Annotated in this window: 49 protein-coding genes (1 of these 49 cut by a window edge); 28 read left to right on the top strand and 21 right to left on the bottom strand. The window is 45.7% G+C overall.

Annotated elements, in window-relative coordinates; translation table 11 throughout:
- On the top strand, positions 1–207 hold the 3' portion of the coding sequence (locus QL223_RS05765) for a GGDEF domain-containing protein (protein WP_281544163.1). The gene continues 816 nt to the left of window position 1, outside the view; the window shows 207 of its 1023 coding nt (coding positions 817–1023); its start codon lies beyond the left edge, outside the window; the stop codon is at positions 205–207.
- A 9-nt stretch (positions 208–216) separates the two neighbouring features.
- Here QL223_RS05765 and QL223_RS05760 read toward each other — a convergent pair whose 3' ends face one another.
- Positions 217–816 (bottom strand): DUF924 family protein, encoded by a 600-nt coding sequence (locus QL223_RS05760; RefSeq protein ID WP_002539552.1) that lies wholly within the window; start codon positions 814–816, stop codon positions 217–219.
- Positions 817–1094: 278 nt separating this feature from the next.
- Between QL223_RS05760 and QL223_RS05755 the strand changes: the two genes are divergently transcribed.
- Positions 1095–1526, top strand: a complete 432-nt coding sequence (locus QL223_RS05755) for an HIT domain-containing protein (RefSeq protein ID WP_046305738.1) — start codon at positions 1095–1097, stop codon at positions 1524–1526.
- A gap of 35 nt (positions 1527–1561) precedes the next feature.
- On the opposite strand, the gene QL223_RS05750 is transcribed toward QL223_RS05755, so the two are convergent.
- The 5 genes from QL223_RS05750 to znuA all read right to left on the bottom strand — a co-directional run bounded on the left by QL223_RS05750 (position 1562) and on the right by znuA (position 8606).
- On the bottom strand, positions 1562–1786 hold the full coding sequence (locus QL223_RS05750) for a FeoC-like transcriptional regulator (RefSeq protein WP_046305736.1): 225 nt from the start codon (positions 1784–1786) through the stop codon (positions 1562–1564).
- Positions 1783–4065, bottom strand: coding sequence for a Fe(2+) transporter permease subunit FeoB (gene feoB, locus QL223_RS05745; protein WP_002539555.1), 2283 nt, complete (start codon positions 4063–4065; stop codon positions 1783–1785). The genes QL223_RS05750 and feoB overlap by 4 nt, the downstream gene beginning before the upstream one ends.
- Positions 4055–4288, bottom strand: coding sequence for a FeoA family protein (locus QL223_RS05740; protein WP_039850147.1), 234 nt, complete (start codon positions 4286–4288; stop codon positions 4055–4057). The genes feoB and QL223_RS05740 overlap by 11 nt, the downstream gene beginning before the upstream one ends.
- Positions 4289–4878: 590 nt before the next feature.
- Positions 4879–7551, bottom strand: a complete 2673-nt coding sequence (locus tag QL223_RS05735; protein ID WP_281544162.1) for a helix-turn-helix domain-containing protein — start codon at positions 7549–7551, stop codon at positions 4879–4881.
- A gap of 149 nt (positions 7552–7700) precedes the next feature.
- Positions 7701–8606 (bottom strand): zinc ABC transporter substrate-binding protein ZnuA, encoded by a 906-nt coding sequence (gene znuA, locus QL223_RS05730; RefSeq protein WP_281544161.1) that lies wholly within the window; start codon positions 8604–8606, stop codon positions 7701–7703.
- A gap of 81 nt (positions 8607–8687) precedes the next feature.
- On the opposite strand from znuA, the gene znuC reads away from it, so the two are divergent.
- Together znuC and znuB are read left to right on the top strand one after the other, a co-directional pair.
- Complete coding sequence (znuC, locus tag QL223_RS05725) at positions 8688–9455, top strand: zinc ABC transporter ATP-binding protein ZnuC (protein ID WP_002539558.1); 768 nt, start codon at positions 8688–8690, stop codon at positions 9453–9455.
- Entirely contained in the window at positions 9448–10233 is a 786-nt protein-coding gene (gene znuB / locus QL223_RS05720) for a zinc ABC transporter permease subunit ZnuB (protein ID WP_281544160.1), read from the top strand. The genes znuC and znuB overlap by 8 nt, the downstream gene beginning before the upstream one ends.
- Positions 10234–10290: 57 nt before the next feature.
- Here znuB and sucD read toward each other — a convergent pair whose 3' ends face one another.
- The 8 genes from sucD to sdhC form a co-directional block, all read right to left on the bottom strand.
- Positions 10291–11163: a succinate--CoA ligase subunit alpha gene (gene sucD, locus QL223_RS05715; protein ID WP_002539560.1), complete on the bottom strand. Its 873-nt coding sequence runs from the start codon at positions 11161–11163 to the stop codon at positions 10291–10293.
- Positions 11163–12329 carry an ADP-forming succinate--CoA ligase subunit beta gene (sucC, locus tag QL223_RS05710; RefSeq protein WP_002539561.1) on the bottom strand — a complete coding sequence of 389 codons (1167 nt, stop codon included), beginning with the start codon at positions 12327–12329 and terminating at the stop codon, positions 11163–11165. Before sucC ends, sucD begins: the two co-directional genes overlap by 1 nt.
- Before the next feature lie 95 nt (positions 12330–12424).
- Positions 12425–13642 (bottom strand): 2-oxoglutarate dehydrogenase complex dihydrolipoyllysine-residue succinyltransferase, encoded by a 1218-nt coding sequence (gene odhB, locus QL223_RS05705; RefSeq protein WP_002539562.1) that lies wholly within the window; start codon positions 13640–13642, stop codon positions 12425–12427.
- Between the two features lie 28 nt (positions 13643–13670).
- Positions 13671–16481, bottom strand: a complete 2811-nt coding sequence (gene sucA, locus QL223_RS05700) for a 2-oxoglutarate dehydrogenase E1 component (protein ID WP_281544159.1) — start codon at positions 16479–16481, stop codon at positions 13671–13673.
- 120 nt (positions 16482–16601) lie between these two features.
- Complete coding sequence (locus QL223_RS05695) at positions 16602–17312, bottom strand: succinate dehydrogenase iron-sulfur subunit (RefSeq protein WP_002539565.1); 711 nt, start codon at positions 17310–17312, stop codon at positions 16602–16604.
- A gap of 15 nt (positions 17313–17327) precedes the next feature.
- Positions 17328–19094: a succinate dehydrogenase flavoprotein subunit gene (gene sdhA, locus QL223_RS05690; RefSeq protein WP_002539566.1), complete on the bottom strand. Its 1767-nt coding sequence runs from the start codon at positions 19092–19094 to the stop codon at positions 17328–17330.
- Entirely contained in the window at positions 19095–19442 is a 348-nt protein-coding gene (sdhD, locus tag QL223_RS05685; protein ID WP_002539568.1) for a succinate dehydrogenase, hydrophobic membrane anchor protein, read from the bottom strand.
- A complete protein-coding gene (sdhC, locus tag QL223_RS05680) occupies positions 19436–19828 on the bottom strand; it encodes a succinate dehydrogenase cytochrome b556 subunit (RefSeq protein ID WP_002539569.1) in 393 nt (130 codons plus the stop codon). Before sdhC ends, sdhD begins: the two co-directional genes overlap by 7 nt.
- Positions 19829–20233: 405 nt before the next feature.
- On the opposite strand from sdhC, the gene QL223_RS05675 reads away from it, so the two are divergent.
- Positions 20234–21523 (top strand): citrate synthase, encoded by a 1290-nt coding sequence (locus QL223_RS05675; RefSeq protein ID WP_002539570.1) that lies wholly within the window; start codon positions 20234–20236, stop codon positions 21521–21523.
- A 61-nt stretch (positions 21524–21584) separates the two neighbouring features.
- Here the strand turns inward: QL223_RS05675 and QL223_RS05670 are convergent, their stop codons facing one another.
- The gene (locus QL223_RS05670; RefSeq protein WP_281544158.1) at positions 21585–22343 is read right to left on the bottom strand and encodes a Nif3-like dinuclear metal center hexameric protein; all 759 of its coding nucleotides are present in this window, start codon (positions 22341–22343) and stop codon (positions 21585–21587) included.
- Between the two features lie 108 nt (positions 22344–22451).
- On the opposite strand from QL223_RS05670, the gene QL223_RS05665 reads away from it, so the two are divergent.
- Positions 22452–23216 carry a DUF1853 family protein gene (locus QL223_RS05665; RefSeq protein ID WP_281544157.1) on the top strand — a complete coding sequence of 255 codons (765 nt, stop codon included), beginning with the start codon at positions 22452–22454 and terminating at the stop codon, positions 23214–23216.
- A 78-nt stretch (positions 23217–23294) separates the two neighbouring features.
- Here QL223_RS05665 and pgm read toward each other — a convergent pair whose 3' ends face one another.
- Positions 23295–24941, bottom strand: coding sequence for a phosphoglucomutase (alpha-D-glucose-1,6-bisphosphate-dependent) (gene pgm / locus QL223_RS05660; protein ID WP_281544156.1), 1647 nt, complete (start codon positions 24939–24941; stop codon positions 23295–23297).
- Positions 24942–25093: 152 nt separating this feature from the next.
- Positions 25094–25639: a replication initiation negative regulator SeqA gene (seqA, locus tag QL223_RS05655; protein ID WP_165013362.1), complete on the bottom strand. Its 546-nt coding sequence runs from the start codon at positions 25637–25639 to the stop codon at positions 25094–25096.
- Positions 25640–25821: 182 nt separating this feature from the next.
- Between seqA and QL223_RS05650 the strand changes: the two genes are divergently transcribed.
- The 3 genes from QL223_RS05650 (at position 25822) to fldA (ending at position 27523) form a co-directional block, all read left to right on the top strand.
- Positions 25822–26595 (top strand): alpha/beta fold hydrolase, encoded by a 774-nt coding sequence (locus tag QL223_RS05650; protein WP_281544155.1) that lies wholly within the window; start codon positions 25822–25824, stop codon positions 26593–26595.
- Positions 26596–26655: 60 nt separating this feature from the next.
- Positions 26656–26874 carry a DUF2788 domain-containing protein gene (locus tag QL223_RS05645; RefSeq protein WP_002539576.1) on the top strand — a complete coding sequence of 73 codons (219 nt, stop codon included), beginning with the start codon at positions 26656–26658 and terminating at the stop codon, positions 26872–26874.
- 121 nt (positions 26875–26995) lie between these two features.
- Positions 26996–27523 (top strand): flavodoxin FldA, encoded by a 528-nt coding sequence (gene fldA / locus QL223_RS05640; protein WP_046305712.1) that lies wholly within the window; start codon positions 26996–26998, stop codon positions 27521–27523.
- A gap of 57 nt (positions 27524–27580) precedes the next feature.
- Here the strand turns inward: fldA and QL223_RS05635 are convergent, their stop codons facing one another.
- Complete coding sequence (locus QL223_RS05635) at positions 27581–28081, bottom strand: DUF4442 domain-containing protein (protein ID WP_281544154.1); 501 nt, start codon at positions 28079–28081, stop codon at positions 27581–27583.
- Between the two features lie 171 nt (positions 28082–28252).
- Here QL223_RS05635 and fur point away from each other — a divergent pair, with 171 nt between their 5' ends.
- Positions 28253–28696 carry a ferric iron uptake transcriptional regulator gene (gene fur, locus QL223_RS05630; RefSeq protein WP_002539579.1) on the top strand — a complete coding sequence of 148 codons (444 nt, stop codon included), beginning with the start codon at positions 28253–28255 and terminating at the stop codon, positions 28694–28696.
- A gap of 64 nt (positions 28697–28760) precedes the next feature.
- Here the strand turns inward: fur and glnS are convergent, their stop codons facing one another.
- From glnS to nagE, 3 genes are all read right to left on the bottom strand, one after another.
- Positions 28761–30428: a glutamine--tRNA ligase gene (gene glnS / locus QL223_RS05625; protein WP_281544153.1), complete on the bottom strand. Its 1668-nt coding sequence runs from the start codon at positions 30426–30428 to the stop codon at positions 28761–28763.
- A 203-nt stretch (positions 30429–30631) separates the two neighbouring features.
- Positions 30632–33310 (bottom strand): beta-N-acetylhexosaminidase, encoded by a 2679-nt coding sequence (locus QL223_RS05620; protein WP_281544152.1) that lies wholly within the window; start codon positions 33308–33310, stop codon positions 30632–30634.
- A 95-nt stretch (positions 33311–33405) separates the two neighbouring features.
- Positions 33406–34896, bottom strand: coding sequence for an N-acetylglucosamine-specific PTS transporter subunit IIBC (gene nagE, locus QL223_RS05615; protein ID WP_281544151.1), 1491 nt, complete (start codon positions 34894–34896; stop codon positions 33406–33408).
- Positions 34897–35161: 265 nt separating this feature from the next.
- On the opposite strand from nagE, the gene nagB reads away from it, so the two are divergent.
- The 18 genes from nagB to QL223_RS05525 all read left to right on the top strand — a co-directional run bounded on the left by nagB (position 35162) and on the right by QL223_RS05525 (position 57613).
- Positions 35162–35962, top strand: a complete 801-nt coding sequence (gene nagB / locus QL223_RS05610; RefSeq protein ID WP_002539584.1) for a glucosamine-6-phosphate deaminase — start codon at positions 35162–35164, stop codon at positions 35960–35962.
- Positions 35963–35977: 15 nt separating this feature from the next.
- Positions 35978–37114, top strand: coding sequence for an N-acetylglucosamine-6-phosphate deacetylase (gene nagA, locus QL223_RS05605; protein WP_281544150.1), 1137 nt, complete (start codon positions 35978–35980; stop codon positions 37112–37114).
- Between the two features lie 7 nt (positions 37115–37121).
- Positions 37122–38336, top strand: a complete 1215-nt coding sequence (locus tag QL223_RS05600; RefSeq protein WP_002539586.1) for an ROK family protein — start codon at positions 37122–37124, stop codon at positions 38334–38336.
- 165 nt (positions 38337–38501) lie between these two features.
- Positions 38502–40073: a cation:proton antiporter family protein gene (locus QL223_RS05595; protein ID WP_281544149.1), complete on the top strand. Its 1572-nt coding sequence runs from the start codon at positions 38502–38504 to the stop codon at positions 40071–40073.
- A 247-nt stretch (positions 40074–40320) separates the two neighbouring features.
- Positions 40321–41994, top strand: a complete 1674-nt coding sequence (asnB, locus tag QL223_RS05590) for an asparagine synthase B (protein ID WP_281544148.1) — start codon at positions 40321–40323, stop codon at positions 41992–41994.
- Between the two features lie 623 nt (positions 41995–42617).
- Positions 42618–44021 (top strand): undecaprenyl-phosphate glucose phosphotransferase, encoded by a 1404-nt coding sequence (locus tag QL223_RS05585; RefSeq protein ID WP_281544147.1) that lies wholly within the window; start codon positions 42618–42620, stop codon positions 44019–44021.
- 10 nt (positions 44022–44031) lie between these two features.
- A complete protein-coding gene (locus QL223_RS05580) occupies positions 44032–45264 on the top strand; it encodes an outer membrane beta-barrel protein (RefSeq protein ID WP_281544146.1) in 1233 nt (410 codons plus the stop codon).
- Between the two features lie 23 nt (positions 45265–45287).
- A complete protein-coding gene (locus tag QL223_RS05575) occupies positions 45288–45821 on the top strand; it encodes a polysaccharide biosynthesis/export family protein (RefSeq protein WP_281544145.1) in 534 nt (177 codons plus the stop codon).
- A gap of 160 nt (positions 45822–45981) precedes the next feature.
- Positions 45982–48207: a polysaccharide biosynthesis tyrosine autokinase gene (locus QL223_RS05570; RefSeq protein WP_281544144.1), complete on the top strand. Its 2226-nt coding sequence runs from the start codon at positions 45982–45984 to the stop codon at positions 48205–48207.
- 142 nt (positions 48208–48349) lie between these two features.
- Entirely contained in the window at positions 48350–49363 is a 1014-nt protein-coding gene (locus QL223_RS05565) for an SDR family oxidoreductase (RefSeq protein WP_281544143.1), read from the top strand.
- Positions 49364–49389: 26 nt separating this feature from the next.
- The gene (tviB, locus tag QL223_RS05560; RefSeq protein WP_281544142.1) at positions 49390–50670 is read left to right on the top strand and encodes a Vi polysaccharide biosynthesis UDP-N-acetylglucosamine C-6 dehydrogenase TviB; all 1281 of its coding nucleotides are present in this window, start codon (positions 49390–49392) and stop codon (positions 50668–50670) included.
- A 318-nt stretch (positions 50671–50988) separates the two neighbouring features.
- Positions 50989–52146, top strand: coding sequence for a hypothetical protein (locus QL223_RS05555; RefSeq protein ID WP_281544141.1), 1158 nt, complete (start codon positions 50989–50991; stop codon positions 52144–52146).
- Positions 52133–53260 (top strand): glycosyltransferase family 4 protein, encoded by a 1128-nt coding sequence (locus tag QL223_RS05550; protein ID WP_281544140.1) that lies wholly within the window; start codon positions 52133–52135, stop codon positions 53258–53260. Before QL223_RS05555 ends, QL223_RS05550 begins: the two co-directional genes overlap by 14 nt.
- Before the next feature lie 344 nt (positions 53261–53604).
- Entirely contained in the window at positions 53605–54531 is a 927-nt protein-coding gene (locus QL223_RS05545; protein ID WP_281544139.1) for an O-antigen ligase family protein, read from the top strand.
- Positions 54528–55640, top strand: coding sequence for a glycosyltransferase family 4 protein (locus QL223_RS05540; RefSeq protein WP_281544138.1), 1113 nt, complete (start codon positions 54528–54530; stop codon positions 55638–55640). The genes QL223_RS05545 and QL223_RS05540 overlap by 4 nt, the downstream gene beginning before the upstream one ends.
- Positions 55633–56691, top strand: a complete 1059-nt coding sequence (locus tag QL223_RS05535) for a glycosyltransferase family 4 protein (protein ID WP_281544137.1) — start codon at positions 55633–55635, stop codon at positions 56689–56691. Before QL223_RS05540 ends, QL223_RS05535 begins: the two co-directional genes overlap by 8 nt.
- Positions 56688–57140, top strand: a complete 453-nt coding sequence (locus tag QL223_RS05530) for a hypothetical protein (protein ID WP_281544136.1) — start codon at positions 56688–56690, stop codon at positions 57138–57140. The genes QL223_RS05535 and QL223_RS05530 overlap by 4 nt, the downstream gene beginning before the upstream one ends.
- Positions 57137–57613 (top strand): glycosyltransferase, encoded by a 477-nt coding sequence (locus tag QL223_RS05525; RefSeq protein ID WP_281544135.1) that lies wholly within the window; start codon positions 57137–57139, stop codon positions 57611–57613. The genes QL223_RS05530 and QL223_RS05525 overlap by 4 nt, the downstream gene beginning before the upstream one ends.
- Positions 57614–57671: the final 58 nt, after the last annotated feature.

Raw genomic sequence — 57671 nt, 5'->3', positions numbered from 1 at the left:
CTCGCCGAGAAAATGCGTTCGACACTCGAAAGGTTGTCGGTCACAGACAAGCGTTCTGGACAGAAAATCAACTCGATTACGGCATCATTTGGTATCGCGGAGAGAGAAGGTGATGAGTGTGGATTGGCGTTAGTAGCCAGAGCAGACGAAGCCTTGTACAACGCAAAACACAAAGGCCGCAACTGCGTCATGCCGCAGGTTAGCTAAGCGAACCTGCTATTGAGTAAGCTTCGCTCCGCCACCAGCGAGCCATTGCAACTCAGCTTCTGTAGAAAGTCGGCCCAGCGAAGCATTTCGGCTCGGAAAGCGTCCAAATCGCTTAATAACGTCAAAGTTGTTTCTCGCGTGGCGAAAAATATTTTCAAACAACCCTGCCTCATCCAGTCCAGCAGAACTACACAGCTGACTGAAACGAAAAAGGGCTTCTTCTTGGTCTTCCATGTGTTCCGAGTGTTGCAAAGGCATATAGAAAAACGCTCGCTGAATGGTCGGCAAGGTTAAATCCTGTGCTTCTGCTAGGCCACGCTTGCAGACCGCCAAAGCAAACTCGTCATACCGGAATGCCGCGCTCAATCCGCGATAAACCCTGCGGCTAAACTGATCAAGAAGAACGATAGTCGCTAATGTTCCTTGTGGTGAAGAAAGCCACTGATTCAATTTCCCCTCGCCCGCCATGCTGACATAGGGAAGAAACTGCTCTCGGATTTGCTTGTCCAACGCCTCATCGCTTTCAAACCACATGGCGTTAAGCATATCGTCTGTTTTGGGAGCATCAGGATCGCCAAACCAAAACTCTAGTACTTCTATGTAGTCCATTCGCGCCTCCCTCTGACGCAATATAAGTACCTTTAAAGCCTAACTGCATATTTGATTTAACGCGGTGCAATGACACGATTGGCGTTGGTTTTGTGATTTTACTATGACATTTACGCAAGACGTGCACGACAGGACAAGTAAGAGTTTAATCTTGGTCAAGCCGCTCAAAGGGTTGAGCTATCGTTTCAATCATGAGAATGCGCACTCCGACGATCATTTACATTGGCGCAGAATCCCAGTAGTTTTGACCTGATTTCCTGACATCAAGAGAAGATGAAATGCCATTCGAACTCCACCCACGTTTGGACGCAGACACCACATGGCTCGGCGACTTGCCACTTTGCCGTGTTCTTTTAAGTAAAGAAGACTTTGGTCCTTGGTTGATTTTGGTTCCCAGAGTCGAAGGAATTCGCGAAATTCACCATCTGTCCGAAACTGATCAACTCCAGTTTATTCGTGAATCTTCTTGGGTCGCGACAAAGCTGGAAGCGCACACGAATGCAGACAAGCTCAACATCGCTGCTCTGGGTAACATGGTGCCTCAGCTTCACGTTCATCATATTGCCCGCTTCCAAACCGATACTGCGTGGCCTGGTCCTGTATGGGGCAACACAAACGGGGTGCTGCGCCATGACTTAGCCCAAGTCGAAATTACGGAAAAATGGCGCGCCCTCCTCGGCGAGATCGCCGACTTCACGCCGGCGGGATAAAAGAAAAGCGCGGATTATATCCGCGCTTTTTGTTTTTACTGGTAGACAGTCAGCCCCAGCTCAGAGTCTTCCAACCAGGTATATTGCCGGACTTCGAAAGATGATCGCTTAGATACTGTCACCTTGAGTTTTCCCCGTTTCACCCACTCTTTCAGCATGGCTTCAACACCATCTTCAGACAGCGCGAACGCTTTTGCCAACTCCCTTAAAGAGCACTTTGGGTGAGATTGGATATAATCCCGCAAGGCAAACAAAATCATACTGTAACGACTTTGAGTGTGTTTGCGAATGAACCTTGGCGTTTGAGTAACGCTATCGTCGCCACCATCAACACAATGCTACCGGCAATCCATAGACCACTCGCCAAAGGTGTCACCATTAGCATCATCGACTGATAGGTAATGGTTGCAACCACCACACCTAGCAGCATGGTCCATCCAGCAATGAAGACAGCAAATGGTCGGCCAAATTCACGGACATACGCGCCCATCGCCGCGACACAAGGTGTGTATAGCAAGATGAAAACCAGATAAGCAAAGGCGCTCGCCACGGTGAAATTAGCACTCAGATTAGCAAAAATGCTCAGGTCAACTTCTTGCTCTTCAGCCACCGCTTCATTATCTACTAAATCACCCACTTGAATACCCAGTGGGTCTGCATAATTCAGTCCCATCAGGTTTTCCGGGATAGTCTGTACCGCTTCGGTCAGGCTACTTAGCAAGTCGTACTCTGAAGCTTCTTCATCACTTGGAGAGGCATACAGGTTGTTCAACGTGCCCACAACAGCTTCTTTAGCAAAAATGCCGGTAATGATGCCAACCGTCGCTTGCCAGTTGTCTTCCTGAATACCGATTGGTGAAAACACTGGTGTGACAAATTGAGCCGCCTTTGCCAACACGGAGTTATCTGAATCTTCGTTACCAAACGAGCCATCCGTACCAATTGAATTCGCAAAGCTCAGGATAGTCACCACCACCACAATGGTCTTACCGGCACCCAGTACAAAACGCTTGAGTTTCTGCCAGGTTTTCACGTAGATATCTTTCACCCGCGGCCATTCATAGCGAGGCATTTCCATTAACAAGGCTTCGCTATCACCGGGATATAAGGTCCGGCGCAGAACAATACCCGTAAAGATAGCGACCGCGATACCCAAAAGGTAGAGGAGGAAAACAACATTCTGACCATTTTCCGGGAAAAATGCCGCGGCAAAGAGTGCGTAAACGGGTAGCCTTGCGCCACAAGACATAAACGGTGCCATCGCCGCCGCCAACCGGCGTTCACGTTCCTGATCCAATGTACGGGTTGCCATAATCGCAGGTACATTACACCCAAAGCCCAGCACCAATGGAACGAAAGCTTTGCCCGGCAGCCCTATCTTCTGCATTGCCTTATCCAGTACAAAAGCGGCACGTGCCATATAGCCAGACGTTTCAAGAAGGGACATGAACAGATACAGACAGGCAATCACAGGAATAAATGTCGCGACAGTCTGGATACCGCCACCGACACCGTCAGCAATAATAGTGACCAGCCAAACTGGGAGGTGGTCATCCAGCAGATAATGACCACCATCGACCAACAATGCCCCAGTACCGATATCGAAAAAGTCGATGAATGCACCTCCAATATTGATGGAGAACATAAACATCATGTACATCACGGCAAAGAAGATTGGCATTCCAAAGTAGCGGCTCAATACCAGATTATCGATGGCATCTGTGACTCTCGCTTTGAGAGGAACGACTTGTGTTTTGGCTGCATGACAGATTTTCGCAACCCGTGAATAACGGACATCTGCAACCATGAGGTCGATATCTGTTGCTTCCATAGAGTTTGTGACCGTATGGAGGGTATACTCAATGCCATCAGACACCTGACGCTTAAGAGCGCTATCTCCGCATAGAAGACGGATAGCCGCTGCCCGACTGTACGCATGGCCTTCTTTTACGAGTTCTTGCGACAGCGTCGAGATGCCTTGCTCAAGGTTTTCACCATAGTGAAGCTCAAAACCACTGTTTGAAGACGGCGCAACTGATAACGCCTCAGAGAGCGAAACATTCAGCGCCTCAACCGACTTCATGTCGGTTGCTGTCACGGAATAGACAGGACACTGGAGTAAATTCGACAAAACGTTTTCATCGATTTCAAAACCTTGAGCCTTAACCACATCCATTTTGTTCAGTATCACAACCATTGGACGGCCAAGCTCACGCAATTGCAGCGTAAGATACAAACTGCGCTCAAGACTGCTCGCATCTAGAACGTTAACAATCAAATCGCAAGGGAGATTGAACAACGCTGAAATCGCGATTGATTCATCAAGACTATTCTCACCATCTGCATTGTCGAGCGTGTAGATGCCCGGCAAATCAGTGAGGGAAGCCTCTTCACCTTGCAGTGACAGCCGCCCCATCTTCTTGTCCACAGTAACACCCGCCCAGTTACCGATTTCCTGACGCGAGCCTGTCAGGCGATTAAACAAGGTCGTTTTACCAGAATTGGGGTTTCCCACCGTCAGTAATTGCTTACCCATCATGAGAGGCTACCTCGATGTTTTGCGCTAAAGATAGGCGAAGTGCAATGTCGCATCCTCTCACTCGGATTTGGACCGGATCGCCCATTGGTGCATAACGGATAACACTGAACTCAGTCTCGGGCAGTAAACCCATTGCCATCAGTTTTTTTCGAGGGATAGTAGGCACAGACGAGAGAGATAGCACCCGCCCAGCCTTACCGGGTTTAAGTTCCGTAAGCTTCATAAATACAACCAAAATGAGAATCATATACATTTGCAGTCAAAAGTATTGCAAATTGTTTCCGTAGGAAAGTTGTTTTTGATCAACAGACCCTAGGAAAGTTCGATACCTCACTCGTTCAGCACGTCGATCCGCTCGTCAATTTCGTCAATATTCTCGTTAACTTCGTCAGTTTTATCATAAAAACAGCCAGTTGACGCACACCTTGGTTGAGCTTCAATAGAAAAATCAAACCTTGTACTCTTCGTTAAAAACGTTAAAAGACAAAATTTTGAACCCTTCTACCCCTGGAAATTTTAGAGGCGGTGCAAAGAAATCGGGGCTTTTTAATGGAAATGAAATAATGGCGGGAAATTACTATCAGCGATCGCGGTTAAATCGTTTTAATGAACCCAAGTTATTTAAAACCTAATTCCAGATGGTGTGTGGTCTCCCACACACCTCCGGCAGCAAGCGAAGGTGTCTTTGACGCCCGTGGTATGGTCAGCAGGCTATACCACGCTCTTTTTTTTCTCCCCCTCCCTTTATTTGTAGTAGCCCCCACCCCGAGCCATAGACTTACACCAGCAGGTATTTAGCATTGAAGAGAGCGTTTATGGATGCTGTTCACTGCCGCAGGTTTCACGGAATTGTGAGGGAGTAACACCATATTTTTGCTTAAACGACTTGGCGAAATAGGAAGGTTCATTGAATCCGCAGGCAACGGCGACGTCAGTGATCTTGTCACCCTGACAAAGCATACGTTTCGCATTCTCCAGTCGCGTTGTAATCAGCATCTCTTTGAATGTATTGCCTAGTTCTTGCTTTAAGCGGCGTTGCAAGCTTCGCTCCGAGATAAACAATGCCCTTGCTAACAGTGCAGTAGAGTATTCAGGGTCATGGAAATGACTGTTAATCTCGGCAATCACCCGCTCACGCCACGCTTCGGACTCTTTAGACTCCGAAGATAAGTCTCCGCTTCGCACTGGCGCGAGCGCCTCTGGTAGGTCACTATCTTCAGGCAGCGAAGTACCACAAAAGCGTTTGACGGATTCTTCGCGTTTATCAATTTCAATGACTTTGCGGTGAACGGTTTCCCTAAGCTGCTTGTTCTGAACCCTTACAGCATCGTGTTTTCTTCGATAATAGACGGCCACAAAGATGATGCCGATGATCAAGACCAGCAGGAAATAACCCAATCGTTGGTACCAAGGTGACGCAACCACAAACCTAATCAATCGTACCTGCTGACTGGTTCCATCACCTTTTTCCAGCTTGATCGTCAAGGTGTAATCACCGGGTTTTAACGCACTGAAAACGAGTTTTTGATCACTTGTAGAATACCAGTTCCCATCACCATGGCCTTCAAGGCGATACTTGAGTGTTTCGCTGGTTCCAAACGGCATCCGCCCCACTTCGACGGCAACAGTACCATTGGGGTTTATACCAAGTGGTTTGTCCGATGAAAGTCCCAACCGCCAGGGGATCCCGTTGATATAAACAGCGCTTGGCGATACCGGAGTAGATGGGGTATTGAAGAGTGATGTGAGTGTCGCCTCAGGAACCGAGAACACACCAAAGTCCCCTGCAATCAACATTCTCTCTGCGTTCTTTTGACAGAAATGGCGCAAAGAGGCGACTGGATTTGGGGAGCCTTGCACAAATTGCAGAGCGTTGGGGGAAAATTGGTGTCGGTACACCCCTTTTTTAGTCACATACAGCGCTGAGGTGCCATTCACAACCAAACACTTTGCAACATCGTCGCTGGTATTAATAAACTGCTCTTTGGGCTGAGATTGCTGGATAGCGTCATAGGTATAAATCCCACGCTGTGTCAGCATCCATAATTCGCCATCCAGCCCGACTTTCAGCGACTTTATGGCTCCCACTTGCTCCCGGCTGAGTTTTGGAATAAACCTGCCATCAAAATAGAAATAGAGACCATTCGTTGTTCCGAGCCAAGTGCCACTTTCTTCAAGATCGATCACCGAGGTAAGTCTGTTATTGAATGCACCTGACCAATCGCTGCCGAAATCCACCACTGTCTGGCTTTGTGGCCAAAAACGCATGATCTTGGAGCCGGTTGCCAGCCAAAGTGAGTGGCTGTCACTAATAATGCGATCAACGGGTACGCCCTTGAGCACTGGTGGGACCTGCCCCTCCAACCTTGAAAAAGTGTCAGGGTTATAGGCCTTAAGGCCTAACGCAGTCGCCACCCACAAGGCACCGTCAAACATGACCATGCTGTCGATTGCGGTGTCCAGCTTAGTGGATTTTACCGGCATCATTTCAGCATTAAGCGTGACGAGTTTATATCGGGTACTCAAAAGGTAGCCGTCATCGTGCTCTACCAGTGAGGATAATTGTTCCTCCCCAGGTTCAGGGGACAGAACATACATGGGGAATCGGTTGATTTGGCTGATAATTTTGCTGCGATAATTGAGCCCGACATCGCTCGCCACCCATAAATCTTCCGCATCACCCACTTCAATATCCGTGATGGCGTTTCCGGAAAAACTGAAGGTGTCATCAGTCTGTCCGGAGAGCGCAACAAAGCCGCGTTCATTCTCTTGCTTGAAAAACAGCCCTGCTGGTGACCCCGCCCAAACCCCTTCATGGGTCACTGCTACGTGGTCAATGCGCAGCTCAGTTAGGTAACGATTCAGCACAGTACCAGACTCAATCACTAACACGCCCTTGTCAGTACCCATCCAATATTGGTCGCCACGCTTCGCGACGCTATTAATCTTCTCATCAAATTCAAAAAGGAGTTGCTTCGAAGGCAATGCGTAAGCTTTGCTTTCGTACAGTGCTACAGCCTTATCGTCCATTGCTATCAAGGCATCATAGGGCCTATCAGATACGGTCGCTGGTTGATGGCTATCAGTGTCTATTGTGAATGTCTTGCGTGACGTGGTGACCCAGAGCTGTTTTTTCGTTCCAACCAGCGCAGTAACCTCTCCTTCTAAATCAACAGGGCTTAACTGGTTTTCGTCGATATCGTATTGTATTAGCTGGCCTTTTAATACCAGCCACAAATCTCCGTCGAACAGCTCAATTTTTGAAACACCCTTACCAATGGGCGTAAAGGCATCTAATTTGTGGTAGTGCAATCCGTCATAGAAACTGACACGACCGCCGGTATCGAGCAGCCAGACACCTTTTCCTCCGGCATACTCTATTTCTTTAATTTTGGCGGTATCACTCGCGGAGGCAAATGGGAAGGAATAGAAAATAGGCGATGCCTGTACCGTTACCGTCAGTCCGGTAAAGATCAACATCGCCATAAGAAATGGTTTGTGCAGAGCAAGCAAAATGCGAAACAGTGACAACATTGTTTTATATGATTTTTTACTGTCACTGCAGTTTCGCAGCTTTTCGGATTTGGTCTTCTTCGAAGTTGGAAATTATGCGAACAAGTTCACACTACACCAACTCAAATCTCTCCAAAGCAAGATAGATACTGACTTCCCAGTTGATTCAAGAAATCAACATATTGATTGCTTCCTACTTTTAAGTCCGTTGCCATTGGATCAAGCACCAACACTTTCGTGTCAGTTCCTTTCACCAAGGTTGATACCATGGCTGGGTTAAACTGCGGCTCACTGAATACACACTGCGCTTTACCCTCTTTGATGGCACCACGGATAGCAACAAGCGTTTTTGCACCAGGCTTACGATCTGGGTTGATGGTCAAATGACCAAGTGGACTGAGTTTAAATGCATCTTCAAAATAGCCGTATGCATCATGAAACAGGAAGTAGCCTTTGTTGTTGAAAGCGGAGAGACGAGTTTGAAGCTCAAGCTTTACCTGTTCCAACTCAGCTTTAAACGCCGTGTAGTTATCCTCATAAGCCTTCGCATTCTCTGGGTCTATTTTTGATAACTTGTCTTTTACCGCCTGTGCAATAACGATGCTTTGATCTGGGCCTAACCAGATGTGTCCATCAATACCATCATGAGAGTGATCGTGGTGGTCGTGGTCATCGTGCCCATGCGAACCTTCTTCGAAGTAGCGAACTGGCATGCCTGGGTAGCTTGTTAAACGAACAGCATTGTCCGCATCGCTCAGTAGCTTCTCCAAAAACAACTCTAGTTCTGGCCCTACCCAGAATACTGCATCTGCAGAGGAGATTTTTTTGAGGTCTGACGGTTTCAGCGCATAATCATGCGGAGATGCACTATCCGGCAGTAACACTTCCACGTTGGCATGATTACCCGCGATGTCATTGGCTATCAGACCGAGCGGTTTGATAGTCGTCACCAAGTTCGGCTGGGCACTCGCAACTGCTGGAAAGAATAACATTAAGGCTATGAAAAACTTCTTTGTACTACTGATCATCGTGTCATCCATCATGCGAATTTAAAAACAGCGAGAAATGTTATATTATAACATTTCATTTTTAAACCACTTGTTCAAGATATGTCCTCAGCTCTCGTTAAACTCGACCAAGTTTCCGTCATCTTTGATGGAAAAAGCGTTTTAGATCGTGTCTCTCTGTCCCTTTACAGAAATAAAATCACAACGCTTATCGGCCCAAATGGTGCTGGAAAGTCCACACTAGTTAAGACAGTTATTGGCTTGACAGAACCCAGCATTGGGAAAGTAGAAAAGAGCAAGGGATTGAAGGTTGGCTACGTACCACAGAAGCTCAAGCTCAATGAAAGCCTCCCTCTTAACGTAGAGCGCTTTTTAAAGTTATCTCCTGGCGCCAACCGTAAAAGTATTGGTGAAGCACTGACGCTTGTCGGGGCAACAAAATTACTTCACGCCAATATGCACACACTGTCCGGCGGTGAGTGCCAACGCGTCCTATTGGCAAGCGCGGTTCTAAAGAAGCCCGACTTGTTGGTTTTAGACGAGCCAGTACAAGGCGTAGATGTGTCAGGCCAGTTAGAACTCTACAGCCTGATAGGTGAGCTGAAAGATAAGTTGCAATGTTCTGTACTCATGGTTTCCCACGACCTTCATATCGTCATGGCAAAAACAGATGAGGTTATTTGTCTTCAACACCATGTGTGTTGTTCTGGCGAACCTGAAGCGATTTCATCTCACCCAGAATACATTGCGTTGTTCGGTCGTCGAGAATGCGAACAACTGGCGCTCTACCAGCATCACCATAACCACGAACACGATCTGTCAGGAAGCCCTATAGGTCCCTGCCAACACGGAGACCATCATAATGCTTGAGTTCCTTGCGATACCGTTTTTTGCAGGTGTCCTCATTGCTGCCACTGTAGGTCCTCTCGGCTCGTTTGTTGTGTGGCGCAAGATGGCTTACTTCGGCGACACACTTGCTCACGGTTCACTGCTGGGGTTAGCCCTCGGGTTTATGCTTCAGATAAACCTGAACATCGCACTCATCTTCAGCTGTATTGTCATTGGTATTTTGTTGGTTGGACTGCAACGTAAAAGCAGCGTTTCGACAGACACCCTACTTGGCATCATCGCTCATACGTCTTTGTCACTCGGCCTTGTGACAATCAGTTTTGTTGACGACTTACGTGTAGACCTAATGGCGTATTTATTTGGCGACCTTCTATCTGTCACAACGGCAGACATTAGTTGGATTACAGCTGGCTGCGCGCTGGTATTGGCGCTTCTGTATAAACTATGGACGCCATTTCTTGCAATTACGGTTAACGAAGAGATGGCAAGGGTCGACGGATACAATGTCGATAGGCTCAAACTGGTACTCATGTTATTGGTCGGCCTTGTAATTGCCGTTGCAATGAAGTTTGTCGGCGCATTGATCATTACTTCACTAATGATTATTCCTGCCGCGACAGCACGGCGTTTCTCAAAAAGTCCTGAACAAATGGCCATTCTTGCCAGTGTCATTGGTGTGATTTCAGTGTTTGGTGGAATTGCATTGTCGTGGTTTGAAGATACACCAGCAGGTCCTTCTGTGGTTGTCGCTGCAGGTTTTCTTTTCTTTCTCAGCCAGTTTTACAAGCAAGCTGAATAGCATTTCCTAGATACAAAAAAACCGCTCCGAGGAGCGGTTTTTTTAACGTCTGGGGTTTTACCAGCCAGTACGTGAACGCAGTGCTTTGCCGATATCAGCAAGGCTTTTCACTGTGGTTACGCCAGCTGCTTCCAGTGCTGCGAATTTGTCTTCCGCAGTACCTTTACCGCCTGAGATGATCGCACCTGCGTGACCCATACGTTTGCCCGGAGGCGCAGTCACACCAGCGATGTAAGAAACTACAGGCTTAGTTACATTCTCTTTGATGAATGCAGCAGCTTCTTCTTCTGCGGTACCACCGATTTCACCGATCATTACAATCGCTTCAGTCTGTGGATCTTCTTCGAACATTTTCAGAACGTCGATGAAGTTAGAGCCTGGGATTGGGTCACCACCGATACCTACACAAGTAGATTGGCCGAAACCTTCGTCAGTCGTCTGCTTAACCGCTTCATAAGTCAGGGTACCTGAACGAGATACGATACCCACTTTACCTGGCTTGTGAATGTGGCCAGGCATGATACCAATCTTACATTCTCCAGGAGTAATAACACCTGGGCAGTTTGGACCGATCATGCGAACGCCAGCTTCATCTAGCTTCACTTTCACTTCCAGCATGTCCAGTGTAGGGATACCTTCGGTGATAGTCACAATCAGTTCGATACCTGCATCGATTGCTTCCAAGATCGCATCTTTACAGAACGGTGCTGGTACGTAGATAACGGTCGCTGTTGCGCCAGTTGCTTCTACTGCTTCTGCAACAGTGTTAAACACAGGAAGACCCAGGTGAGTCGTGCCGCCTTTGCCTGGTGATACACCACCAACCATTTGCGTTCCGTATTCGATCGCTTGTTCTGAGTGGAAAGTACCCTGACCACCGGTGAAACCTTGACAGATTACTTTGGTATCTTTGTTAATCAAAACAGACATTATTTGCCCTCCGCTGCAGCAACAACTTTCTCTGCTGCTTCAGTCAGTGAGGTCGCAGCAATAATGTTCAGGCCTGACTCAGCCAGTTTCTTCGCGCCAAGCTCAGCGTTGTTACCTTCAAGGCGAACAACAACCGGTACTTTAACGCCAACTTCTTCTACCGCACCGATGATGCCGTCTGCGATCAGGTCACAGCGTACGATACCGCCGAAGATGTTCACCAGAACAGCTTTTACGTTGTCGTCAGAGAGGATGATTTTGAATGCTTCAGTAACGCGCTCTTTGGTTGCGCCGCCACCAACATCCAGGAAGTTTGCAGGGCTGCCGCCATGCAGGTTTACGATGTCCATGGTACCCATTGCCAGGCCCGCACCGTTAACCATACAACCAATGCTGCCGTCCAGAGCAACATAGTTCAGTTCCCACTGTGCAGCGTGTGCTTCACGTGGATCGTCCTGAGATGGATCGTGCATTTCACGGATTTTTGGCTGACGGTAAACAGCGTTGCTATCAACAGCCAGTTTTGCATCCAGACAGTGCAGGTTACCTTGATCAGTAATCACCAGCGGGTTCACTTCCACCAGCGCAACATCGCGCTCGATGAACAGCTTTGCAATGCCCATGAAAATCTTGGTGAATTGCTTAATTTGCTCGCCTTGTAGACCCAGCTTGAACGCCAGTTGGCGGCCTTGGTATGGCTGAGGACCTACCAATGGATCAATCGCAGCTTTGTGGATCAGCTCTGGTGTCTCTTCAGCGACTTTCTCGATTTCCACACCACCTTCAGTCGATGCCATGAAAACAACGCGACGTGTACCGCGGTCTACTACTGCACCCAGGTAGAGTTCTTGAGCAATGTCAGTACACTCTTCAACCAGGATTTTGCTAACAGGCTGGCCATTTGCATCTGTCTGGTAAGTCACCAGATTTTTGCCTAACCAGTTTTGTGCGAATTCTTTGATTTCTTCTTTGTTGCTAACCAGTTTCACACCGCCCGCTTTACCGCGACCACCAGCGTGTACCTGACATTTAACAACCCACTTGTTTCCGCCAAGCTTGTCAGCAGCTTCAGCAGCTTCTTGAGGAGTGTCACAGGCATACCCTTCGGATACTGGCAGCCCATATTCAGCAAACAGCTGTTTTGACTGATATTCGTGCAGATTCATGATGTTCTATCCGTGTCTATTTCCGTTTTATAGGTTTAATTTGCTTTCCACACAGGGGGCTCCAGCCCCCTGTTATCCGGTAAAAACCGGGCTACTTATACGTCAAGCAGCAGACGCGTTGGGTCTTCTAAAAGCTCTTTTACAGTCACCAGGAAACCAACAGACTCGCGTCCGTCGATCAAACGGTGATCGTAAGAAAGAGCAAGGTACATCATTGGCAGAATCTCAACCTTGCCATCGACTGCCATTGGACGCTCTTGGATCTTGTGCATACCAAGAATAGCAGCTTGTGGTGGGTTGATAATCGGCGTCGACATCAGAGAACCAAATACACCACCGTTTGTGATGGTGAAATTACCGCCGGTCAGTTCATCAACCGTCAGCTTACCGTCACGGCCCTTGATAGCCAGCTCTTTGATCCCTTTTTCGATCTCGGCCAGGCCAAGGCGGTCACAGTCACGCAATACTGGTGTTACCAAACCACGAGGAGTCGAAACAGCCATGCTTACGTCAAAGAAGTTGTGATAAACAATGTCATCACCATCGATTGATGCATTCACTTCTGGGTAGCGCTTCAGCGCTTCAACAACCGCTTTCACGTAGAAAGACATGAAGCCCAAACGAATACCGTGGCGCTCTTCGAAAACATCTTTGTATTGTTTACGAATGTCCATGATTGGCTTCATGTTCACTTCATTAAACGTAGTCAACATCGCTGTGCTGTTTTTCGCTTCCAACAGACGCTCAGCGACACGCTTACGAAGACGTGTCATAGGAACACGTTTCTCGCTACGGTGACCAAGTGCAGGTGCTTCATCTTTCGCTGCAGCTGGTGCAGCGGCAGCCGCTTTCGCACCGCCACTTTTCAGGAATGCATCTACATCTTCGCGAGTGATTCGACCGCCAACACCTGTGCCTTTAATTTGTTCAGGCGTCAGATCATTCTCTGCCAGAAGGCGGCGAACAGCTGGGCTCAGGGCATCGTTAGACTCTTCAGAAAGAGAAGCAGTGTGACGCTTGTCAGGCGATGCTTCAGAAGACGCTGGCGCGTCTTGAGTAGGTTCGCCAGCAACAGCACCAGGCTTGAGCTTAGCAAGCAGTTGCTTAGACAGAACAGTCGCACCTTCTTCTTCAACAATGGCTTCTAGCACGCCATCGTCTGGTGCTGGAACTTCCAGAACCACTTTATCTGTTTCAATATCAACCAGTACTTCGTCACGGCTTACCGCATCGCCTGGTTTCTTGTGCCATGTCGCCACTGTTGCATCAGCAACAGATTCAGGTAGGTCGGGAACCAGAATTTCGATTGTCATTTCGTTTAATTCCTTAGCTTTCTAGTTCTTAATTCAGGGTAAGAGCGTCTTCAATCAACGCTTTTTGTTGTTTTAAGTGCACCGACATATAGCCTACAGCCGGAGATGCAGAAGCCGCACGGCCTGCATAGCTCAGGGTAGCGTCAGCCGGAATCGCCAAGCGGAAATTGTGCTGGCTGCTATACCAAGCGCCTTGGTTCTGTGGCTCTTCTTGGCACCAGACAAAGTCTTTGGCATTAACATATTCACTGATCGCAGCCTGTACGTCCTCTTTCGGGAACGGGTAGATCTGCTCAATACGAATGATGGCGACATCTTTGATTTCTTCTTTGCGACGCGCTTCCAGCAAGTCAAAGTAGACCTTACCTGAACACATCACGACGCGTTTGACCGCTTTTGGATCCAGCTCGTCAATCTCGCCGATTGCTGGTTGGAAGTTGCCATCTGCCAGCTCATCCAGTGTTGAGGTACACAATGGATGACGGAGCAGCGATTTAGGCGACATCACAATCAGAGGGCGACGCATTGGGCGGAACACCTGGCGACGCAGCATGTGGTAAACCTGAGCTGGCGTTGAAGGAACGATAACCTGCATGTTTTGCTCTGCGCAAAGTTGCAAGTAACGCTCAAGGCGTGCAGAGGAGTGCTCTGGGCCCTGACCTTCATAGCCATGTGGCAGTAGCATGGTCAAGCCACACATACGGCCCCACTTCTGCTCACCCGAACTGATGAACTGGTCGATAACAACCTGTGCGCCGTTTGCGAAGTCACCGAACTGTGCTTCCCAAACTGTCAGACCGCCTGGTTCTGCAGTCGCATAGCCATATTCAAACGCCAGTACCGCTTCTTCTGACAACACAGAATCAAAGACCTGGAAAGGGCCTTGTTTGTCATGAATGTTAGTCAGCGGAATATAGGTGCTCGCATCGTTTTGGTTGTGCAACACAGCGTGACGGTGGAAGAAGGTACCACGGCCGGAGTCCTGACCCGTGATACGGATGCGACGGCTCTCATCAACAATCGTTGCATAAGCCAGTGTTTCAGCCATACCCCAATCCAACGCTTTCTCACCGTTGGTCATCGCAAGGCGATCGTTGTATAGCTTGTTAACACGGCTGTGAAGCTTGTGACTCTCTGGATAAGTACAAATACGTTTAGCGAGCTCAACCAAGCGCTGCTTATCAAATGTATTTGGCCATTCCACTGTCCAGTCGTGCCCCAAATATGGAGACCAGTCAACAGAGTGAAGCGCCATTGGGCGGTACTCTTTCACCACGATTTCACCGTGATCCAGCGCGTCACGATAACCGTTCACCAACTCAGTGGCTTTTTCAACGTCGGCAACACCTTTGTCTGACAGGACATCGGCATAGAGCTTACGTGGCGTTGGGTGTTTTTTGATCTTTTGGTACATCAGAGGCTGAGTCGCATTCGGCTCATCCGCTTCGTTGTGACCATGACGGCGGTAACACACCAGATCAATTACCACATCACGCTTAAATTCGTTTCGGTAATCAATTGCCAGACGTGCTACAAATGCCACCGCTTCAGGGTCATCTGCATTCACGTGGAAGATTGGCGCCTGAACCATCTTCGCGATGTCAGTACAGTACTGTGTGGAACGGGTATCGTTCGGGTTCGAAGTGGTAAAGCCCACTTGGTTGTTAACTACGATACGGATCGTACCGCCAACCTTGTAGCCACGCGCCTGAGACATGTTAAACGTCTCCTGCACGACACCCTGACCAGCAATCGCTGAGTCACCATGGATGGTGATCGGCAGAACCATTGAGCCGTCTTTGTCACCAAGACGATCTTGACGCGCACGTACTGAGCCCATGACAACTGGATTAACGATTTCCAGGTGAGACGGGTTAAATGCCAGTACTAGGTGAACGTCACCGCCCGGCGTTGCAAAGTCACTGGAGAAACCTTGGTGATATTTCACGTCACCCGTTCCCCAAGAGTCGCTATGTTTACCCGCAAACTCGTCAAACAGCTCAGAAGGCTTCTTACCCAGAACGTTGACCAGCATGTTCAAACGACCACGGTGCGCCATGCCAACGACTACTTCACGCACACCTTGCGTACCTGAATGGCGAATCACTTCTTTCACCATTGGGATCAGCGCATCACCGCCTTCCAATGAGAAACGCTTCGCGCCTGGGAATTTTGCGCCCAAGTAACGTTCGAGACCTTCCGCTGCCGTCAGCTCTTCCAGCAAAGTAATTTTCTCGTCGCTGGAAAATTCTGGCTGGCCAATCACAGACTCAAGACGCTGCTGAATCCAGCGTTTCTCTTCTGTGTTGGTGATGTGCATGTATTCGGCACCGATAGAACCACAGTAGGTCTTGGTCAGTGCGTCATAGAGATCGGCTAGTTTCATGCTCTCTTGCCCAATGGCAAAAGAACCAACGTTAAACGTCTCTTGGAAATCGTCTTCGTTCAGACTATGAAAAGATGGGTCTAAGTCAGGCACGCGATCGCGCTGCCAAAGACCGAGAGGGTCCAGATTTGCTTGTTGGTGTCCACGGAAACGGTAGGCGTTGATAAGTTGGAGAACTTTTACCTGTTTCGCGTCGACGTCCGGATCACTGACTGATGCACTGAAATGCGCTGTCTCGGTAGCAAGTCTGCGGAAATATTCACGAACTCTTGAGTGGGGTTGCTCGGTTGCGTTGCCATTCACGACAGGCAGTTCATCAAAAACTGCTCGCCATTCGCTATCTACAGACTCGGGGTCACTGAGGTACAGTTCGTAGAGATCTTCTACGTAAGTTGCATTGGCGCCAGCCAAATGAGAAGACTCAAACCAAGCCTTCATCACGCCATTTTGCATTGTTATCCCTTAACCACTTAGTTTTTATGTTGCTACGACCGGGGGTTAGCCGGCGTTCCTTTTAAGCTCCCCCGAAAGGGAGCCTAAATCTTGATATATGTAGGTGTACAGAGGCCGATATTACACTGCGCGTTTAAGCAGCATTGAACGAATATGGCCGATTGCCTTCGTAGGATTTAGCCCTTTAGGACAAACATTTACACAGTTCATGATGCTATGGCAACGGAAAACGCTAAAAGCGTCGTCCAGATCTGATAAACGCTCATCTGTAGCAGTGTCGCGGCTGTCAATCAGCCAACGATATGCAGCCAGAAGTCCCGCAGGACCTACGAACTTATCTGGGTTCCACCAGAATGATGGGCACGAGGTGGTACAACATGCACACATGATGCACTCATACAGACCATCAAGGTGAGCACGGTCGTCAGGCGATTGAAGATTCTCACGCGATGGCGGTGTGCTGTCATTAATCAGGTAAGGCTTAACACGCTCATAGTTCTGGTAAAACTGAGTCATATCGACAATCAGGTCACGAACCACAGGCAAGCCAGGCAGTGGACGAATCACAATGCTCGACTTGTCAGTCAGCGCTGACAAGGGTGTGATACATGCCAAACCATTCTTACCGTTCATGTTAATACCATCAGAACCACATACACCTTCACGGCATGAACGACGGAATGACAGCGTTGGATCTTGCTCTTTCAGCAGGATCAGAGCGTCTAGTACCATCATGTCAGAACCGTCAGGCACTTCCAGGGTGTACCCTTTCATGTGTGGCGCGTCATCAACGTCCGGGTTGTAACGGTATACAGAAAAATTCAGTTTCATAATCTTCTACCTCCCTTAGTAAGTACGCGCTTTCGGTGGGAAAGCTTCACGATGTACTGGCGTCATGTTCACATCACGCTTTGACATCGCTTCTGTTTCCGGGTTGTAGATGGTGTGGCACAGCCAGTTCTCATCATCACGCTCTTGGAAGTCAAAGCGTGCGTGTGCACCACGGCTCTCAGTACGGTAATTTGCGGCAACTGCTGTAGAGAATGCTGTCTCCATCAGGTTGTCCAGCTCCAGACACTCAACACGCTGAGTGTTAAATTCTGAGGAAGTATCATCCAGGCGCGCTTCTTTCAGACGTTCGCGGATAACTTTGAGCTCTTCCAGACCTTTTGCCATCGCATCGCCTTCGCGGAATACCGAGAAGTTGTTCTGCATACAAGATTGCAGGTCCTTACGGATTTGAACTGGATCTTCACCTTTCTGGGTTGTATTCCAGCGGTTAACACGTGCCAGAGACGCTTCGATGTCTGACTCTGACGCATCACGTGCTTCAACTTGCGCAGCCAGAGTTTCACCCAAGTGAAGACCCGTTGCGCGACCAAATACCACGAGATCAAGCAGCGAGTTACCGCCCAGACGGTTTGCACCGTGAACAGATACGCTAGCGATTTCACCACATGCAAACAGACCTTGTACTTCAACATCATTGCCGTTTGCGTCTTGCTTGATCGCTTGACCAGAAACCTGCGTGGGTACACCGCCCATCATGTAGTGACAGGTAGGGATAACTGGGATTGGCTCTTTGATTGGATCAACGTGAGCGAATGTGCGGGACAGTTCTAGGATACCTGGCAGACGCGCTTCAAGGACATCTTTACCCAAGTGATCCAGCTTAAGTTTAATGTGTGGACCCCATGGACCTTCACAGCCACGGCCTTCACGAATTTCAACCATCATTGAACGTGCAACAACGTCTCGACCCGCAAGGTCTTTCGCGTTTGGTGCATAACGCTCCATGAAGCGCTCGCCATCTTTATTGAGAAGGTAACCACCTTCACCACGACAACCTTCCGTCACAAGTACACCTGCACCTGCAATACCGGTTGGGTGGAACTGCCACATTTCCATGTCTTGCATTGGTACGCCTGCACGCAGTGCCATACCTACGCCGTCACCGGTGTTAATGTGTGCATTCGTCGTTGATTGGTAAATACGGCCCGCACCGCCTGTTGCCAGCACGGTCGCTTTCGCTTTGAAATAGCAAATTTCGCCGCTTTCCATGTCCATCGCAGTTGCACCAACAACTGCGCCGTCCTGGTTTTTCACCAGATCCAACGCGTACCACTCAGAGAAGATGGTGGTCTTGTTCTTGATGTTTTGCTGGTACAAGGTGTGAAGCAGTGCATGGCCAGTACGGTCAGCTGCTGCTGCAGTGCGCGCAGCCTGCTCGCCGCCAAACGCTTTAGACTGTCCACCGAATGGGCGCTGATAAATGCGACCGTTATCGAAACGGGAAAATGGAAGACCCATTTTTTCCAGTTCGATGATTGATTGAGGACCGGTTTTACACATGTACTCGATAGCGTCCTGGTCACCGATGTAATCAGAGCCTTTGACCGTGTCATACATGTGCCATTCCCAATTATCTTCATGGGAATTGCCCAGCGCTACTGTAATACCGCCTTGAGCTGAAACGGTATGAGAACGGGTTGGGAATACTTTTGAAAGCAGTGCACAAGAAAGACCCTGCTCAGAAATTTGCAGTGCCGCGCGCATACCTGCGCCACCCGCACCGATAACAATTGCGTCAAATTCTCTTACTGGAATACTCACTTACACACCCCACAATACAAAAAAGCCAGTCAACAGGTAGACAAACAGCAGCGCGACAACACCAAACTGCATAAACATACGCAGCACAGTCGGCTTAATATAGTCAGTCAATACCTGCCACATACCTATCCAAGCGTGGATAAGTACGCACACCAGCGCCAACATGGTGAAAACTTTGTTGCTTGTTTGTCCCCAGAACTCGATCCAGCTCTGATATGTCAATTCGGGACCAAACGCAAAGAAACCCACCATATATAGGGTGTAAAGCGTCATGATGATGGCAGTCGCACGGAGCAAGATCCAGTCATGAACCCCGTTTCTGCCGAAAGAAGATACGTGTCCTACCATACTAAAATCCCCGCTAAAACAGACAGCACTGCAGTGATGATGAAACCGATTTTCGCGCTCCGCGAACCACCTTCCATCTCTTCAAAATGGCCCATGTCCATCAACAAGTGACGGATACCGCCAACAATGTGATAGGCAAGCGCTGTCAGAATGCCCCACAGGACAAACTTGGCGAAGAAACTGTTTACGATGTCAGAGGCGGCTTCAAAACCACTAGGGGATGATAGGGAGAGGCTTAACAGCCAGAGAAGGATGGCGACCGAGATGAAGGTGATAACACCCGACACACGGTGCGTAATAGACGCGATCGCTGTGATAGGGAAGCGAATGGTCTGGAGGTCGAGGTTTACCGGTCTTGGCTTTCTTACTTTCACGATATGGCCCACTCAGCTCCATTGAGCAAATTATTGTTATTACACTCTCTGGAATCACATCTCGCTATAGCGCCAGACCTACAACATCATTTATTACGTTTTCACGTGCCACTGCTATTAACTGCAGTTCAAGCACTGAAATCCGCATTGAAAATATCGAATTGAGCCCCGAAACGCCCCGGCTTTATGTAATATCCAGAGACCTGCCGCAGAGTATATGCCCCGTAACATTTAAACACAAACCAATAAAATTGACGGAAATCCCGAAACAGAGCATTAACTTAAAGCGTACAGATTTTTGATACTTGCGCACACCCGACAAAGTTCACTTCTGCAAATTGACATCCAATGAGACGATCGGTACAACAACGGGGTCCGTATCCGGGATAGGATTATAAAAAAACAAAGGAGAATGTTATGGCAGATAAGAAAGCTACCCTACAAATTGAAGGGAAAGCACCTATCGAACTGCCGATCAAAGGGGGCACAGTCGGTCCAGAAGTGATCGATGTACGTGCATTGGGTGCGAACGGCTTTTTTACGTTTGACCCAGGTTTCGTTGCAACAGCGTCGTGTGAGTCACAAATTACATATATTGATGGCGCAGCTGGCGTTCTATTGCACCGTGGCTACCCAATTGATCAATTAGCCAATAACGCTGACTATTTGGAAGTTTGTTACATCCTACTATATGGTGAAGCCCCAAGCCCTAAACAATACGAAGAGTTCCGTCGTATCGTAACTCGCCACACCATGGTTCACGAGCAAATTGCGAGTTTCTTCCATGGTTTCCGTCGTGACGCCCACCCAATGGCCGTTATGGTAGGTGTGGTTGGCGCACTGGCTGCGTTCTACCACGACTCTTTGGACATCAACAACGACACGCACCGCGAAATCACTGCGTTCCGTCTTCTGTCGAAGATGCCTACGTTGGCGGCGATGTGTTACAAGTACTCGATCGGACAACCGTTCATCTATCCACGTAACGATCTGGATTACGCTGAAAACTTCCTGCATATGATGTTTGCAACACCAGCAGAAGAGTATGAAGTGAACCCTGTTGTTGCGCGTGCAATGGACAAAATCTTTACCCTTCACGCAGACCACGAGCAAAATGCTTCTACGTCTACTGTTCGTTTGGCTGGTTCTTCCGGTGCAAACCCATTTGCATGTATTGCAGCGGGTATTGCTTCACTGTGGGGCCCTGCTCACGGCGGTGCTAACGAAGCGTGTCTGCGCATGCTGGAAGAAATCGGTTCTGTAGAGAACATTCCAGAGTACATTGAACGTGCTAAGGACAAAGATGATCCATTCCGTCTGATGGGCTTCGGTCACCGCGTTTACAAGAACTACGACCCACGTGCTACCGTAATGAACGAAGCATGCCACGAAGTTCTTGATGAGCTGAAGATCAATGACCCTCTGCTGGATGTAGCAATGGAGCTGGAAAGAATTGCACTTTCTGACCCTTACTTCATCGAGAAGAAACTCTACCCGAACGTAGACTTCTACTCAGGCATCATTCTGAAAGCAATCGGTATCCCAGTGTCGATGTTCACCGTGATTTTCGCGATGTCTCGTACCATCGGCTGGATCGCTCACTGGAATGAAATGCACAGTGACCCGCAAAACCGAATCGGTCGTCCACGTCAGCTTTACACTGGTTACGACAAGCGCGATTTCAAACCTCTGAAAGACCGCGAGTAACAGGCAAAAGCCAAAGAAAAAAACGCCGCTACTAGCGGCGTTTTTTGTTTTGTAAGCGACCTTATACTGGATTGTCGATATCGATAAAGCTCACGTCGAAACCATGCTCGCTCGCCAGCCACTCGCCGAGAGCCTTCACACCATAACGCTCTGTCGCGTGGTGTCCCGCACTGAAATAATGGATACCCAACTCTCTGGCTGAATACGTCGTACGCTCAGAAATTTCACCCGAAACGAAAGCATCCATACCTTTACTTGCTGCCAGATCGATAAAGTCCTGACCACCACCTGTGCACCAACCTACTGTCTTGATCGACTTGGCAACACCGCTTTCAATATGCAGTGGTTCGCGATTTAATTTCATTGCCAGTAATTCGCTAAACTCCTTCGCAGACATTGCACTCGGTAACTCCCCCCAAACAGCAACCGAATTTGGATTGCCATCTTCTAAACCGCCGCGTTGTTGGATACCCAGCAATTTTGCAAGTTGTGCGTTGTTACCCACCTCAGGATGCACATCCAGTGGTAAATGGTAGGCATAGAGGTTAATTCCATTATCAATCAATGCTTTGATACGCTTAAACTTCATGCCTTTGAGTGGCTCAGACTCTCCCCGCCAAAAGTAACCATGGTGAACCAGCAGCGCGTCTGCACCCTGCTCAATCGCGGCATCTATCAGCGCCTGTGAAGCAGTGACGCCGGTGACGATTTTCTTCACCTCAGCCTTCCCTTCTACCTGCATACCATTTGGGCAGTAATCTTTGATCGCGAAAGGCTTTAAAAAGTCGTTGAGGAGCGATTCGAGTTGGTAATTGTTCATGTTCTTCCTGAATCTCAGTGTCTGTTACACATATTCTAACCACCATGGCGATGCAGGTGAACCTCGTTTGCTATATGCTCTCGGTACAGTTATCAAGGAAGGTCATTCATGTTCGCAGACAGTGTTCAAGTTCAAAGGGATATTGCTTGGATTCAGCAGTCAACAGACATTATCGTTCAAGACGCCGCAAGCGTCGTCCCTCCCACATTCTGGTCTTCTATTTCATTCCAGCAATTCCCAGCCTATGAGGGAGGCCAACGGATTGGCTTCTACTACCAGTGGCTGATCAAACAATGTTTGCATCACAATGATACTTACCGACTGGTTGCCGAAGAATTACAGGTAGAGAGAGAGAAACGCACACTTGGTGCTGTGGATTTTGTCGTTGCAAGCCCTAACGGAGAGTTGGAACACTGGGAAGTTGCCATTAAGTTTTATCTGGCGTTTGACGGAGAATGGCGAGGCCCGAACGCAAAAGATACGTTGGCGAAGAAGCACAAAAAGATGGTCAAACAACAGTTGATGCTTACCGATACTAAAGAATACAAAACGCAGTTTTCCCAATACCCGATAGCCAAACGCAGACTGCTCGTTCAAGGCAGACTTTACACCAATCCTTTCTTACCTCTCAGTGATTTGCCTTCGCCTCCAGATGTGCAAGAGCAGAGCGTCAATGGATTTTGGTGTTGGCCCTCCCAATTGCCTATAGATGTAAAGTTTTTCGAGCTAACCAGAGCACAGTGGATGGAAGCCCCTTCTTTGGAAGATCTGCCTGTATATTCGCTGCCAGAAACTGTCACCAGGGCAACACATCTTATTGACGAAAACCGTCACCACTGGTTTGTTGTTCCAGAGAATTGGCCTTCTCTTTGAGTCGCCTTGCCCCTTATTTAGATATAAAAAAACCACCGCTATGCGGTGGTTTTTCAATTTTTACTTCGCTGAGGAGTATTAAAGCCCGGCAGCCTTAAATACATCGCTCACGATGCTTTGTGCTTCTTTCTGGATCAGCGCAAGGTGCTCTTCGCCTTTAAAGCTTTCACAGTAAATTTTGTAAATATCTTCTGTGCCGGATGGACGCGCGGCAAACCAACCAAACTCAGTTGTCACCTTAAGACCACCAATCGCCTGACCATTGCCCGGCGCATGAGTCAGTTTCGCTGTGATCGTGTCACCGGCCAAGGTTTCAGCGGTAACCATTTCCGCAGAAAGTTTGCTTAACACCGCTTTTTGCTCACCGTTTGCAGGAGCTTGCAAACGCGCATAGCTGGAAGCACCAAACTTCGCCGCGAGTTCGTCATAGTACTGCTGTGGGTTCTTACCTGTCACCGCGGTAATCTCCGCCGCCAGAAGGCAAAGCAGAATACCGTCTTTATCCGTCGCCCAAGCTGTGCCGTCCATACGCAGGAAAGATGCTCCTGCACTTTCTTCGCCACCAAAGCCGATGTCACCTGAATACAAGCCATCAACAAACCACTTGAAGCCTACCGGTACTTCACACAATTTTCGGCCAAGGTTAGCCACCACTTTATCGATGATTGCACTGGATACCAGCGTCTTACCTACACCGACTTCTGCGCCCCACTGCGGACGATGCTGGTAAAGGTAATCGATACACACAGCAAGGTAGTGGTTCGGATTCATCAGACCGGCTGGCGTGACAATGCCATGGCGGTCAAAATCAGGGTCGTTACCAAACGCCAGGTCATACTGGTCTTTGTAGGCGAGAAGACCTGCCATCGCTGACGGCGATGAGCAATCCATACGGATCACACCATCTTTATCAAGCGACATAAAGCGGAACGACGGATCCACGTCGTCATTAACCAGAGTGATGTCCAAATCAAAGTGCTCGGCAATCGCTTTCCAGTAATCAATACCCGAACCACCTAATGGATCAACACCGATACGAAGACCCGCTTTTTTGATGGCATCCATATCAACCACAGAAGCTAAATCCTGCACATATGGCATGACCAGATCCGCTTCAACAAACAGATCGCTCGCCACTGCTTCAGCAAAAGTCATACGGCGAACACCCGCCAAGCCTTCAGCAATCAGTGCATTGGCTCGCTGCTCAATAGCCTTAGTGAGATCACCTTCCGCGGGGCCACCGTGTGTTGGATTGTATTTGATGCCACCATCTTGAGGTGGGTTGTGCGAAGGCGTAATCACGATGCCATCCGCTTTATCGTCGTTTTGCTGATTGTGCGTCAGGATCGCGTGAGAGATGCCTGGGGTCGGTGTATACCCACCCTCTTTCTGAGCAATCACACTCACGCCATTTGCCACCAGCACTTCTACAACGGAACAGAACGCTGGCTCTGACAGCGCATGGGTGTCTTTACCCACAAATAGTGGACCGGTTACACCTTTCTCTGCTCGTACTTCTGCTACTGCCTGAGCAATAGCTAAAATGTGGTGCTGGTTAAAAGTTACTTTGTCCGCGCAACCGCGGTGACCAGAGGTACCGAACTCTACGTTGTGGGCGGGATTCGCTGCATCTGGTGTCAATTGGAAATAGTTCGACACCAGCATCGGAATATTATGGAGGTCTTGTTGCTGGGCTCGCTGTCCAGCGCGTTCATGGCTAGCCATTACTCGCATCCTTACAAAAAATTCTGACGTTACCTGTTGAGAGGCAGCATAACCACCGCACTAAACGCCCAACAGGTCTAGATATAGTGAGAGGCCCGTCAGTGACAAGGCCTCTTCATCGTTATGTTCTTCTTACACCAAACGTTGCGCGATTAGATCTCGCCTACCACTTTTTCAGTGATGTCGTTGGAGAAATTCATTTTGGTCATCAACTGCTCAACCATCTGGCGCTTGCGGCCTGTGTTGGTATTGGTGATCACCCAAAATGGCGTTTCCGGAATGTGTTTCGGCTTGGTCGTTTTACCGCTCTCGAGCAAAGTCTGCTCGTTATCCGCGAAGTAAACACGCGTGCGTCCTTTCAGCGCCGTTGCTTCGGCAAACGCTTGGTTATCAATACGGTACAAAGTGGAAAGCACCAGCATAAAACGACCGATGGCTTTTTCTTGCGCCGCGAATTCATCTGAGATCAACAGGGAGCGCATTTCTTTTACACGATCAACGGTGTCACTTTTGCCCGCATCTTTACTGACCACAATACCCTTTTTCTCTGGGGTCGGTGTCAACGTTGCAACGGGTTGTTGCTCCACCTGCGGTGCCATCAGCAGTCTGCGCAGAATGTCCGATGCACTTTCACCAATGTGCTGGGTCTGGCTGGCAATGTACCGGTATAGCTCTTCATCAACCTCAATTGTCTTCATCGTTTGATCATCGTGTCCTGTTTACAATTCAACGCTGCGATTATACAGAGTTAGGGGTACCCGAGCCACCTCAAGATGCTGGTTTCAGTGAGAATAACTCTCTTCGTGATCGATGTAAGGTTTTGAGTCATCATGAGGATCGTTATACTAGGCTCAACAACGAACTTTACGGGAAACACGCAGTGCAACTGAACTTTAAGATCCAGGGCGAAGGCAAGCCTCTACTGTTGATCCATGGCTTATTTGGCAGTTTGGACAACCTCGGCGGATTAGCAAAAGTATTGGCTAAACATTATCAGGTCTATCAAATTGATTTACCCAATCATGGCCAGTCTCCGCGCTCTGAAAGCGTTGACTATGTATCCCAAGCCACCGCAGTGAAAGAATTTCTTGATCAGCAGAAGCTAGAGAAAGTCACTGTTGTCGGTCACTCCATGGGTGGCAAAGTCGCCATGATGCTTGCGCAGCTACACCCGGATTATCTGGAAGATTTGGTCGTGATGGACATTGCGCCCGTTGAGTACAAAGTCCGTCGCCATGATTCAGTGTTGGCTGGCTTGAATGCGAGTATGGCGCAGCCCATTCTGAGCCGAAAAGAAGCAGAAGCAACACTTGCTGAACATATTGTTGAGCCCGGCGTTCGTCAGTTTCTCTTGAAATCTCTTGCTAAAAAGGAAGACGGCACTTTTGATTGGCGTTTTAACGTTTCCACACTTGAAGCTCGTTATGCCGACATTACTGGCTGGCAAGAACACGCGATCTTCGAGGGTGATACCTTGTTTTTGAAAGGTGCGAACTCGGACTATATTTCCGCCGAACATCGCGAAGATATTGAGCGTCAGTTCCCCCGAGCCAAGGCACACGTCATTGCCAACACCGGGCATTGGTTGCACGCAGAAAAACCGGACACCGTAGCGCGTGTGATCACTCGCTTTTTAACAAACTCAGAGCGTTAACAGACCAGTCTTACTTGTGCTATAGTGCGCGGCGAAAATGGGTTCCGAACGGAGGCGGGAATGCTATACGAGCACTTCGAATTGCTCGAGAAGATAGGTCTTGATCTGCTGTTTGCAGGTATCTTCTTTTTCATTGGCATGGCAATCAAGGATGTGCTCAATGAAGGAAAAGTCCCACCTTTTGGCCGCAGAATTGTGTGGCTGGTACTTTTCCTTGGGTGCGCAGGCTTTATCACCAAAGGCGTGATCCAGCTTTTCTGGGAAGGCGTAGGCATTTAAGCCTGCCATTATGGCACCTTACAAAGATTACAACGGCAAGAAGGCGAAGCCTTCTTCTACACTTTAGATTCTGGGCTGTGTATATTACGGCTCGATTAACAATAAATAGGTATTCTCTATTATGGCGAGCGTAGGTCTCTTCTTTGGTAGCGATACAGGTAACACTGAAGCTATCGCCAAGATGATTCAAAAACAACTGGGCAAGCACATGGTCCACGTTCAGGACATTGCAAAGAGCAGCAAAGAAGACATCAATAACTTCGATCTGCTTCTGCTTGGCATCCCAACCTGGTACTACGGCGAAGCGCAATGCGACTGGGACGATTTCTTCCCAGAGCTTGAGCAGATCGATTTCTCTACCAAACTAGTTGCTATCTTTGGCTGTGGTGATCAGGAAGACTACGCAGAATACTTCTGTGACGCGATGGGTACCATCCGTGACATCGTAGAAACCAAAGGCGGCACCATTATTGGTCACTGGCCGACAGAAGGTTACGAGTTCGAAGCATCAAAAGCACTGGTTGATGACAACAACTTTGTCGGCTTATGTGTTGATGAAGACCGCCAACCGGAACTGACTTCTGCCCGCGTAGAAAAATGGGTTAACCAAGTCTACGAGGAAATGTGTCTGGCTGAGCTGGAAGGCTAAGCAAGCACCCAACAAAAAACGCGCCTTGAGCGCGTTTTTTGTATCTGTCTTAGGGTTTTAAGCTAACTTTTCTTCACGATACTTTGGTTTTTTCCGAACATACAGCACGCGGCGTACCCGACTCACTACTTCCCCATTCGCATCTTGCACATTTACGATGAACTCCGGAAATACCTTATCTCCGTTAGCCGTTGCTTGCTGAATAGACGCAATGGTTTCCTCGGAAATGACAAACTCAGCGAACAGATCCGTCGAGCCCGGTTTGATGAAGTTAATATCAGCTTCTTTGTCCCAGACGAAGTATTTTTCTCCCAGGATCCCCATCAACATGAGGGCATAAGTAGGATCAGTCATAGAGAAAATACTGCCACCGTATTGGGTTCGATTGGCGTTTTTGTTCCACCAGCGGAGTTTCAAACGAATCTTAACGTGGCGGAAATCTTCGCTAATATTCAGGATCTTAATACCCGCACCCCAGAATGGAGGCCAACAGTTCAAGGCGAATTTCACAATGCCGGGTTTGTAGTATTTGTACACAGGAATTCCTTTTCTGGTCATACCAGTCAATACTGCCAGTTTTGCAATGCGACAACAAGCCGCAAAACCAACCAATTAGGTCAGATATTTGCCCCTTTGCACTGGCGACGTCTTATCACATTTGTTACGCTAACCATCAATTTTCCCGTTCTCTCACACAGGGAAAAAAGCAATTACGTAGGAAAGAACCGGATGTCAGATAATAACAAGGCACTAAAAGACGCAGGACTGAAAGTAACGCTGCCTCGATTGAAGATCTTAGAAGTACTGCAAGAGCCGGACTGCCAGCACATCAGCGCTGAAGATCTCTACAAAAAGCTTATCGATATCGGCGAAGAAATTGGACTTGCTACCGTGTATCGCGTGCTTAACCAGTTTGACGATGCCGGAATTGTTACCCGTCACCACTTTGAAGGTGGCAAATCGGTTTTTGAACTGGCGACACAACACCACCACGATCACTTAGTCTGTCTGGACTGTGGCCGCGTTATCGAATTTACTGATGATGTTATCGAGCAGCGCCAGAAAGATATCGCAAATCAGTTCAACATCAGGCTGACAAACCACAGTCTGTATCTTTATGGCCACTGTACGAAAGATGGCTGTAAAGACGACCCGAGCATTCACGACGTTTAACATCGTCGATAAACGGGCAAAAAAAACCGGAGCTAAGCTCCGGTTTTTTTGTTTTTAAGGCTCTTTAGTCGCCAATTTTCGCCCATGTATCGCGAAGACCGACCGTGCGGTTGAATACCAGTGCACCTTCTTTACTGTCTTTACGATCTGCGCAGAAGTAACCCATACGCTCGAACTGGTAGCCTTGCTCAGCTTCTGCTGCTTTCAGACTTGGCTCCACGTAACCACGAACCACGGTGAGTGACTCAGGGTTAATGGTCGCTGCAAAGTCATCAGCTGCGCCAGGGTTCGGCACAGTGAACAGGCGATCATACAAGCGGATTTCCGCTTCAACACCTGCATCTGCAGATACCCAGTGGATAACACCTTTTACTTTGCGGCCATCTGCAGGATCTTTACCCAGTGTCTCTGGATCATAGGTGCAGTAAACCGTGGTGATCTTGCCATCAGCATCTTTGTCACAGCGTTCAGCTTTCACGACGTATGCGTTACGAAGACGCACTTCTTTACCCAGCACCAGACGCTTGTACTTCTTGTTCGCTTCTTCGCGGAAGTCTTCAGCTTCAATCCAGATTTCGCGGCTGAATGGGATTTCACGCTCGCCCATTTCTGGTTTGTTCGGGTGATTAGCTGCATTCAGCGTTTCGATTTCACCCTCTGCGTAGTTCTCAATAACCAGTTTGATTGGATCAAGCACGGCCATCGCGCGAGGTGCGTTTTCGTTCAGATCATCACGCACGCAAGACTCCAGTGAGCTCATCTCAATGGTATTGTCTTGTTTAGTGACACCAATACGCTTGCAGAACTCACGAATTGATGCAGGCGTGTAACCGCGACGACGCAGGCCAGAAATGGTCGGCATGCGTGGGTCATCCCAACCATTAACCAGGTTTTCACTGACTAGTTGGCTAAGCTTGCGCTTTGACATCACAGTGTATTCCAGATTCAGACGGCTGAACTCATACTGACGTGGCTGACACTCAATAGTGATGTTCTCAAGAACCCAGTCGTACAGACGGCGGTTATCCTGGAACTCCAGCGTACACAATGAGTGCGTAATACCTTCAATCGCATCCGAAATACAGTGTGTAAAATCGTACATTGGGTAAATGCACCACTTATCACCGGTCTGGTGATGATGAGCAAAACGCACGCGGTACAGAACAGGATCACGCATCACCATAAACGGCGAAGCCATATCAATTTTCGCACGCAGACAAGCTTTACCTTCAGCAAACTCGCCATTCTTCATTTTGTCGAACAACGCCAAGTTTTCTTCTACAGTGCGATCGCGGTAAGGGCTATGTTTACCCGCTTCCTTCAGCGTGCCACGATATTCACGGATCTCATCAGGGCTCAGTTCTTCAACATAAGCCAAACCTTTTTCGATCAGCTCTACCGCATATCCGTGGAGACGGTCGAAGTAGTCAGACGAATAACAAACTTCACCGTCCCATTGGAAGCCCAGCCAATTAACATCGCTTTTGATAGATTCAACAAATTCGATGTCTTCTTTCACTGGGTTGGTGTCGTCAAAACGCAGGTTGCACTGCCCCTGGTAATCTTGCGCGATACCAAAGTTCAGACAGATCGACTTCGCGTGACCGATATGCAAATAGCCATTTGGCTCTGGCGGGAAACGCGTGTGAACGGTGTTGTGTACACCACCTGCCAAATCTTTATCGATGATTTGACGGATAAAGTTAGTTGGACGAGCCTCAGACTCACTCATCAAAAATACCTCGTTGGAAGATCCAGATCTTATACCCAGGCGAACTTGAGATGCTGTCGTTCAGCGCCTTGGTTGAATAGACTTTAAATAACGCCCAATAATCCCCGATCGTGGCTATTTACTCAACCACTACTGAACGCTCTCACGCCATTTGAACAAAAAAAAGCCCGCGAAGCGCGGGCTTTGATGCTTTAAGGGGGAAATTACAGAGAAACCGCACGACCTTCGCGTTGTTTATCTGCACTCAATGCACGCACTTCTACGTTAGCATTGTTGTCAAGAGCTACCGGAGCGACGTAGTCCATCCAAGATTGACCACCATCTACAGAGTATTGCATTGGCAGACCCGGCATGCTGATGTTCATGTGCAGTTTGCCGTCTTGCATGATGGCGCCTGGAACAGGAATACGGTAGTTGATACCTGACGCATCCAGTTTCGCCATTTCGCGCTGACCCATCACATTGGCGAAGCGTGTCCAGTCTTCCAGTTGCGCATCTTTATTAACGTGAGAAGTCTCTTGGTTGAATTGCTTACCCACTTGGTAATCCAATTCCCAGTCTGCTTTGTGCCATGCACGCTCAGCGGCGGCAATCACACGAGGGAATACCATGTATTCGTATTGCTCATCAGTACGAACGGTTTCACTCCAAAGTTGTGCAGATAGACCGTGGAAGCCTTCGTTGTGTTCAACGGTACCTTTACCATTGAATCCATTGCCATCGCGATCCACAGACGTTTCTGCGTTCTGAGGCAGGTTCTCTGGCGCAAACCCAAACATCTTGCGAGTGTCAGTTGCACGGGTTGCCCAGTAGTAACCACGTTCTTTCGGGTCTACTTCGTATGGCATATCCATGTACACGTAGTCCGGGTTAGAGACGATCAGGTCGTAACCTTTCGCAGCCCAGTCGTATGCAGATGCATCACCGCCCCAGTAAAGCACATCCCAGAAGTTCACACGGGTGTTTTCGGTTTTGAACGCTGAAGCATCTTTTGAATACTTCAGGCCGTCTTGCCATGCCTGGAAGTTCTCAATGCCTTGCTCAGCAACTGCGCCACTTACTTTCTCCGCAAAGAAGCTTGGTAGGTGACCAAAATCAGACACTACACCTTCTTCGATCAACTTCTGGCACATTGGAGACTTAGCGAATGGCTTGTCTTGCTGGCTCAGGTCAATATTGCCTTTCCACGCCACCTGATCAGTTGCGTTGTTATCTTGGAAGCCTGCGTTCAGTTTGATGTTCTTCGCTTCGTCACCACCGAAATGCCAAGTATTCAGCGGCATACCAACAGCGTCATGCATCGCTTTTACTTCAGTGATCACTTTGTTCACGAAGTTCATGGACGAGTCCATACATGGGTTGATGAAGCTGCGCTTATCGTAGAACTGAACCGTGGTTACGTTAGACGTATCTAGCGGATCCATCAGACGGAATTCTTCTGCTTTCGCCAGATCACCCTGCTCTGCATATTTCTGGTAACGCGCTTCCATAGAAACCACGGCCGCACGTGAGTGCGCAGGCATGTCGATTTCTGGGATCACTTCAATACCGCGTGCTTTCGCATGACGCAGAATTTCCATGTAATCCGCTTTCGAGAAGTAGCCAGAACCAAAGTTGTCAGTGCTTGGGCCTGAACCCAACTGTGGCAGAAGACATGAGGTTTCGCTCAGGTCGTGGCAGCGGTTTGCGCCTACGTCAGTCAGCTCAGGGAGGCCCGGAATTTCCAAACGCCAGCCTTCATCATCCGTCAGGTGAAGGTGTAGCTTGTTCAGCTTGTATGCCGCCATTTGATCGATAGTGCGCAACATCGCTTCCTTCGAGTGGAAGTTACGCGCAACATCTACCATCACACCGCGGTATTCAAAGCGAGGTGCATCTTCAATCGCTACCCAAGGCAGCATCTCGTCGTCACCGTTGTCCATCAGCGCCAGCATAGATTGCAGACCGTAGAATGCACCCACACTGTCGAAGCCCAGCACTTCAACACCACCCGCATTCACTGCCAGTTTGTATGCGCCTGATACCGCTTCTTTGCCTTCGAACGCTTTCGCATCAACATTGATGTTCAGCGCGATGTCACCCTCAACATTCACGCCCAGAAGCTCAGCGCGCTTTTCGAATGCCGCCAGTTGGTCAGCGTCCAATGCGTTGTTGGTTACTGCGAAACCTGAGGCAATGTGCAGCGCGCCGCGCATTTGCTTGGTTTTCAGAGGTGTTGGAATGATAGAGGCTTCAATTGCACCTTCTGCCAGTGCAGCGACATCGCTGTTGTTCGCGTAACGCGAAGCTGCAGTCGCCAGCACGTTGTTATCTTCCGGCGTGCGCTTCCAGTTCTTGCCTTCGATCTCTGCCACGTAAGCATCGACGTTTTCTGTGTTCAGCGAAGCAATCGCTTTAGGAATAGCATTACCTGCTGTCACGTATGCACGAGGCATAAAGTCAGTTTCAAACAGCGTCCAGTACTCTTGAATTAGAGGGATCTCAATGGTTTCGCCAGCAGCAAAGCCATCAAAAGATGCCGTTGGAGTCATCACATAAAGGTCACCGGTGATGTGTTCAATCGCGAAGTCTTTGTTTTCAACATCCAGAATGACACGAATGCTGTGCAAGTATATTTTCCAGTCGTTGCCGGAAACCGCTTCACCGTCGTTAACCACAGTCATCAGAATCTTGTTACAAGACGCCCACTCAGCGCCCATATCCTGACATGCCATGCCTTCCTGTGCACCGTGGTTTGTCTCCACGTCGTAGCTGATATTCAGCTGAGAAGCCAGTGCATCAACCTTTCCTTGTTGCGCTGCGTCTGACAGCAGAGAACTGCAACCAGCCAGACCTGAAGCAATCGCAACAGACAAGATACCCATCTTAAATGTTTTGTTCATTGTTCATTTTCCCTACGAATAGCCTTAAAAAAGGCCCAAAAAAAGCCGACCCCGTTAGAGGCCGGCTATGTTGACTGTTTAGTCAGTATTTTTTATTAAGGCAGTTTTACGTCAGACAGGTCTTCAGTAGTGCCGACTTTTTTCATTTCGCCAGCAACGATTTCTGCCAGTGGGCCCAGAATAACCTGAAGGTTGTTGGTACCCAGTTTAACAACACCCATCGCACCCAGTGCTTTCAGTGTTTTCTCGTCGATTTGGCTGCCGTCTTTAACAGTCAGGCGCAGACGAGTAATACATGCATCGATGTTAGTCAGGTTGTCGTGACCACCCAGTGCTTTCAGGTATTGACGAGCCAGAACACCAGTTTCTGCTGAACCTTGAACGTCTGAAGAAGTTTCGTCGTCTTCCTCACGACCTGGAGTTGCCAGGTTGAACTTCAGGATAGCTGCACGGAATACGGTGTAGTAAATAACCGAGAACACCAGACCTTGAGCAATCAGCATGTACCAGTTAACCGCCAGTGGGTTACGGGTAGACAGAACCATATCCACCAGACCTGCAGAGAAGCCGAAGCCTGCAATCCACTGCATAGATGCTGCGATGTATACAGAGATACCAGTCAGCAGTGCGTGTAGTACGTACAGACCAGGTGCCAGGAACATGAATGAGAATTCCAGAGGCTCAGTTACACCGGTGAAGAAAGATGCGAAAGCAGCAGCCAGCATGATAGATGCAACTTTCTCTTTGTTTTCTGGCTTCGCGCAGTGGTAGATAGCCAGTGCTGCGCCAGGCAGACCGAACATCATGATTGGGAAGAAGCCCGCTTGGTACATACCAGTCACACCAGCAACACCAGTACCTTCAGCGATAGACTTAGCACCGCCCAGGAAGTTAGGGATGTCGTTAATGCCAGCAACGTCGAACCAGAATACTGAGTTCAGAGCGTGGTGCAGACCAACAGGGATCAGAAGACGGTTGAAGAACGCGTATACACCCGCACCCAGCTCGCCCATACCTTGAATGCCTTCACCGAAGCTTACCAGACCGCCGTATACGGTTGGCCATACGTACATCAGGATGAACGCGATGAAAATACCAGCAAAAGAGGTCAGGATAGGTACAAGACGCTTACCAGAGAAGAATGCCAGTGCTTTGTGCAGTTCAACGTGTGAGAAACGGTTGTACAGCTCAGCAGATACGATACCAACCAAGATACCTACGAACTGGTTGTTGATCTTACCGAATGCTGCAGGCACTGCGCTTGGGTCAATACCCTGAATTTGCGCAACCGCACCTGGAGACAGCAGCGTGGTCACAACAAGGAAACCAACGAAGCCTGACAGTGCAGCTGCACCATCTTTATCTTTAGACATACCGTACGCAACACCAACCGCGAACAGTACAGACATGTTATCGATGATTGCGGCGCCCGCTTTGATCAAGAATGCTGCCAGTGCGCTGTTCGCACCCCAGCCATTCGGGTCAATCCAGTAACCAACACCCATCAGAATTGCAGCAGCAGGAAGCGTGGCGACTGGCACCATCAGCGCTTTACCTACTTTTTGGAAATAACCGAGAATATTCACCTTTGTTCCCCCTATAGTGGTTCTTTCTCAGATGTGTAATGACAACATGGGACTTTTTTTACTATCCAATGTGAGTCAGGAGGAGTTTATTCCATTAATTTCGCCCCGCAAATTAAAACGGATGCAATTGTGATTATCGTCACTCAAAACACTACTAGATCGGGTTTTTTGCTAGCACGCTCATAAAACTTATTTTATGATGAAAACTAAGATACAAATCCACTATCATGTATAGTCAGAATTTGAATTAACTGAGAGGTGTCCCGTGAGACTTATCCCGCTACAAACAGCACATGAAGTAGGCCTTTGGTCAGCACGTCATATCGTTGATACGATTAACAAATTTGCCCCAACCGAAGATCGTCCGTTTGTTCTTGGCCTGCCAACTGGTGGCACCCCTCTGAACACTTATAAGCAACTGATTAATCTTCATAAGCAGGGCGAAGTAAGCTTCAAACACGTGGTGACTTTCAACATGGACGAGTACTGCGGCATCCCTGCAGACCATCCAGAGTCATACCGCAGCTTCATGTACAACAACTTCTTCAACCACATTGATATTCAAGAAGAAAACATCAACTTGCTGAACGGTAACGCTGAAGATCACTACGCTGAGTGCAAGCGCTACGAAGATAAGATCAAATCTTACGGCAAAATTAATCTGTTTATGGGTGGCGTTGGTAACGACGGTCACATCGCATTTAACGAGCCTGCGTCTTCTTTGTCTTCACGCACCCGTATCAAGACACTGACTGAAGACACGCGCATTGCAAACTCACGCTTCTTCGATAACGATATCAACCAGGTACCTAAGCACGCGCTGACGATCGGTGTTGGTACGCTGCTAGACGCTGAAGAAGTAATGATTCTGATCACCGGTCACAATAAGTCACTGGCACTGCAAGCAGCTGTTGAAGGTTCAGTAAACCACCTGTGGACTGTATCTGCGCTGCAACTGCATCCTAAAGCGCTGATGGTATGTGATGAGCCATCAACTGCTGAGCTGAAAGTGAAGACGGTTAAGTACTTCCAAGAGCTGGAAGCAGAAAACATCAAAAACCTGTAAGGGAAGGAAGTATTCATGTACGCACTGACAAACTGCCGAATTTTCACCGGTAGCGAAGTGCTGGATAGTCATGCCGTTGTCGTTGATGGCGGCTTGATCCAGAACATCTGCCCAGAAAACGACTTGCCAGAGGGCATTGAGACCCGTTCATTGGACGGCGCATTCCTGACTCCTGGTTTCATCGACCTGCAACTGAACGGTTGTGGCGGTGTAATGTTCAACGATGAAGTGACTGCGGACACCATCCGCACGATGCACTTGGCAAACCTCAAGTCTGGCTGCACCAGCTTCCTGCCTACCCTGATCACATCTTCTGACGAAGATATGAAGGCATCTGTCAGTGCGATTCGTGATTACCAAGAGCAGTACGCTAACCAAGCGCTTGGCCTTCACCTGGAAGGTCCTTACCTGAACGTTGCTAAAAAAGGCATTCACAGCGTGGATTACATCCGCCGTTCTGATGATGCCATGATTGACTTCATCGCGGCTAACGCCGACGTGGTAACGAAAGTCACGCTGGCACCTGAGCTAACTCCTTCTGAACACATCGAAAAGCTGGCAAAAGCTGGCATCGTGGTATCAGCAGGTCATACCAACGCTAGCTACGTTGAAGCACGCGAAGGTTTCAAAGCAGGTATTACGTTCGCGACTCACCTTTTCAACGCAATGACCCCAATCGCTGGTCGTGAGCCAGGAATGGTTGGCGCAATCTACGACACACCAGAGGTTTACACCGGTGTTATCGCAGACGGTTTCCACGTTGACTATGCAAACATCCGCATTGCACACAAACTCAAGGGTGAAAAACTTGTTCTGGTTACCGACGCAGCAGCGCCTGCAGGAGCAGACATGGATCACTTTATTTTTGTTGGCAAGAAAGTATATTACCGAGATGGTAAGTGTGTTGATGAAAATGGCACGCTTGGCGGTTCGGCATTGACCATGATTGAAGCAGTACAGAACTCTGTCGAACATGTAGGCATCGCTTTGGATGAAGCGGTACGCATGGCAACCTTGTATCCTGCACGTGCAATCGGCATGGATGACAAGCTTGGCGCTATCAAACAAGGATATGTGGCCAACCTGACCGTGTTCGACCGTGAATTCAATGTCAAAGCGACTGTGGTTAACGGCGAATACACATTGAATTAGGAAACTTATGACAGGCGGACAAATTGGTAACGTAGACCTGGTTAAACAGCTAAACGGTGCCGCCGTTTATCGACTCATCGACCAACAAGGGCCGATTTCTCGAATCCAAATTGCTGATGTAAGCAGCCTTGCACCAGCCAGTGTTACCAAAATCACCCGCCAGTTACTGGAGCGCGGCTTAATCAAAGAAGTCGCGCAACAGGCTTCCACCGGTGGCCGACGAGCCATATCGCTGACCACCGAATGTGCACCTTTTCACTCTTTGGCCGTCCGCCTTGGACGTGATCGCATCGAACTGACCTTGTTCGACCTCGCTGGTAATCCGCTGGCAGAGCATGACGAACCATTCCACTACCCTAATCAGGACACACTGATTGAGGGGCTGATCTATAAGCTTCATACCTTCCTTGCATCAAACCAAGACGTCGTCAGAGAGCTGATTGCAGTGGCCATTTCCTTGCCAGGACTTGTCGATGCTGAAGCGGGTATCGTTGAATACATGCCACATATTACGATTGATAAACTACCGCTGAGTGACTTAATTCGTGATGAGTTTGGCGTACAATGTTTCATTGGAAATGACACACGTGGTCAGGCATTAGCAGAACATTATTTCGGGGTGAGTAAAAATTACTACGATACCCTGCTGGTAAGTGTTCATAACGGCGCAGGTGCCGGTATTATCGTTAACGGTCAGGTGTTTCTGGGCTATAACCGTAACGTAGGTGAGATTGGCCACATCCAAATTGATCCACTCGGCAAGAAATGCCAGTGCGGCAACTTTGGCTGTTTGGAAACCGTTGCTTCCAACCCTGCGATCATTGAGCATGCTCAACAATTGTTGGCCCAAGGCCACGACAGCATGCTACAAGGCAAGAAAGATTTGAACGTATCAGACATCTGCCGTGCTGCTGTGGCGGGCGATGAGCTGGCACGTCAGGTTCTGGTGAAAGTGGGTAACCATCTTGGCAAAGCCATCGCCATGACCATCAACCTGTTTAACCCTCAGCAGGTGGTTATCTCTGGCGAAATCACGGAAGCAAAGAGCGTTGTTTTCCCCGCGATTCAACGTTGTATTGAAAACCAATCTTTGCGTACCTTCCATCAGAACCTCCCTATCGTTGCGGCAGGGCTCTCTTCAACGCCAACACTCGGCGCATTCGCTCTGGTTAAGCGTGCTATGTTGAACGGAGCGTTGCTTCAAAAACTGCTGGAAGACTAAAAACAAAACTGATGCTGAATTAAGCGCATAGTTTGCAAAATGTTACAAAGGCAATGCTGGTGACCAGCGTTGCCTTTGTTTTATCATTGCAACCAACTTTTCAGAGTTGATACTCAGCATTTCCGTTTTCAGCTCTCACCTTCTTTCTAGGACGTTTACAGGTTTATGGATTTAGTCATTATTGCTGTCGCATTCATCAGCGGCTTTCTTATGCTCCGCTGTCAGATGCCACCTCTTGTTGGCTTTCTAATCGCTGGCTTTGCCCTGCATGCAGCGGGTTACACCAGTACGCCTTTGATTCAAACCCTGGCAGATCTTGGTGTCACCCTATTGCTGTTTACGATCGGCTTGAAGCTCGATGTCAAATCCCTACTGAACAAAGAAATCTGGCTCGGTGCAACGCTCCATAACATGGCAACCACTGCCCTCTTTACTCTGTGCTTGGTGGCGTTGAAAGCTATTGGCATGTCGACCTTCGCCAGTCTGAATCTCAATGATCTCGCTCTGATTGCTTTCGCACTTTCCTTTTCCAGCACCGTTTTTGCCATCAAAGCCCTCCAAGAAAAAGGTGAGATGAACGCAACCTACGGCACACTAGCTATTGGTATCCTCATCATGCAGGATATTTTTGCAGTGATTTTCCTAACCATCGCTTCAGGCAAAGTGCCGGGTGTTGAAGCGCTGTTGTTGTTTGCTTTACCTCTCGCCCGCCCATTGCTGTTTAAACTGCTCGACAGGGCTGGGCATGGCGAAGTGCTGGTGCTTTACGCCGTGTTCCTTGCGTTGGTCGCCGGCGCTGGCTTATTCGATGCAGTTGGTATGAAGCCAGACCTAGGGGCCCTAATTCTGGGGATGTTAATGGCAGGCCACGCCCGCGCGTCGGAAATGGCAAAATCCTTATTCAACCTAAAAGAACTCTTTTTAGTTTGTTTTTTCCTAAATATTGGCCTGTCAGAACAACCGACACTTCAAGGCTTTTTCATCGCAGTAATACTTCTCTTCCTTCTGCCGCTTAAAGGCCTTTTGTATTACTTTATCTTCAGCGGGTTTAAATTCCGCGTACGGACATCGCTCTTCGCTACCCTGACTTTGTTTAACTACAGTGAGTTTGGTTTGATCGTTGGCGGTATCGCCTACCAGATGGGCATCATGCCTGGCAGCGTATTAGTGGCGATTGCCATTGCTGTTTCTTTATCTTTCGTTTTGGCTGCGCCTCTAAACACCTTCAGCCATAGAATTTATGCCTACGCGTCTGACAAGCTTCACGACCCCAACCCGAATAAGCTACACCACAACGACCAACTTATCAGCTTGGGTAACGCTCGAGTCGTTATCCTTGGAATGGGACGTATCGGCACTGGTGCCTACGACGAACTGTCGGATGATTACCCACAAGCCGTGCTCGGTATCGAAGCACGTGAGGATTCCGTTGAGCGCCACCGCAGTGAAGGGCGCGACGTCATTCTCGGAGATGCAACGGACCCAGACTTCTGGTCTCGGGTAACTTCTTCAAAGCAAATTGAACTAATCTTGTTGGCAATGCCAAACAGTCATGCCAATACCATCGCAATGGAGCAAATCAACCAGCTCAACTATAAAGGCAGAGTGGCGGCTATAGCACGTTATGCTGATGAACTGGAACAGCTCAAAGCGCTTGGTGTTAATGAGGCCTATAACATTTACCGAGAAGCAGGCTCTGGCTTCGCCCGACATGTAAAAGAGCATATGCCACACTAGGTTTACTTTCTGCCTCCTAACCTTTTTAAAGCGCCATTTCACACTTGAAATTGGCGCTTTTTTAATCATCACCTAATCATCATTCACCTAAATGCCGTATTTAATAAATTATTTCTAACCACACACTAAGTTTGATATTTTTTTTCTCGTTGTTGCTTGCTTTTTTTATTCAAGTTGGCAAATTGGACACAACACAAAATAAAACGCGCCTTTGAAAGGCGGCAGCAGGAAGTTTAGAGAGGGATTTATGTGTTCTGTATTTGGCATTCTGGATATTAAGTCAGATGCAACCGCACTCCGAGAAAGTGCGTTGGAAATGTCGAAGAAACTACGCCACCGTGGCCCAGACTGGTCTGGTATCTATTCATCTGAGCGCGCTATTCTTGCGCACGAGCGTCTGGCCATTGTTGGCCTTAACTCTGGCGCCCAACCTCTCTATAGCCCAGATGGCAAAGTAGTATTGGCGGTTAACGGCGAAATCTACAACCACAAAGAAATTCGTGCACGTTACGAAGGCAAGTACGATTTTCAAACTGATTCAGACTGTGAAGTGATTCTGGCTCTATACCAGGACAAAGGTGCTGACCTTCTCGAAGAGTTAAACGGCATTTTTGCTTTTGCACTTTACGATGAAGAAAAAGACGAATATCTGATCGGCCGCGACCATATCGGTATCATCCCTCTGTATCAGGGCTATGATGAGCACGGCAACTATTATGTCGCTTCTGAAATGAAAGCGCTGGTTCCAGTATGTAAAACCATCAGCGAATTCCCTCCAGGTTGCAGCTACGGTTCTAAAGATGCAGAGCCTGTTCGTTACTATATTCGTGATTGGAATGAGTTCGCAGCCGTTGAAAACAACACCTCAAGCAAAGAAGAACTGACAGCAGCGTTGGAAGCCGCAGTTAAGCGTCAGCTGATGACTGACGTACCATACGGTGTTCTTCTGTCTGGCGGTTTGGACTCTTCTATCACTTCAGCTGTGGCTAAACGTTTCGCCGCAATGCGTGTTGAAGATGACGACAAGAGCGCCGCATGGTGGCCTCAGCTTCACTCCTTTGCGATTGGCCTGGAAGGCGCGCCGGATCTGAAAGCCGCTCGTGAAGTGGCAGAGAAAATTGGTACTGTTCACCACGAGATGACCTACACTATTCAGGAAGGTCTGGACGCTATTCGTGATGTTATCTATCACATCGAAACTTACGACGTAACAACTATTCGTGCATCCACGCCGATGTACCTGATGGGTCGTAAAATCAAAGCCATGGGCATCAAAATGGTACTGTCCGGTGAAGGTGCAGATGAAATCTTCGGTGGCTACCTCTACTTCCATAAAGCACCAAACGCCCAAGAGTTCCATGAAGAAACCGTACGTAAGCTTTTGGCACTGAACATGTTTGACTGTGCCCGTGCGAACAAATCACTGGCGGCATGGGGTGTGGAAGGTCGTGTTCCTTTCCTCGATAAAGAGTTTATCGATGTTGCAATGCGCCTGAACCCGAAAGACAAGATGTGTGGCAACGGCAAGATGGAAAAACACATCCTGCGTGAGTGTTTTGAGCACTACCTGCCAGATTCAATCGCATGGCGCCAAAAAGAGCAGTTCTCGGACGGTGTTGGCTACGGCTGGATTGATACTCTGCGTGCTGTTGCAGAAGAGAAAGTTACTGACCAGCAAATGGAATCAGCCAGCTTCCGCTTCCCTTACAACACACCACAAACCAAAGAAGCTTACGTTTACCGTGAGATCTTTGAAGAGCTGTTCCCACTGCCATCAGCAGCGGAATGTGTACCAGGCGGCCCATCAATCGCCTGTTCAAGCGCCAAAGCGATTGAGTGGGATGAGAGCTTTAAAAACAGCGCAGACCCATCTGGTCGAGCTGTGGCAGCTGTTCATAACGAGGCTTACGCAAAGGCTTAAGCCTACTATTATCGTTAAATAAAGGCTTTCCCAAGTGGAAAGCCTTTTTTCTTTACCGCAGCCCCAGATACAGTCCTATCACCTACATAAATAGCACATACGGTCGCGATCAACTTAACCAAAATTAGTTTCGACTTTTTTTCACTTCGTACCAAGGTGCTATTTATATATTACAAAGTCATTACTAGTCAGAGTAATAACCTAGTCAATAGGTAAAATAACCGAATTCACATCTAATACCTTAACAATAATAATGTTTTAGCGGTTTGCTGATCGATTACCTTATTGTTAGTGCTATCACTTATATTCGTTTTTTTTTGTTATGAGCCGTAATATATTTACTGTCTAATATGTTATTTACATTCATTTGTGTGGCATCACGCACGAATGACTTATTGTCAAATCCAACACTCAATATCTATGTAAACCCGTGAATTTCTGATGTTAATATCCTGCCAACTCTTACTGCGTCAAACTTATGACGCGGGAAATCTAATTATTATCAAAACAATCAATAAGCATCTCTTTTGATTTCGTACTTTGGGAACGACACTCAAGGGCGGTAGCGTCGAAAATCACAAGCCAACGATGGATCATCGATTAGTTATCTAAGGTCAGAGAAAATGGATTCCACTCTTAAATTACATAGTAACTACGGCGCACTACATGTTCTATATAGAACGATTGACTGTCTTATTATCTTATTGACACTTTACGTAATATCTACGTCCTATACCAATCAGTTCATTCAAAAAGATTTACTATTGGGAAGCTATGCCATTTTGGTATACATGCTCGTAGCGGAGAAAAATGAACTCTATCGCTCTTGGCGAGTTCATCTTTTTAGGGAAGAAGCACTAAGTATCAGTAAAGCGTGGTTTATTACTTTTATTGCGTTAGTTTTTCTGGCTTTCTTTACTAAAACAAGCACAGATTATTCACGTGTTGTTACTGGCGTTTGGTTAGTAGCCACACCAGTAATACTTATTACTTGGCGATATGCCGCCAAACAGACTTTAAAGAAACTGCGCGATTACGGATATAATAAGAAAGAAGCCATTATCATAGGGGTGACAGAGAATGGTATTCGACTCGCTCACCAATTGATAAAGCACCCTGAACTCGGCATCAAAGTGAGCGGTTTTTATGATGATAGGGAAGCCAGCCGTCTAGATATCGACAATCTTCCCGCCCCATTTAAAGGCAATGTTCCTTCAGCGTTAGAGCTTGTTAAAAGCGGTGGCGCCCAGCATGTGTACATTTCCATGCCACTGAAGGCAAATGAACGTATCACTGCATATCTGAAAGACTTTTCAGATACCACTGCAAATACCTATTTGATACCGGATTTCTTTGTCTACAACCTTATCCAGTCTCGATTGAGCGCGATAGGAAATATACCGACCATCAGTATTCATGACACCCCTTTCTACGGTACCAATGGTTGGTTTAAGCGCGCACAAGATATCGTACTTGCTTCATTGATCATTCTACTCATCAGCCCAGTACTTATCGGTGTTGCCATCGGCGTCAAATTGTCATCACCGGGTCCAATTATTTTTAAACAATACCGCTACGGGCTGGATGGGCGCCGAATCAAGGTTTGGAAATTTCGCTCAATGAGCACAATGGACAACGGCTCAGTCGTCAAGCAAGCCACAAAAAACGACCCAAGAATCACACCCTTTGGGGCATTTATTCGAAGAACCTCGCTGGATGAGCTTCCGCAATTTATCAATGTGTTACAGGGCCGCATGTCTATTGTTGGTCCTCGACCACATGCTGTTGCACACAATGAAGAATATCGAACCATCGTTGATCGTTACATGCTGCGACACAAAGTGAAACCAGGAATCACTGGCTTAGCGCAGGTTAACGGTTACCGTGGCGAAACAGATACTTTAGAAAAAATGCAGAAGCGCGTTGAGTTTGACATCAAATACATTCAGTCATGGTCAACATGGCTTGATCTAAAAATCATCTTTAAAACCGTGTTCAAAGGCTTTACCGGAAAGACTGCCTACTAAAGGAATGAAAATGAACAGCCCTAAGAAAACACTCATTGCTTTGGTCTTGTTAAGTACTAGCAGTTGGGTAGTCGCTAATGAAGACAACGGATATACCACTGAGTCAGGGATTAAAATCACTCCTCTTTTTGAAGCTTATTATGAATACAATGACAACGTCGGTCGCTATTCACCTTCTGAAAGCCCTGAATCCTCCAGTGCGTTGATTGCAAAGCCAGGTGTGATGTTTGAATCTGACCGTAACGGAAACCAGTACCAAATAGCTTACCAGCTATCTTCGGGGAACTATTTTGATAGTGACATCGATGACTTTCTCGACCACGCTTTCACGACAAACAATTTTGTCCAGATCAGCCAAAGAAGTGGGATTGGTTTTAACTACACGTATTTAAAATCTCACGAAGCTCGCGGTACAGGCATTTTGGCTGGTGACCAACTTACAACCATTGCAACCGAACCTGTGAAATACACTCTCCACAACGCAAACATCACTCATGTTTACGGAGCAGAAGACTCGACAGGACGACTTGAGTCCAATTTAAGGTACGAAAACAAGAAATATAACAATTATCGCGACCTCACTGCTCCGGGTTTTGTTGCTTTGGGCACCAAGTATAAAGACTACGATGAACTCGCCGGCGCGCTAGCGTTTTACTACCAGATATTTCCAGCCACAGAGCTTTTACTCGAAATAGATTTAGCTGATCGTCAGTACAAGCTTGGCGATCCAGTCAGTGGTAATTCTCAGAATAATCTTGATGCTTACTTTCTCGTGGGTACCCAGTGGGACATTACGGGCAAGACCACCGGCAAGCTGAGATTGGGCTTGCAAGACAAAAACTACAAAGATGATGCCAGAGAGGACTTCAATGGTTTCAGTTGGGATTTAGATGTTGTTTGGGAACCTCTTACCTATTCAACGATTGCTTTGTCTGCTGCTCAGAGCGCCATCGACCCGAACCAAGGCAACAACTTCATCAATCAAACCAGTTTTGCCGCTAGTTGGAAACACTTCTGGCTATCGCGTGTATACAGCAACATCGCATTCGACATCATTAACGATGACTATTCACAGAGCTCCCGAAAAGATGACCTGCTGAGTTCCTCTTTCTATCTCGGATATGCGTTCAGGAAAGATACTGAAATTACTGCCGGCTGGCGATATGAAGACAATGACTCTTCGATTGACACCAACCGCTACAGCCAAAATGTATGGTACCTCGGCACTAATCTGGTGTTCTGATTTTTCAAAGGATTGCTGTTCAAATGACACACATCTATCGCTTACTCATTACGTTCACCTTTATCCTCACATTTCCTTTAAGTGCTCTCGCTAGTGGTAATGACTATACCATTGGTGCAGGAGATAAAATTCAAATTATCGTATATGGCGAAGAAGAGCTAACCATTGAAGAGTTGTATATCGATAGCAGTGGCGAATTCGACTACCCTTATCTCGGTCAATTAATGGCAATTGGCAAAACGACCGAACACCTAAAGGCTGAAATTATCAGAGGTTTAAAAGGCGATTACCTCGTCTCGCCTAAAGTTCGTGTGGGTATCGTTGGTTTCAGGAGTATTTTCGTCAACGGTGAAATCAAAAAGCCTGGCGGCTATGAGTATCAACCTGGCCTTACCGTAGACAAGGCGATTGCACTTGCCGGAGGCTTCACAGAACGTGCCGCAAGAAAAAGTATCTACATTACTCGCGAAGATAAAAATGAACCTAAAAACCGGGTAAGCCTTTCTCACATGGTCGCACCTGGGGACATCATTGTTATTGAACAGAGCTTCTTCTAGCTCCAGTGTCCCAGCCAAATTAATCACCTCTCAAGAGGATATACAAAATTTGGTCTATGTTCCTTAACAATAAAATTTTCAACTCCCTTCTTTGTCGGGCTTTGTCGAAATAAATATCTCACGACAGTGAGAAAAAACTGCATCTAAGATGGAATAAATAATGTCAGCTCACCCAAATGAAACTTCAGTACACCAAGAGCAACTCATTGATATTGGATATTATATTCATTTACTCAAGAAACGCTGGCTTTCTATTTCCTTCTTTACGTTACTCTGTACCGCGATTGCAGCTCTCGTTGCGCTATCTATTACGCCTACTTATCGAGCGACTGCAACCCTTCTTATAGAGTCGCAACAAGCTAAAGCTATTTCTATTGAAGAAGTCGTTGGCATAGATAGCCGCGCAAACGAATACTATCTCACACAATTCGAGATACTAAAGTCCAATCAAGTCGCACAGCGCGTTATTGACAAGTTGCAACTGAATCAGATTGAAGAGTTTAACCCATCAATCGGTGCAAACAATGAGCCTGGTTACAAGGAACAAATCAAAGATTGGTTGCGCTCGCATCCTGTGATTGATTCTTTCTTTTCATCAAAAGAAGAAATGGCCATTGACCCTGAATTAGAAAAAGAAGCCACAAATTTAAAAATACTAAAAGCATTTAAATCCAGACTGACAATATCCCCTATTCGTAAAACACAGCTAGTTAGAATTTCATTTGACTCAAAAGATCCTAAGCTTGCCGCAGAGATCGCCAATGCCGTGGGCTATGCCTTTATAGAAAACAATCTGGAGTCCAAGCTTCTCGCCACTGATAAAGCAAATGGATGGCTAAACGAGCGACTCACAGAGCTCAAACAGAACCTGAATTCATCCGAGCAAGCTTTAGTTCAGTTTCTACAACGTCAAGAACTTATCGACAACAGCGGTATTGCGGCCCTAACCAGTAATGAACTGCAAAACCTGACAGATAGAATCGCAGAAGCGACAGACCGAAGAACGAAAACCCAAGCGCTGTATAACGCGCTGAAAAGTAGTCCTAACGCCGATATTGCAACCCTCAGTGCTAACGCCCTGATTTCGAACCACCCACAAGTGCGTGACATCCGCCTTGCAGAGTCGGAAGCTGAGAAAGAAGTCAGTCAGCTATCCAAGCGCTATGGCCCTAAACACGACAGAATGATTCAAGCCAACGCGAGGTTGAAGTCGGTTCAACGTCGCGCGGAAAGCCTAATTTACAAGCTGATCAATGGGATCGAAAAAGAACTCGCCAGTGCGAAAGAGCAAGAAGCTCTGCTTAAACAAGAGCTGTTAAGTAAGAAAGAAGAGTTTCAATCTTTAAGTGTTGTTAAAAGTGAATACGATGCACTCAAGAGAGAGGTAGAGAGCAACGCCAAACTATATGATTTGTTCTTAACTCGTCAGAAAGAGACCTCGGCAACTAGCGATTTCAGCGCAGCCAATGCTCGCTTCAGCGACCACGCACTGGTTCCGCAAAATCCTTTTAAGCCTAATCGAAAACTCATCGTGGTCATCGCTTTAGTGGCAAGCATGGGTTTTGCTGGTGTTCTGGTGATTTGCTTAGATGCTTTCAACAACACCATCTCTTCAGCCAGAGACTTTGAAAACAAACTCGGCTTATTACCCACAGGCACACTTCCTTTGGTTAAAGCCAAGGAATATAAACGAAATCACATCGATGCTTTCGTTTTTAACAACAGTAAGTTTGCAGCGTTTCAAGAGTCCATTGATTCCATTAGAACGTCGCTCTATCTGAGTATGCCGAAGAGAGAAAGGAAACTTCTAGCACTGTCTTCTTCAGTACCTGGTGAAGGCAAAACGACAACAGCTGTAAATCTCGCCCAGTCTTTTGCAAGTATCGAAAAGGTGTTGTTAATAGATTGTGATTTGAGGAAACCTTCTGTAGGCCCACGTTTCGGACTCTCGAATAGCCAACCCGGTCTGACCAACATTTTGGTGATGAACACATCTCCTGATGATTGCATTGCGACTATTGAAGGAACAAATCTTGACGTTCTGACAGCTGGGTTGATTGTTGCCAATCCGCAAGAGCTCCTCAGTAGCACCGCTTTTCATAAGCTCGTTGAAGGGTTGTCCGAAAAGTATGACCGAATCATCTTTGACACGCCGCCGATTTTGCCAGTGAAAGATGCATTTATCGTCGGGAAGTTGACCAAAGGCATTGTGCTCATTCTGAAAGCAAATAGCACAAGTAAGTCTGTATATAAGCACACCATGACATTATTTACAAAGCATCAAATATCTATTGATGGCGTAGTGATTAATCAGGTTCCTCAGCCAAAGAAAGGCACACATACATACTCTGAGTATTCACGTTATGCATACGGGAACAGCGATTAGAATAAAAACCACCACCCCAAAATATCGGATTAGATCCCACAAAGAAATTCAAATAAGAAGGTAAGTGAAGGTACCTTCTTAATATTGCAAATATATTGAAGAAGAAAATAAAGTATTAACGAACATAAAAGGTCAAATTTACGTGGAAAGATATGAGGAAGTATGTGACCAGTTACTTGAGAAACCAACTAACTGGTTAATAACTGGGGTTGCTGGTTTTATTGGTTCCAATCTATTAGAAACTCTTCTAAAACTGAATCAAACAGTAATAGGTTTAGATAACCTTTCAACAGGCCACAGAAAAAATCTTGAAGAAGTTAAAATAAATGTATCCGAGGAGCAATGGAGTAGATTTTCTTTCATAGAGGGCGATATATGCTCGCTAGAAACTTGCAGGGATGCAGTAAGAGGCGTTGATTATGTTCTGCACCAAGCTGCTCTTGGGTCTGTACCTAGATCCTTAAGTGACCCCATAACTACAAATTCCGTTAATATTTCAGGAATGCTGAATATGCTTACAGCTTCAAAGGATGAAAACATTAAAGGATTTGTATTTGCAGCATCTAGTTCTACCTATGGAGACCACAAGGCTTTACCAAAGGTAGAAGAAAACATCGGAAACCCCCTATCCCCCTATGCAGTGACCAAGTATGTTAATGAATTATATGCTGACGTATTCATGAAATCTTACGGCTTTAAGTCTATTGGTCTTAGATATTTTAACGTATTTGGTCCAAGACAAGATGCAAATGGCGCATATGCTGCAGTAATACCTAAATGGACCAAAGCAATGATTTCTGGTGCGAATATTAATATTAACGGTGATGGAGAGACTAGTCGAGACTTCTGCTTCATAGATAATGTAGTACAGGCAAACTTACTATCAGCAGTATCAAATCTTGAGAAAAATGAGATATTTAATGTCGCACTAGGAGATAGAACAACTCTCAACGAACTCTACGAATCTATCAAAAACACTCTGAGAAACAAAGGGGTGTTATATGACAAGAAGCCCGTTTACCTCGGATTTAGGCCAGGAGATGTCCGTCATTCACAAGCCGATATTTCTAAAGCCCATAAATTGATTGGATACAATCCAAAAATCCGCATATACGAGGGTGTTGAGCTTTCAATGCCTTGGTATTTGAACCAGTAGTTTTTTTATTTAGTCAGAGTAATAAGATGAAATATAGCAATGAAGAACTAAAACTAGCTATTATTGGCTTAGGTTATGTTGGTCTCCCCCTAGCTGTTGAATTTGGGAAAAAACGTGATGTCATTGGATTCGATATAAGTAAAAAGAGAATCGATGAACTGCAATCTGGTACAGACAAGACTCTAGAGGTAGAGCCCGAACTTCTAGAATCAGCAAAAGGTCTTCACTTTACCTATGATGTTGAAAAATTGGGGGAAGCAAACACATATATTGTTACAGTTCCAACCCCAATAGATGCATTCAAAAAGCCAGATTTGACTCCTCTTTTAAAAGCAAGCGAAATGCTCGGAAGCGTACTTAAAAAAGGAGACATAGTAGTTTATGAGTCGACTGTATATCCTGGTGCGACAGAGGAAGATTGTGTACCTGTATTGGAATCGATATCTGGCTTAAAATTAAACAGGGATTTCTTTGTAGGCTATAGCCCAGAGCGGATAAATCCCGGTGATAAGAATCATCGTGTTACAAATATTTTGAAAGTGACATCAGGTTCAAATTCTGAGGTAGCAGTAACTATCGACAGCCTATACAAAGAAGTGATCAGCGCAGGCACCTTTCTAGCGAGTTCTATTCGTGTAGCTGAGGCTGCAAAGGTCATAGAGAATACCCAACGTGACGTGAATATAGCGTTAATAAATGAACTTTCGCTAATTTTTAACAAAATGGGTATCGATACGCTTGAAGTATTAGAAGCAGCAGGAACCAAATGGAACTTTTTACCGTTCCGCCCAGGTCTAGTCGGCGGTCACTGTATTGGTGTCGATCCTTACTATCTTACTCACAAAGCTGAAGCAATTGGTTACCACCCGGAAATGATTTTAGCTGGCCGCCGCATAAACGATAATATGGGTCGATATGTAGTAGGACAACTGGTCAAAGCTATGATGAAAAAGAAGATCCACGTAAATGAAGCTAACGTTTTAGTTATGGGCCTCACATTTAAAGAGAACTGTCCTGACCTAAGAAATACAAAAGTGATTGATATTATCAATGAATTGGCAGAGTATGGCGTAAATGTAGATGTATATGACCCTTGGGTATCGATTGAAGAAGCGCAGCAAGAGTATGATATTACTCCAATAGATCAACCAAAGATCGGAAAATACGACGGTATTATACTAGCTGTAGCTCATGATAAATTCAAATGCCTCAGTTCAGACGATTTAAATTCCCTAAAACGGGAAAATTCAGTTGTTTATGATCTAAAACATGTATTTTCTAAAGATAGAGTCGATATTAGATTGTGATAATAATCTTCATGAAGATAATTATTACCTACTAAAATCATTCTCTATTAAAGAAAATAATAAGCATATATAAATCCGAATTACCGAACACTAAACAACATCCAAATTTAAAGCCCTAGCACTAGAGCACTAGAGCACTAGAGCACTAGAGCACTAGAGCACTAGAGCACTAGGGCTTATAATAATCGGATGGGAAATGTTCGTTATTAAACAGTTGGTTTTTAATCTTGCCAATAAAACCCTCAATAAACCATTAAACGTATGTATCTAAAAGGCATAATTCAAATACTAAGTGGCAATGTTATAGCACAAGGCATCATGTTTACATCCACATTTATTTTAGGATTGTATTACAGCCAAGAAGCTATAGGGACATATGCTATTTTTTCGTCATATATAGTAATTATTGCAATATTTACATCTTTAAGATTGGAGCAGGGTATATCCAAAGCAAAGTGTCGAGAGGATGTATTAAAAATAACCGACTTGGTTATTATGGCTACGTTTGTTGTAACAATACTCTATTTTGTAATATTGTACCCTTCGTCATACATATTCGAAACTTTGTCAGATGCACCATTAAACTTAATCTACTTTGGGTCAATAGCTTTAACAATATTCAACATTACGAACTCAATGCTGACATACGGTTGCAAGTTTGGGTTGATATCAAACGCAAAAATCTTAAAAGCAATAATATTTGTAGCTTTACTATATCTTCTAAAGGACTTTGATACTGGAATAATACTCGCCTTTATATTTTCGCATCTTACCATATCTTTATACACAAACAGAAAATTTAATTTTGGCTATAAGATAAAGAAAACTAGGTTTATAAACTCCATAAAAAATCATAAAGAATACGAGTATATTTATAGATACTCAGCACCTAACGCTTGCTTAAATGTTGTATCACAACAAATTCCAATTATAGCTGGCTCTTTACTATATCCAGCTTCAATTATTGGAACATACTTTCTATATGACAAAATACTAAGAACTCCAGCAGTGATAATAATGCAATCACTTAGGCCAGTCCTAATAAGATATTATAGTAATACAAATAGTTCTGACGTAAATTTATTCTATCGTCATGTTTTGTTACTTATAATTCTGGCTGCATCTTATGTTATATCAATGTTTGCTTTGTCGCATTTTGTTTTGTCGCTAGGTATAATAAAAGAATGGGAACACGGATACATATATATCGTTCCGATACTAATAATTTCATTCAGTCAAATATCTAACACCGCCACAGTTCCCTATTTGCTTCATTTAAAGAAAACAGCAAACCTTTTCTATCTTGAGGTTTTTAATTTATTATCAAGAGTGCTAGTGGCAGTCTCTTGTCTTTACTACCAATCAGAATCAAATTATTTTTTCTTACTAATTTCATTAATCTCTCTATTAATATTATTTCTCAACATTCTAATACCAAAATTAACATCAGTAGAAGTGGAAAATGTCAAACCGTAATAATAAACTAAAGATTCTATATGTAATACAAAAAATTCATCCGGAAAAAGCTGGTGCTGGAATAAATCTTCATAACTTCTTGCCTTATTGCAAAGATAAATTTTCGTATCGAGTGTTAGCACTTGAGAGTAATATAAAACATACAACCGACGATGAGAGCCTTAGTTACTTTAGATATAAAACAATAGTTAAAAATAGACAACTACTAACCATAACTCAGACGTTAAATATATTTAGTTTCATTAAACATATTCTATGGTGTGATATCGTACACTTTAAATCAACACCAAAAGGAATATTTATAATCACACTACTCGGTAAGATTTTTGGAAAAAAAATCATCCAAGAGCCAACACTTGTTGGCCACGATGACCCTAACTCTTTCTCTAATTACAAAACTGGATCACTTCTAAATCTTTCTTGGAAGCTATCCAACACTTCAGTATTCATATCTAGTGACATCAAAGACAATGCAGGTTCATTCATAGGCGTACCTATAACCCGTGGTGTTAACTTGAAAAAATTTCATTATATTAAAAATGAAAACCTGAAAGAAACAATGAACATTGAAATAGACAAACTTGTTATTACTCAAGTCGGTAAAATTTCTGATCGAAAAAACCAACTCACAACCATCCGAATAGCAAAAAAAATTGAAGATAAACTTGGCATAAAGCTGAAGGTAATACTTGTTGGACCATATTTAGAAGACGAGTACTATAACGACATTCGAAAAATGGTAAAAACTCTTAATTTGGATGTTATGTTTACAGGACATGTTGATGATGTTGAAAGTTATTTGTCTATAAGTGATATCTATTTATTCCCATCGAAAGATGAAGGGTTTGGTGTTTCTGTAATACAAGCTTTAGCATCTGGAAATCAAACATTCATGTCTCCAGTAGGATGCTATAAAGAGCTTCTAGATCTAGGTTTTGATGGTGTAGTCAATGGAAATGAAGATGAATGGGTAGAAAAGGTCTGTGAGCATTTATCCAATATAGATATAAAGTCCCGTGAAAAAAATAGGTCATTAGTAGAGTCCTTCGATGAAGAAGTCGTATCTAAGAAAACGTTAAGCCTCTACAAGAGCGTAATCAACAATAACTCTTAGATTTTTCACAATTAACATTGCTTGAAAATATTCAGATTATAGGTTATTAAATATTGAAAATAAGAAAAATTAATTTTATTTGCTTCTACTTTCTTCTTTCATGTTTATTTTTTTCCCGAAGCTTTAACTTTTTACTCGAAAAAGAAGAAGGCATTGGCTCTAGCCCTTCTTTTCAGATACTTGCATTATTAACATACATTATAGCCACATACTTGATAATAAGAACCAATAAGCTTAGAAACTTTATTTTCGATGCTAGATACATACTAATATTTGTAGCATTAATGTTTACATCTGTCATTTGGTCGGATATTCCTTCTAAATCCTTCACCAGAAGTATAGCAATGTTAGGAACTTTGATTGTATCGTATGCTATCTATTTATATTTTTCCCCGAGACAACTACTCTATCTGATTGCTATAACTCTTGGGATAGGAGCTGTAGCCTCTATTTTTCTTGCTTTATTAGTTCCCGGTATCGGAATTCACGGAAGCGAGTCAAACGCAGCACATGTTGGTCTATGGAAAGGTGTTTATGGATTCAAGAACCATTTAGGCAGGTTCATGGTTATTTTAATCCTATCACTTATATCCATATCAATTATTGAAAGAAGATATAGCATTAAGGTTATAAGCCTTATTCTAATCGCCATTATTTGTACCTATAAATCCGGATCAAGCACTGCTTTAATATTGTTGGTGTCATGCCCTGCTTTCTTGTACTCTTGTTTATACTTACAAAGCAGAAGAGTACATAGTGGTTTTAAGGTTACATTTTTCTTGTTAACGTTAGCTACTTTAATTTTTTCTTTTTATATACTCCCTTGGATAATCACAGACATTTTTAATAAAGACATGACTGGGTCAGGGCGGACTTTACTCTGGGAATCACTCTATCACGCATCGTTGCGCCATTGGACTGGTCATGGGTTTGGTGGGGTTTTCTGGGGGGAATACAATAGTGCGTATTTCCTAATGGATGAATATTATTATAACTTAGGTCATGCGCATAACGGATTTGTCGACATTTGGTTAGAGCTAGGATATTTGGGTTTAATATTATATATACTCATCCTGATAAGTGCTTCATATACTGCATTTAAACGATTTTTTTGGGAACGAGATATGTCCTATACGTTCTTTTTATCAATAATTATATTCCTGATAATTTATAGTCTTAGCGGTGGTGGTTTTGTAAAACAAAATAACATGATGTGGATATTGTTTTGTGTTAGCTGGTTCCATTTACATAATAAGAGATCCTTTAAATGAAAGTTGCATTCATATTAAATAGTTTATCCATTGGTGGAAGTGAACGGAAAATAGTTAATATTGCAAATAGAATGTCAGATAATGGCTGGGATGTAAGCATTTTATATATATCTGGCTCTAATGAGCTTCAGCCAGATATATATAAGTCAATTACAGTTTTAAAATTGACGCATTCAAGAGAAAGTTTCTTTAATGCAATAAAGAGGTCGTTCAAATATATTACGGAAAACAATATAGACTCTGTCTTCACTGTAAACATGTATCCTCTACTCTTTGCCTTAGGACCAAAGATAAAATTACAAAGCAAACTGAGGATGATTTCTTTAACTAATACAACACATTTTGAGTGTATTAAAAAGAAAGTCCAAATGCTGATATACCGCTTAGCATTGTCTTTTTCAGATCATATTGTATTTGGCGCGAATTGTCAGAAGAAAATTTGGAAAAATAGATATTTACTTCATCATATACCCAGTAGTGTTATCTACAATGGTGTTGATACGTACAAATTTTCTCTTTCTAAAGAAATTTCGGAAAAGTCAGATATTCTACGCAAAGATCTATCACTTGAAAGTTATGATTGCACTTTTTGTACTGTCGCTCAATTGAGAGTAGAAAAAAGACATATTGATATAATTGATGCTTGTGCGCATTTAAAACAAAAAGGAATAAATGTTGCTTGTATGTTCGTAGGTGGATCGTCAAATGAATATCAACAAGAACTTCTAGAAAGAGCTAAAAAATACGGAGTAGTCAATAATATTAAATTTATTGGTCAAGTAGATGATTGCCGGCCCTACCTTGCCGCAAGCAATTGTTTCTTGTTGGCATCTGAAAGTGAAACATTTTCAAATGCAGCCCTTGAAGCCATGTCTCTCTCTCTTCCAGTTCTAATGACAAATGTCGGCGGGGCATCAGAAATGGTTATTGAAAATAATAATGGTTTTTTATTCAATGCTCTAGATCCTCAGTCAATGGCCAACAAAATGGAGCTAATTATTTCAGGACAACAAGACCATTTAGGTTACAACGCCAGAAAAAGAGTTACTGATAGTTTTTCCTATCAGTCTATGATAAAGAGTTATATGGATATTGCACATCATGACTAAAAAATATGTAGTAATGATAGGCAGTGAATTTACTAGCCCAGGTGGTATCTCATCTGTAGTGAGCACCTACAAAAATAGTGGGTTGTTTGAGATTGCCAACGTTAAGTACATTGCTTCGTACGACAAACCAAACAAAATCATGATGCTATTCAAGTTTATTTCTTGCTTTCTGTCTCTTTTCAGACTGCTAATATCTAATCAAGTATCCTGTGTTCACGTTCATTCAGCTTCTCGCGGTAGTTTTTGGCGAAAGATGATTATCCTAAAATTTTCGCATTATTTTGGTGTAAGAACGATTTTCCATCTACACAGTGGAGAATTTGAAAATTTCTATAGATCTCAAAATCCATCTATAAAAAGATTCATTAGCAATTTTTTATCCGAGGTGGATATCGTAATAGCGCTAACTGAACATTGGAAAAGAGTCGTTAAGAATATATCGCCTAACTCACACGTAAGAGTTGTTAGTAACCCTGTGCAAACATTTGAAGGAAATTACAAAAGAAAACATAATCAAATTTTGTTTCTAGGAAGACTTAGAGAGACGAAAGGTTTGTATGAACTTGTTGATGCATGCGCTCTATTAAAGCAACAAGGACTGCCCTTCAACTTAGTTTTAGCAGGAGACGGTGATATTGAAGGTGTCAGAAAACTATGTATTGACAAAGACATTTACGAACATACTTCTTTAACTGGATGGGTGGAAGGTACCAATAAAGAGCGACTACTTCTCGAATCAGATATTTTTGTTCTACCCTCCTATTTTGAAGGTTTACCTATTGGTGTTCTCGAAGCAATGGCCAATCGCGTAGCCGTCATAGCTACATCCGTAGGTGGAATACCCGACATCTTAACAAACGGTCATGATGGGTTGTTGGTTCCCTCAAGGGATCACCTTGAGCTAGCTGGAGCCATAAAAACCCTATTACAACAACCCGCCAGAAAACAAATGTATATCGATAACGCTTTTTCCAGAGCAACCGAGCACTACCACTGTGACTCTGTAAACCTCGCGCTACTAAATCTATATCTATCGGAAGACTACTCATGAAACAAAAAAAAATACTTGCTGTAGCGTCTGGAGGCGGTCATTGGGTTCAATTACGGCGCCTGCAAAACGCATTCACTGGCCAACAACAGATCTATGTCACGGTAAAAGATGACTATAAATCTGATGTTCCTGACTCTGCCAAGTTTTATACGGTAAGAGACGCTACTAGATGGAATAAATTTGGACTAATAGTTCTTTTCTTTCAACTTTTTTTTATAGTAATAAAAGAGAGACCCGATATTGTTATTTCAACAGGAGCTGCCCCTGGTTACTTTGCTTTGCGTCTAGGACGCATCTTCGGAGCAAAGACAGTTTGGATTGATAGTATCGCTAATGTAGAGAAAATGTCTTTGTCCGGTGAAAAAATTTCTAAACATGTTGAATATTGCCTCACACAGTGGCAACACTTAGGCTCGCAAGACTATACGTTTAAGGGAAACTGTTTATGATATTTGTTACCGTAGGCTCTCAAATGGCCTTTGACCGTATGGTTAATATTGTCGATGAATGGGCAAAAAAAACATCTCGTAATGACATTGTAGCTCAAATAGGGATGTCATCAGAAAAATTTGACAATATCGACTGCTACGAGGGGTTCACTTCTGAAGAGTTTAAAAACAAAATTGAGCAAGCTGATGTTGTTATTGGTCACGCTGGAATGGGTACAATATTAACCTGTTTGGAAATTGGAAAACCATTGTTAATTATGGCTAGAGAAGGCTCACTTAAAGAGACTAGGAATGACCATCAGATTGCCACAAAGAATTGGGTGAAAGATTGGGATTATATATTTGAGTTCCACTCTATAGAAACGCTAGAGAGTGCATACAACGCAGCCATCGCTATAAAATCACTACCGACAAGAAATCAACACTCAGAAAGTGAACTCGTGGATTTTTTAAAAGAAGTTATTCATTTATAATATTCAAATACCTAGCTAATACACCGGAAAATATTTCGTAAATATCGATCGTAACCTA

The organism is Grimontia sp. SpTr1 (assembly GCF_947387585.1).
GTDB lineage: Bacteria > Pseudomonadota > Gammaproteobacteria > Enterobacterales > Vibrionaceae > Enterovibrio > Enterovibrio indicus.
The sequence above is the reverse complement of the archived record's forward strand: the minus strand, read 5'-3'. Positions and strand labels throughout refer to the sequence as shown.

What these genes read in the sequence shown, in the direction of transcription:
- pgm (WP_281544156.1), bottom strand. Translation starts at nt 24,941, where the DNA reads ATGGCTAGCCATGAACGCGCTGGACAGCGAGCCCAGCAACAAGACCTC.
- asnB (WP_281544148.1), top strand. Translation starts at nt 40,321, where the DNA reads ATGTGTTCTGTATTTGGCATTCTGGATATTAAGTCAGATGCAACCGCA.
- QL223_RS05665 (WP_281544157.1), top strand. Translation starts at nt 22,452, where the DNA reads ATGTTCGCAGACAGTGTTCAAGTTCAAAGGGATATTGCTTGGATTCAG.
- QL223_RS05535 (WP_281544137.1), top strand. Translation starts at nt 55,633, where the DNA reads ATGACTAAAAAATATGTAGTAATGATAGGCAGTGAATTTACTAGCCCA.
- tviB (WP_281544142.1), top strand. Translation starts at nt 49,390, where the DNA reads ATGAAATATAGCAATGAAGAACTAAAACTAGCTATTATTGGCTTAGGT.
- QL223_RS05595 (WP_281544149.1), top strand. Translation starts at nt 38,502, where the DNA reads ATGGATTTAGTCATTATTGCTGTCGCATTCATCAGCGGCTTTCTTATG.
- QL223_RS05525 (WP_281544135.1), top strand. Translation starts at nt 57,137, where the DNA reads ATGATATTTGTTACCGTAGGCTCTCAAATGGCCTTTGACCGTATGGTT.
- QL223_RS05675 (WP_002539570.1), top strand. Translation starts at nt 20,234, where the DNA reads ATGGCAGATAAGAAAGCTACCCTACAAATTGAAGGGAAAGCACCTATC.
- QL223_RS05550 (WP_281544140.1), top strand. Translation starts at nt 52,133, where the DNA reads ATGTCAAACCGTAATAATAAACTAAAGATTCTATATGTAATACAAAAA.
- QL223_RS05695 (WP_002539565.1), bottom strand. Translation starts at nt 17,312, where the DNA reads ATGAAACTGAATTTTTCTGTATACCGTTACAACCCGGACGTTGATGAC.
- QL223_RS05755 (WP_046305738.1), top strand. Translation starts at nt 1,095, where the DNA reads ATGCCATTCGAACTCCACCCACGTTTGGACGCAGACACCACATGGCTC.
- QL223_RS05645 (WP_002539576.1), top strand. Translation starts at nt 26,656, where the DNA reads ATGCTATACGAGCACTTCGAATTGCTCGAGAAGATAGGTCTTGATCTG.
- QL223_RS05580 (WP_281544146.1), top strand. Translation starts at nt 44,032, where the DNA reads ATGAACAGCCCTAAGAAAACACTCATTGCTTTGGTCTTGTTAAGTACT.
- znuA (WP_281544161.1), bottom strand. Translation starts at nt 8,606, where the DNA reads ATGATCAGTAGTACAAAGAAGTTTTTCATAGCCTTAATGTTATTCTTT.
- sdhD (WP_002539568.1), bottom strand. Translation starts at nt 19,442, where the DNA reads ATGGTAGGACACGTATCTTCTTTCGGCAGAAACGGGGTTCATGACTGG.
- fldA (WP_046305712.1), top strand. Translation starts at nt 26,996, where the DNA reads ATGGCGAGCGTAGGTCTCTTCTTTGGTAGCGATACAGGTAACACTGAA.
- sucD (WP_002539560.1), bottom strand. Translation starts at nt 11,163, where the DNA reads ATGTCTGTTTTGATTAACAAAGATACCAAAGTAATCTGTCAAGGTTTC.
- nagA (WP_281544150.1), top strand. Translation starts at nt 35,978, where the DNA reads ATGTACGCACTGACAAACTGCCGAATTTTCACCGGTAGCGAAGTGCTG.
- QL223_RS05740 (WP_039850147.1), bottom strand. Translation starts at nt 4,288, where the DNA reads ATGAAGCTTACGGAACTTAAACCCGGTAAGGCTGGGCGGGTGCTATCT.
- seqA (WP_165013362.1), bottom strand. Translation starts at nt 25,639, where the DNA reads ATGAAGACAATTGAGGTTGATGAAGAGCTATACCGGTACATTGCCAGC.
- QL223_RS05575 (WP_281544145.1), top strand. Translation starts at nt 45,288, where the DNA reads ATGACACACATCTATCGCTTACTCATTACGTTCACCTTTATCCTCACA.
- QL223_RS05735 (WP_281544162.1), bottom strand. Translation starts at nt 7,551, where the DNA reads ATGGCGATGTTGATCTTTACCGGACTGACGGTAACGGTACAGGCATCG.
- znuB (WP_281544160.1), top strand. Translation starts at nt 9,448, where the DNA reads ATGCTTGAGTTCCTTGCGATACCGTTTTTTGCAGGTGTCCTCATTGCT.
- feoB (WP_002539555.1), bottom strand. Translation starts at nt 4,065, where the DNA reads ATGATGGGTAAGCAATTACTGACGGTGGGAAACCCCAATTCTGGTAAA.
- glnS (WP_281544153.1), bottom strand. Translation starts at nt 30,428, where the DNA reads ATGAGTGAGTCTGAGGCTCGTCCAACTAACTTTATCCGTCAAATCATC.
- sucA (WP_281544159.1), bottom strand. Translation starts at nt 16,481, where the DNA reads ATGCAAAATGGCGTGATGAAGGCTTGGTTTGAGTCTTCTCATTTGGCT.
- QL223_RS05620 (WP_281544152.1), bottom strand. Translation starts at nt 33,310, where the DNA reads ATGAACAAAACATTTAAGATGGGTATCTTGTCTGTTGCGATTGCTTCA.
- QL223_RS05635 (WP_281544154.1), bottom strand. Translation starts at nt 28,081, where the DNA reads ATGACCAGAAAAGGAATTCCTGTGTACAAATACTACAAACCCGGCATT.
- QL223_RS05545 (WP_281544139.1), top strand. Translation starts at nt 53,605, where the DNA reads ATGTTAGGAACTTTGATTGTATCGTATGCTATCTATTTATATTTTTCC.
- QL223_RS05760 (WP_002539552.1), bottom strand. Translation starts at nt 816, where the DNA reads ATGGACTACATAGAAGTACTAGAGTTTTGGTTTGGCGATCCTGATGCT.
- QL223_RS05540 (WP_281544138.1), top strand. Translation starts at nt 54,528, where the DNA reads ATGAAAGTTGCATTCATATTAAATAGTTTATCCATTGGTGGAAGTGAA.
- QL223_RS05530 (WP_281544136.1), top strand. Translation starts at nt 56,688, where the DNA reads ATGAAACAAAAAAAAATACTTGCTGTAGCGTCTGGAGGCGGTCATTGG.
- QL223_RS05750 (WP_046305736.1), bottom strand. Translation starts at nt 1,786, where the DNA reads ATGATTTTGTTTGCCTTGCGGGATTATATCCAATCTCACCCAAAGTGC.
- znuC (WP_002539558.1), top strand. Translation starts at nt 8,688, where the DNA reads ATGTCCTCAGCTCTCGTTAAACTCGACCAAGTTTCCGTCATCTTTGAT.
- fur (WP_002539579.1), top strand. Translation starts at nt 28,253, where the DNA reads ATGTCAGATAATAACAAGGCACTAAAAGACGCAGGACTGAAAGTAACG.
- QL223_RS05670 (WP_281544158.1), bottom strand. Translation starts at nt 22,343, where the DNA reads ATGAACAATTACCAACTCGAATCGCTCCTCAACGACTTTTTAAAGCCT.
- QL223_RS05570 (WP_281544144.1), top strand. Translation starts at nt 45,982, where the DNA reads ATGTCAGCTCACCCAAATGAAACTTCAGTACACCAAGAGCAACTCATT.
- QL223_RS05555 (WP_281544141.1), top strand. Translation starts at nt 50,989, where the DNA reads ATGTTTACATCCACATTTATTTTAGGATTGTATTACAGCCAAGAAGCT.
- sucC (WP_002539561.1), bottom strand. Translation starts at nt 12,329, where the DNA reads ATGAATCTGCACGAATATCAGTCAAAACAGCTGTTTGCTGAATATGGG.
- QL223_RS05585 (WP_281544147.1), top strand. Translation starts at nt 42,618, where the DNA reads ATGGATTCCACTCTTAAATTACATAGTAACTACGGCGCACTACATGTT.
- QL223_RS05600 (WP_002539586.1), top strand. Translation starts at nt 37,122, where the DNA reads ATGACAGGCGGACAAATTGGTAACGTAGACCTGGTTAAACAGCTAAAC.
- odhB (WP_002539562.1), bottom strand. Translation starts at nt 13,642, where the DNA reads ATGACAATCGAAATTCTGGTTCCCGACCTACCTGAATCTGTTGCTGAT.